The organism is Micromonospora sp. NPDC048835, assembly GCF_040649995.1.
Classification (GTDB): domain Bacteria; phylum Actinomycetota; class Actinomycetes; order Mycobacteriales; family Micromonosporaceae; genus Micromonospora.
On record NZ_JBEZGM010000022.1, the window covers coordinates 57672 to 109006 of the forward strand.

Below are 51335 nucleotides of genomic sequence, written 5' to 3' on the forward strand. Positions count from 1 at the left end.
GGCTGGCGCGACACCGCGCTCCCCGTGACGCCCCGCCCGGAGACCCCCAACTACGCCAAGCGGCGGGCGGCCCTCTCGGCTGCCTTCCCCGGCGAGACGCTGGTGATCCCCACCGGCACCGAGAAGGTCCGGGCCAACGACACCGACTACCCGTTCCGGCCCGGCAGTGACTTCGCCTACCTGACCGGCGACCACGACGCCGACAGCGTGCTGGTGCTGCGGCCGAACGGCTCGGGGCACGACGCGATGCTGTACATGCGGCCCCGGTCCTCCCGGGAGACCGACGAGTTCTTCCGCAGCCGCAACGGCGAGCTGTGGGTGGGCCGCCGGCACACCCTCGGCGAGAAGTCGACCGAACTGGGCCTGCCCACCGCCGACCTGACCGGCCTGGAAGCGACGCTCGCCGACCTCGCTCCGGGGCGTACCCGCGTGTTGCGTGGTTTCGACGCCCAGGTGGACGCGGCCGTCCGCCCCTACGACGGGCCCCGCGCCGAGGGCCAGCCGGCCCGGGACCGCGAGCTCGCCATCGCCATCTCGGAGATGAAGCTGGTCAAGGACGAGTGGGAGATCGGCCAACTCCAGGACGCGATCGACGCCACCGTACGCGGCTTCGAGGACGTGGCCCGGATCCTGCCGGCCGACCGTGCGGTCTCCGAGCGGCTCCTGGAGGGCGTGTTCGCGCTGCGGGCCCGCCACGACGGCAACGACGTCGGGTACAGCTCGATCGTCGGCGCCGGCGAGCACGCCACGATCCTGCACTGGGTGCACAACCACGGCGCCACCCGACCGGGTGACCTGCTGCTGATGGACATGGGCGTCGAGGGCCGCAACCTCTACACCGCCGACGTGACCCGGGTCCTGCCGGTGAGCGGCCGATTCACCGCGCTGCAACGCCAGGTCTACGACATCGTGTACGCCTCGCAGCAGGCCGGCATCGACGCCATCCGCCCCGGCGTGACGTTCAAGGACGTCCACCTGACCTGCATGCGCGTCCTCGCCGAGGGCCTGTCCGACCTCGGCCTGCTGCCGGTGAGCGTGGACGAGGCGATGGACGAGAAGTCGACCGTCTACCGGCGGTGGACGCTGCACGGCTTCGGCCACATGCTCGGCATCGACGTGCACGACTGCTCCAACGCGCGCAAGGAGACGTACCGCGACGGTGCGCTGGGCGAGGGCTACGTGCTCACCGTCGAGCCCGGCCTGTACTTCCAGCCCGAGGACGAGCTGGTCCCCGCCGAGCTGCGCGGCGTCGGCATCCGGATCGAGGACGACGTGCTCGTCACCGCGACCGGCGCGACGAACCTCTCGGCCGGACTGCCCCGCACCGCCGACGAGGTCGAGACCTGGCTTGCCGAACAGCGCGAAGCCGGCCCCCGCCTGCCCAGCTGACCCGCCCTCCACCCTCGCCTGTCGGACCTGCCCCGCCTGCCGGCAGCCTCGTCCCGCCTGACCCTTGATCCACTCGCTTTCCTGGAAGTCGCGCTGTCCCCGCTGCTCTGAGGGCGCGGTTTTCAGGAAACCGAGTGGATCAAGGGAGTGGATCACGGCGGTGGACCCCTGCCGCCATCTGCACGTCGGCGTTCCGGGCCGGCCGTGATGCTCGCCCGCCCCGCGACGTCTCTCGTAGGCGTTTGTGCTGCTCAGGACCCTTCCTCCCACTCCGGGCCGGCTGCCCGCCGTCAGCGTGACTGCGCCCAATGCGTGGTTATCTCGGATACGTCCGCATCGCGAAGATGGTTCTCATACGGTGGGGATCAGTGGCTGCAACCCATTTGTAGCCGGTCGTGGCGCCTCGGGTGGTGCGACCCCGTCTGGTAGCAGGAAAGGGCGGAAGGCTCTGATGTCCAACGACGTAACGAGTACCGACGGCGGGGCCTCGACAGCCCCGCCGACACGGCGAAGGCGGGCGCTCTGGGTCGCCGGCGTGGCCGGGCTGACCGGTGTGGTCGGCCTGGCGGCCCTCGGCGGCGTCGCCGCTCGGGACGACAAACCAAAGTCCGAGCAGGTGTCCGACGCGCAGCCGTCGACCAACCGGCAGAACGTCAGCGACAGCGGTGGCGCGGACAGGAACGGCGCCAAGGACGACGGCGGTCAGGACGACGACTGGAGCGGTGACGACTGGAGCGGCTTCGACGACCAGTCCGACAGGGACGGCAAGAACGGCAAGGACGGCAAGGACGGCAAGGACGGCAAGGACGGCAGGCGCGACGAGAAGGACCGCACCAAACAGGTCCCGTGCGACACCGACAAGCTGATCCAGGCGATCACGTTCGCCAACAGCGAGGACGGCGGTGTGCTGGAGCTGGCCAAGGGCTGCACCTACACGCTGACTCGCAACCAGGACGGCAACGGCCTCCCGGTGATCACCGAGCACATCACCCTCAAGGGTGAGCACACCACCATCGGCCGCGAAGCCACGGCTGACTACTTCCGCATCCTCAACGTCGGTGCCGGCGGGCACCTCACGCTCAAGGGCCTGAGCATCAGGGGTGGCCAGACCCTTCAATCCGCGATAACCGCGGACCCGGCGACGGTCTGGGCGCCGTACTCCGCAGTGGTCCGCACCACCGTGGCCAAGCCGGCAGCCGCAGCGGCACCCGGCAGCAAGCCAGCGGTCGCGACGGCACCCGGCAGCAAGCCGGCAGCCGCGACGCCCGGAGCGGCAGCCGCGAAACCCGCAGCAACCGCTGCCACGCCCGCCGGCAAGGCAGCACCGGCCAAGGCAGCACCCACCAAGGCCGCCGCCAAGGCGGCACCCACCAAGGCCACCGCGAAGGCAGCACCGGCCAAGGCCGCTGCCAGGACGGCACCCGCCACGGCAGCAGCAGCGACCAAGGCCGCCACCGCCAAGCCGATAGCCGCGCCAGCGAAGCCGGTGGGTGCCGGGACGACTGTGGTGCCGCTTGTCGAGCAGCCCGGGTTCACCGACGGCGCCGGGGTGCTGGTGCAGCCCGGAGGACGCGCGGAGATCCTGGAGAGCGAGTTGCTCTACAACCAGTCCGGCGGCAACGGTGGCGGGCTGGCCAACTTCGGCAGCACCAGGCTCAGCAAGGCGACGGTCGCGCACAACACCGCGTTCTTCTTCGGCGGTGGGGTCTTCAACGCTGGCGTACTCCAGGTCGACGAGTCGAAGATCAAGGACAACACCGGGATCGTCGGCGGCGGCGGCATCTCTAATGGCGCTGCGGAGATCTTCACCGAGGACGTCGACGGCGGCTCGGTCTGGGTCTACAAGAGCGAGATCAGCGACAACGAGACGCTCGGCTTCGGCGGCGGCGTCCTGGACGTCGAGGGCACCACCACGTTGCACCAGACGACGGTCAGCGACAACACCGCGGTTCTCGCCGGTGGTGGCGTCGCGGTGGCCGACAGCCAGCTCACCCTCAAGGACGCCACGGTGGCCAAGAACAGCACCGCCGGCGTGGGTGGTGGCCTGGCGGTTGCCTTCGACAGCGTCGCGACGATCGAGAACAGCAGGATCAAGGACAATACCGCTGGGTTCTTCGGTGCCGGCCTCTACAACGAGGACAGCGTCACCACGCTGCGCGAGAGCGAGGTGTCGGGCAACCGTGCCGTCGGCCCGCTCGGCAGCGGCGGTGGCATCTACAACACCGACGGCGGCGAGGTCAGCCTTCACCGGACGAAGGTGACGCACAACTTCGCCACCCTGCCGCCGGGCGGGATCTCCAACGGCCTCGGCAGCTTCGTACGGCTTGACGACGAGTCCGTCGTGTCCGCCAACCGCCCTACCAACTGCCTGAACGTTCCCGACTGTTTCTGAGCGGAACGGGTGGCTGATCCACATAGAGGGTGCGCCCCTCCGAGCCCTGACCGGCTCGGAGGGGCGTACCCATTTGGGCAGGTCAGGGGCGCGCAGGCCGGCTTGGGTGGTGCCGTGCCGGTCCGCACCTGATTGGGAGCAACATGAACCGAATGTGGGCTTCTCTCGGATAAGCCCGCGAGGCGAGGAACCTTCTCATACGGTGGTTTTGGGAGCTACAACCGATTTGTAGCAGGGGACGCCCGTCTGACGGCGGCGACCCTGTCTGGTACGAGGAGAGGGCAGAGAGCTCCGATGTCCAACTACCTAACGAACAACGAAGCCTCCGGGCGGGCGACGGCCAAGCGCCGCCGCAAGCTCTGGCTCGCCAGTGGCGTGGCCGGTTTGACGGGCGTGATCAGTCTCGCGGCGGTGGGCGTCGCGGGCAGCGCCGGAGCGGTCGGCCTGAACTGGAACACCGCGCAGGTCAGCAAGGACGGCGACCAGCGGGGCGACGAGGCGCGCGACTGGGACAAGGACGAGAACCGGGACAAGGACAAGAACAAGGACAAGGACCGGGACAAGGACCACGAGCGCGGGAAGGAGGTGCCCTGCGACACCGACAAGCTGATTCAGGCGATCGTGTTCGCCAACAACAAGCACGGCGGTGTGCTGGAACTGGCCAAGGGCTGCACCTACAACCTGACCCGGAACGACTACCAGGGCAACGGCCTGCCGGTGATCACCGAGCGGATCACGCTGAAGGGCGAGCACACCACGATCGCCCGTGAGGCCACGGCCGACTACTTCCGGATCCTCAACGTCGGCAGCGGTGGACACCTCACCATCAAGGGCCTGACCATCAAGGGTGGGCAGACCCTCGAGCTGTTGAACGGTGTCGAGCCGGCGGCCGTCTGGGCGTCCTACTCGGACTCCGAGGCGATCGCCGCGCAGGTGAAGGCGGGCGTTCCGCTGAACCAGGCGCTCACCGCCCGGCAGGCCAACCCGAAGGCGGGCCTGACGGCCGCGCCGAAGGTCACGGCCAAGGCCGCGCCGGCCGCCAAGGCGGGCGTCGTCACGCCGCTGGTCGAGTTCCCGCAGGACACCGACGGTGCCGGCATCCTGGTCCAGCCGGGTGGCACCGCCGAGATCCTGGAGTCCGAGGTCGTCCTCAACCAGTCGGGCAGCAACGGTGGTGGTGTGGCCAACTTCGGCACCACGAAGATCTGGCACAGCACCGTGACCCGTAACACCGCCTTCTTCTTCGGTGGTGGTGTCTTCAACGCCGGCCTGCTCAAGGTCGAGGAGTCGAAGATCAAGGACAACACCGCCATCATCGGTGGCGGCGGCATCTCCAACGGCGCCGCGGAGATCTTCGCCGACGACGTCGACGGCGGAACGGTCGAACTCAAGAAGTCCGAGATCACCGACAACGAGACGCTGGGCTTCGGTGGTGGCTACCTCGACATCGAGGGCAACACCACGGCGTACGAGACCAAGTTCGTCTCGAACACCGCGGTCCTCGCCGGCGGTGGTATCGCCGCTGCGGACAGCCAGCTCAACCTGCACCAGGTCACGGTGGAGAAGAACAGCACCGCCGGTGTCGGTGGCGGTGTGGCCCTCGCCTTCGACAGCGTGGCCACGTTCGAGAAGAGCAGCATCAAGGACAACACCGCCGGCTTCTTCGGCGGCGGGCTCTTCAACGCCGGCAGCGTCACCACGCTGCGTGACAGCGAGGTCGTCGGCAACCGGGCCATCGGCCCGATCGGGGTCGGCGGCGGCATCTTCAACATCTTCGGCGAGGTCAACCTGTCGAAGACGAAGGTCGCCCACAACTTCTCCACCTTCGCTCCGGGCGGTGTCTTCAGCTTCTTCGGCGAGGTGAACGTGGACGACAAGTCCGCGATCACCGCGAACCGTCCGACGAACTGCCTGGCCATCCCGGGCGGCACCATCGAGAACTGCTTCGCCTGATCACCCTTCGGGTGACGAGATAGCAGAGCACCAACGGGCCGGCCCCCTTCCGCGAGACGCGGAAGGGGGCCGGTTCACGCTACTTCTGGACGAAGACCGCCACGCTGCGCGCCGGTACGGTGAGCCCGCCGGTCGCCCGGTCGAACGAGGCGGTACGCAGCGCCGGGTCGGCCGATTCGACAAGCACCGGGTGCAGTGCCACGTCCGCGTCGCGCAACCCGGTCACCGTCTGGGTGGCCGTTGACGGGGTGCTGTTGAAGACGACGGTCAGCGACGTCCACGGCCCGCCCAGCCCCCGAGCGTCCAGGGTCATGGTCAGCACGCCGGGCGTCTCCTGCGCACCGGACAGCGGGAACGCGACCCGCCGCTGCACCTGCTCCGCGGTGGCCAGCCCGAACACCGGCGACGACGCCCGGATGCGCAGCAGCTCGGCGTACCGGGCGTCGGTGGTGTTGATCGCCGCGCAGTCCGGCACCAGCGCCGGGTCGGCCAGCAGCGGCTTCGCGTACGACCACTTGTCCTCGTTGTCGGGCGCGGGCGGCAGACCGACGCCGAACCCGTTGCCCTGTTCGCAACCCCAGCGGATCTGGTTGAACCAGTCACCGGAGTTGTACGAGTTGCGGTCCAGCGACTTCGACCGCAGCCGTTCGGTGCCGGCGGTGACGAACCCGGTGCCCTGCCCCAGCACCACGGTGCTCAGCGCCAGCACCTGCATCCGGGAGCGGTCCGCCGCCGAGGTGGCCTGCGGCAGTTTGTACGCCAACGCGTCGTACAGGATCTCGTTGTCGTGTGCGTCGGCGTAGGTGACGGCCTCCCCCGGCGCGGCGGTGTAGCCGGCCGGGGAGCCGTTGTAGTCCACCTGCGCCCCGGTGACCTGGCGGCCGGCGGTGTCGGTGAACCGGTAGCCGCGCAGGTTGCCGGTGAGCCCCACCTTGATCAGGTCGTGGGCGTGCAGCAGGCGGGTCTTCTGTTCGGTGGGTGACCCGTTCACCGGGTCGCCGTTCGGGTCGGTGTAGAGCCCGGAGGCGAAACCCTGCACGCGCGGGTTGGCGTCGAACGGGCCGCCGCCGCGCACCGCGTCGCGCAGCCGGTCGTTGAAGGTGCCGATGCCGGTGCCGGCCATGTTGGCCTGGGTGGCCTGCACGAACCGGGCGTCGTCGGCGACCTCACCGAAGTTCCAGCCCTCGCCGTAGAGCAGGATCGACCGGCCGTCCACGCCGTCGCGGGCGACGGTCAGCCGGTCCAGTGCCGCACGGACGGCCAGGATGTTCGCCTTCGGGTGGTGACCCATCAGGTCGAAGCGGAAGCCGTCCACCTTGTACTGCCGGGCCCAGGTGACGAGCGAGTCGACCACCAGCTTGCCCATCATGGCGTGCTCGGGAGCGGTGTTGGCGCAGCAGGTGGAGTTGGCCACCGCGCCGTCCTCGAGCAGCCGGTGGTAGTAGCCGGGCACGATCTGGTCGAGCACCGACGTCGCGTCGGTGCCGGCCGCCGACGTGTGGTTGTAGACCACGTCCATCACCACGCGCAGCCCGGCGTCGTTCGCCCCGGCGACCATCCGCCGGAACTCGGCGGTCCGTGCCGCACCGACCGGGTCGACGGCGTAACCACCCTCGGGCACGGTGTAGTGCAGCGGGTCGTACCCCCAGTTGTAGCCGTCGGTCTCGGCGACCGCCGCCACGCACTTCTGCTGCTCGGCCGAGTCCGGTGGCAGCGCCGCCAGGTCGCAGGCCGGCTGGCGCTGGTCGGCCCGCCGCTCGGGGATCGTCGCGAAGTCGAACGCCGGCAACAGGTGCAGGTGGGTGACCCCGGCCGCGCCGAGCGCCCGCAGGTGGGTCATGCCGGCGGTTCCCGGGTCGGTGAAGGCGAGGAACGTCCCCCGCCGGTCGGCCGGCACACTCTCGTCGGCGATGGAGAAGTCCCGCACGGACAACTCGGTGATCTGCGCCTTCGCGGGCGGCACCGGCGCCGGTTTGCGCAGGGTGCGCCACCCGGCCGGGGCCAGCGCCGGGTCGTTCAGGTCGACGATCTGGCTGTGCGTGGAGTCGGCGGCGAGGGCCACCGAGTACGGGTCGGTGACCGCCGCGGTGACGATCCGCTGCGCCGCGGGCTGCCACGCCCGCACCTCGTACCGGTAGAACTTGCCGGTCCAGGAGCGCTCACCGCGCACCGACCAGACGCCGGTGCGGTCGTCGCGGCGCATCGGCACCGTCTTCGGCGCGGCGGTGGGCGAGTCGAACAGTTGCAGGCGCACGCTCTGAGCGGTCGGCGCCCACAGCGCGAGGCTCGGCGTCCGCTCCGCGAACGTGGGCCCGAGGGTGGCGTCGGTCGCCCGGGAGTACACGTCGTCGAGCACGCCGGGGGTCTGCACGCCGGTCGCGGCGAGCAGCGCACCGTCGGCGTCGCGTTCGGTGACGAGCACCTGCCCCCGCAGCGCCGCCGGGACCGAGGCCAGGTCCGCCCGGTCCAGGGCGAAGCTACGGTACGACCACAGGTGCGGGAACCTGTCGCGTTGGGCCTCGGTGAGCCCGTTGCGCTGCGCCCGCAGCGGCATCGTGGTGTACGTGCCGGTCAGCTCGCCGTCGACCACGCTCACACCGCCGGTGCGCGCGACGACGAGCGCGTACGTCCTGCCGTCGGTCGACGGTCTCTGCCACGCCACTGTGGCCCTGTCGATCCAGTGCGCCTTCTGCCTGCTGATGTCGGTGTCCCCGGTGGCGGTGGTGACCGTCGACGGCAGCAGGCGGCCCGGCGTGGCGGCGAGCAACCACACCTCCCGGCCGGCGCTGGCGAAGTCGAGCCGCTGGTCGTCGGGCAGGTCCTTGGTGTCACCGTTGTGGATGATGTAGTTCAGCCCGGTGGCACCGGCCGCCAACGGCACCCGGAACACCGCCCCGAACGCGTCGACGGTGCTCGGCCGCAGCGGGGCGGACCACTCGGTCGGGTTGGCCGCCCCGTCCCACAGGTGCAGGCCCCAACCGTCGTAGTTGCCGTCGGCCCGCCGGTAGTGCAACACCGCGGTGCCCTCCTCGACCGGCGGGTCCGGCTCACCGGTGGCCGCCTGCCGGCTCGGGTAGATCGCCGGGTCGCCCTGTCTGAGCCAGATCTCGCCGGTCCGGGTGAGGTCGATGCTGCGGTCCTCGGCGACGTCCTTCGTGCCAGCCTTGTCGACGACCAGGAAATTCACCGACGTCGCGCCCGGCTTGAGCTTCACCCAGGCGAACCGGCCGTAGGAGTCCTCCCCGGCGAACGGCTGCCCCTTCGGCCACTCGGTGACGTACGCCGGGTCGACGTCGCCCCAGGCGTAGAGCCCCCAGTCGTCGTACCCACCGGCGGGACGCTGGTAGTGCACCACCGCCCACTCCCGGGAGCTGCCCGGCGCAGGGGTCCCGACGACCGCGGTGGACCGGGCGGTGGCGGTACGGCCCCGACCGTCGCGGACCACCGCCTTGTACTCGACCCGGGTGCCACCGGCGAGGCCGGTCAGGTCGTGATTCACGGTGTACGGGGCGTGGTCGGCGCTGCCCAGCAGCGTCCACCGGCCGCCGGCCACCCGCGCCCCGACGGTGACGGTGGCCAGCGGGTCGCCGGTCACCCGGGCGGTGACCGCCGCCCGGGTGGCGACCGGCGCACCAGGAACCGGACTGGTGATGATGATCGTCGGCTTGTCGGCCGCCGCCGCGACGGGGCTGCCGGCCCGGTACACCACCGCCGACAGCGGCGGCACGGTGACCGTCAGTTCGCCGTCCCCGCCGGCGGTGGCGCGGTCGGTGCCGCCGTAGATGCCGGTGAAGGTGGTGCCGGCCGACCAGGTGTCCACGGTGACAGTCTGCGCGGTGTCGGCGTTGTTGAGCGCCACCACGTACTCGGTGCGGTCGGCCGGGGCGATCCGGGAGGCGGCGAAGACGCCCGGCCCGTCGGCCGCGTACCGGGTGACCTGCACGCCGTCGCGCAGCGCCGGGTGTGCCTGGCGCAGCCGGCCCAGGTCGGCGATGGTCCGGTACAGCGGGTGGGCCGGGTCGAACTGGTCGCTGGCGTGGGTACGGTCGGTGCCGAGCAGGTCGTCGTCGAGGTAGTCGGGGACCGACGAGGCGAACATGTCCTGGCGGGCGTCCTTGTCCCCACCCGGGCCGGTGAAGCCCTGTTCGTCGCCGGAGTAGACCACCGGCTGCCCACGGGTCAGGAACATCAACTGATGGGCGAGCTGGTCACGACGCAGGTGACTGGCCGGGTCACTGCCACCTCCGGCGATGAACGACCCGATCCGGCCCATGTCGTGGTTGCCGAGGAAGGTGGGCAGCCGGCCCGCGTCGGTGTCCCGGGCCGCGTAGAGGTCGTCACGGGCGTACACGTCGGCGAGCGCCTTCGCGGAGCCGGCAGCGGCGGTGAAGCCGCGCGCGGCCTCCTGGAAGGCGAAGTCGAGGGTGGCCGGCAGGCCACCCTGGCGGACGTAGCTGGAGCTGATCTCCGGGTCGGCGCTGTACACCTCGCCGAACATGAAGAAGTCCTTCTTGCCGGCCTTTTCGGCGGCCCGCTCGATGCCCTGGCTGAACTGCGGCCAGAAGTCCATGTTGACGTGCTTCACGGTGTCCAACCGGAACCCGTCGACGCCGGTCGCGCCGATCCAGTCCCCGTACGCCTTGGTCAGCCCCCGGACCACCTCGGGACGCTCGGTCCACAGGTCGTCGAGGCCGAAGAAGTCGCCGTACTCGCTGTTCTCGCCGGCGAAGGTGGAGTCACCCCGGTTGTGGTACATGGTGACGTCGTTCAACCAGGCCGGCACCTTGACCGTGGCGTCGTCCGGCTCGGCGAACGTCGGCGTGTACGGGAACGATTCGCTGTCGACAGGCGGGAACGCGCGGCTGCCGTCGGCGTAGTTGCGGTCCTCGAACGCCCGGCCCTGCGCGTCGGTGTACGGCGAGGTCGCCTTGTCGACGTAGGCGTACCGGTCTTCGGCGTACTTGATGACGTCGGCGGTGTGGTTGACGATCACGTCGAGGTAGATCTTCATGCCGCGCTGGTGGGCGAGCCTGACCAGCCGCTTCATCTCCTCCATGGTGCCGAAGTGCGGGTCGACCTGGGTGAAGTCGGTGATCCAGTAGCCGTGGTAGCCGGCCGAGATGTCGTTGCCGGAACCCTGCACCGGCCGGTTCTTGAAGATCGGGGCGAGCCAGATGGCAGTGGTGCCCATGCCCTGGATGTAGTCCAACTTGTCGATGACGCCCTTGAGGTCGCCGCCGTGGTAGAAGCCCTTGTCGGTGGGGTCGAGGCCGGTCCGCAGCCGGTCGCCGGTAAGGCCGCCCCGGTCGTTGCGGGGGTCTCCGTTGGCGAACCGGTCCGGCAGGACGAAGTAGAACTGCTCGGCCCGGGCGGAGGTGCCGCCCGCCTTCAGCAGCGCCTCGGCGGTGGGTTCGGCACCCCACTGCGGCGCGCCGGCGACCACGAGTGGGGCGCCGTCGGACGGGCGGGGGCCCGCCGCAGCGGGGTGCACGGCGACCGGAGTGCCGACGAGCGTGACGGTGAGCAGTGCGGCGAGGGCCAGCAGGGCGGTACCTGAAATCGGCGAGGGTCTCATCGACGCCTTCCTCTGGTCGCTGATTGGCGCACGCTAACCCTTGCCGAAACAATCTGCAATGCCTTGCAAACATGGTCGCAACAAAGCAGCATTCTTGCGGAAGCGCCGGTCAGAAACCGTCGCAGCGCCCTCCGTCCACGGTGCAGTCGCGCGGCGTGTGCGACGCCCGCTCCATGTGGAAACGCAACGACACCGAACCACCTGGCGACACCTCGACCCCACTGAGGTACGTGAAGCCGTCGTCGCCCTGCCGGAGCGTCCCCTGCGGAACGCCCTCCACCCAGGCGGTCACCAGCCGTCCACCCGGAAACTCCAACCGCACCGTCCAACCACGGCTACGGGCGGACGTGTTGACCATCGACACCTCGCCGATGAAACCCCCGTCGAAGCTCTGCACCACCCGGTACCGCCCGGTCATCGCCGGCTGCCCCGAGGCTGCCCGGCTCGGCGACCGCGTCGCCGTCGGCCTCCCGGTCGGACCGGCAGTCGGACCGACCGTCGGTGACCCGGACGCAGTGCTCGGCGGCAACCCACTGGCCCGCCCGGACAGCCCCGGCATCACCGGCACCGGAGACGGCGCCGACGTGGGCGCACTCGGCGCCGACACCGCGGACGGCACCGGCAGCGCCGGCGGCTGCGCGCCGTCCGGCGCCGGGCTCCGCCCCCGGTACGCGCCCAGGGCCACGATGAGCAGGACCACCATCACGACGACACCGGCACCCACCACGATCCAGGGTGACGTGGCGATCGCCACTGGACCGTGCGGCGGGCGCGGAACACGGCGCATGCCGGACATGTACCTCCTTCAGTGGACCGTCCGGGCAGCGTAGCGATCGGTGGCCCACGCCGGGAAGCCTCGACGGCGCACCAGGGTTCCGGCTCCGGCTCAGCCGATCCGGCAGTCGACCCCGTTGATCGTGCACGCGATCGGTCGCTGCGCCGACTCACCCCAGCCGACGCGCAGCCGCAGCGTCCGCGAGTCACCAGGCTTCATCGAACGGGTGCCGCGCACCACGAACCGCCCGTTCCCACGCCCCCGCACCGAGACGCCCGAGTCGTCACCGACCCGCAGAGCCCACGTGTCGTCGTCGAACGCCAACTCGACCTGCCAGTCCAGCGACCGGGTCGACAGGTTGTCGATCGACAGCGACGCGGACTCCCCGTCCCAGCCGTCCGTACCGACCTGGTACCGGGCGCTGACCGTGTCGTCCGCCGATGCCGACGGCGCCACCAGGACACTCGTCCGCCCGGGAGTCGGCGAGCCGGTCACGGTGGCCCGCGGCGACGGCGTCCGACTGCTCCGCGACGGACGCGGCGACACCGAGCGCCGCTCCACAGCCGCCGGGGTCGGCCCACTTGTGGCCGACGCGGCACCCGGCACGGTCGGCAGGAACGCCGGAGGCGCGGCCTGCGGCGCGGCGTTCCGCTCCCTCGTCCGGAACGACAACAGCGCGATCACCAGGAGCACCACGAGCGCGCACACACCGAGCAGCACCACGACCCACGGCACCGACGCCAACACCCGCGCCGCACGCGAACCTGCCGCACCATCCGGCCGCACCGCCATCAGGTCTCCCCTCGTCCCCACCGACGCGACAGCGTAGCCAGCGCCGCGCAAACCGGAAACCGGGCGGGTACGGATCGGGCCGAGCGGCCCCGGTCGGTCAGCCCGTCCGGACGACCGTGCAGATGAGCGGGCCGTCATCCGAGATGCGCAGCAGGTAGCGGTACCGCTCTCCCGGCACCGCCTGCCCCCGACTGTCCAGGAACTCCCACTCCACCGCCACCATCGTCAACAACGCGGACACCTGCTGCACGTCGTCGATCCGGGCGTGGGCAGCGACCAACTGCCGGTCCTGGTAGTCAGGCGCCGCACCCACGAAGGACAGTGCCACCGCCGCCGTCGACGTGAACGAGAAGCTGTAGGTGTCGGCCACCACCAACCCCGGCAGGGAGTAACAGCCGGCGATGCCCGGCAGGTCGCCGGAGGTCAACGCCACGCCGTACCGGTCGAAGAAGTCGGCCAACGTGTCAAGATCCGTGGAGGCGTTCACGGTCACACCAATTGCCGGTGACCACCCAGGTCAAACCTCAGCGCGACGGCACCCGCACCTCGATCTCCGAACCCAACCGGGCTTCGGCGGCCAGACCGAGGTCGTCCCCACTCCAGAACCGTCCCGGGTCATACCAGTTCGGACGCCGACCCGCCGGCAACAGCCCCATGGCCTCATAGGTCACTGCCACCACCTCGGCGCAGTACGCCGTCTCCAGCGCCCGGTCCCGCTCCCCCGCCGACCCGACGGGGCTGGCGGCGGCCGGGGTGGGCCGAAGCGCCGGACGGCCGGGGCGCGGCAGCGCCGGCACCCGGCCCCGCACCCAACGCCACGCCAACTGCGCCGTCGACGGGAACGGCGTGCCGTCCAACCGCGCGATCGTCCGCAGCACCGCCCGCTCCATCTCCCCGTCCGCCGGCGGGTCGAGCTGCCGCAGCCAGGCCCGTTGGCCGTACCGGTTGGCCCAGACGCCTACCGCGTCCCGCAGGTCATGCAGTTGGACGCCACGCTGGTGGGTGCCCGACCACAGGTCCGGTAACGACCTGCCCAACTCCGCGTGCCACATCAGCGGCGGCAGGTCGTCCAGCACCACCGCCATCCCGACGTGGTTCACCGGGCTGTTGGTGGTGAACTGGATCGCCCGGTCCGGCACGCTGCGACCCCGGAACACCCACACGTCACCGGTGCGGGTCAACTCGACGGCCTCATCCAGGCTGATGCTCATGGGGGTCTAGCCTAGGCCGATGCGGCAACGAATGCGGTGGTGGAAGGTTCTCGGTCTGGCCGGCCTCGCCGGCGTCGCGGCCTCCGGCGTGGTCATCGCGCGGGCCGAACGGCGGCGGCGCGCGTACACCCCGGAGGAGATCCGGCAGCGGCTGCTGGAGCGACACGCCCAGGCCGGCGACGCCACGAAGCCCGCCGACCCGGCCTGACCAGCCGTCCCCTGTCGACAATGGACGGGGCGGCCGGGCCGGTCGAAGATCGATACGATGAGGGTATGACGACGCCCGTCGCACAACGGCCCTTCGTCCTGTCCACCCCTGCCGCGGCGATCGAACGGCACGGCGACGTAGACCTGCACCTGCCCACCGTCGGCGATCCCGCGCCGGCCGTCGTGGTGGTGCACGGCGCCCCCCTGCCACCCGACGCACCCGACCCCCGCGACTGGCTGCTCTACCGCGGCTACGGCGCTCTGCTCGCCGCGAGCGGCGTGGTCACCGCGCTGGTCAGCTACCAGGTGTCCGACCTGTCGGCGCTGCCCGCCGCAGCCGACGACATCGCCGCGATGGTCGAGCAGGTCCGCGCCGACCCGCGGGTCGACCCCGAGCGGGTGGTGCTGTGGTTCTTCTCCGGCGGCGGTCTCTTCGCAGCCGACTGGCTCCGCGTCCCGCCGCCCTGGCTACGCGGGATCGCACTGACGTACCCGCTGCTCGTCCCGTTCCCCGGCTGGGAGGTCGACGCTCGGTTCCTGCCCGTCGAAGCCCTCGACGCCGGCACCGGCGTGCCGTTGGTGCTCACCCGCGCCGGCCAGGACATCCCCCCGGTGCTGGCCGGCATCGACGCGTTCCTCCCCGCAGCAGGCGCGCAGGGATGGCCGATGCGGGTGATCGAGGTACCGGACGGCCAGCACTCCTTCGACATCCTCAACCACGGCCCGCAGTCCGAGGCGGCCGTCCTTGCCGCCCGCGACGCGGTCGTGGAGCTACTCAAGGCAACCTGAGCCCTTCCCGCCCCACCCCACCCATCCACCCCGTCGCCGCCTCGCCCGGTCGACCGGCGAGGCGGTCAAGGCATCGCGACCGCCGCGTGATCGTGCTCAACCCTTGTTGTGGTGGCCTCGCGGTGGCGGGAGGGGCCTGTTTCCTGGATTGAGCACGATCATGCGGGCCGCGAGGTTCCGGACAGCGCGTCTCACCTGTCCAGCCAGCCCTGCACCATTTGGGTCCGGCCCGTTCGGCGCGGCTCGGTCAGACGCGCGGCGTAGAGCCGCTTGATCCACTCGCGTTCCCTGATGTCGGGGGGTCCCTGAACCCAGGACACGGCGATTTCCGTGAACGCGAGTGGATCAGGCTGCCGTGGTCGCCGTGTCGGATTCGATGACCCTGCGGGATGGGGGTTTTCGCCGGTTTCGCGAGGTCTGGCGAGTGGCCGGGGTCACCCGGACGACGGAATCGCGGGCCGGGCGGGGCGGTTATACCTCCGAGGCCGCCACAGCCGGTCGGGATGGCCGGGCCGGGCCGCACGGCACGACCACCGCCGGGCCGCACGGACCGTCGAGCCGCAGGGCTTTGGCCGGGAACACCCGGCCGGTCGCCTCGGTTACATCCCCCGCACCGCCAAGCAGCACGGGCCCAGAAGCCCGACGCAATGATCCGCCACCCCGGACCGTTGTGCACCGTCCCGACGCCGGCCCCAACAGGCCGCCAGGACAACACACCCCTACCTCCCGCGTGGACGCTGCCCCCCGTCACGCCACGCGGCACCCCCGATGAAGCAGAGGAGCACGCCACCATGCGTACCGATCTGATTCGTAAGACCGCCCTGACCGCCGCCGGCCTCGCCTTCACCGGCGGCGCCATCGCCGGCCCCGTCACCACCGCCTTCGCCGCCCCGAACACCAGCAAGCCGGCGTCGCAGACGCAGACCGACCGCAAGGGCCACGGCGAGCGTCAACTCGGCGTGCGCTACGAAGCCCAGCCGAACTTCTACTACTGCGGCCCCGCCGCCACCCGCAACGCCCTGTCCCGTACAGGGCAAGGACATCAGCGTGGACGCCATGGCCAAGGAGATGGGCACCACCGAGGCCGGCACCAACTCCATCAACGACATCACCCCGGTGCTGAACAAGGAGACCGGCAAGAACGACGCCTACCACTCCGTCGAGATCAGCACCCCCAAGGCCGACGACAAGCAGACCGACAAGCTGCGCGCCGACATCGTCAAGACCGTCGACGACGGCCGGGCAGTGGTCGCCAACATCGCCGGCACCACCACCGACACCGCCGGTGGTATCCACTCCTTCGAAGGCGGGCACTACATCAGCGTCGTCGGCTACCGCGACAACGGCACCACCGTCACCATCGCCGACTCCGCCGACCCCAACACCGCCTCCTACGACGTCACCGTCGAGCACCTCGCCGACTGGATCGCCACCCGCGGCTACTCCACCAGCTGACACCAACACCAGCACGCCCACAACGAAGGGCCGGACCCCACCCGGGGCCCGGCCCTTCGCCATGCCCACGCCCGAAACCTGAGCAACCTCGCGGATGTTGCTGCCTCCCACTCCCGGGAGACAGCAACATCACTGTTGTTGCGCAGATCTTGGCGGCCGCCGTCCGGCTCCGCCGCCGTTCGGTGGCTTGTGGCGTCAGTTGGTGGCGGCGGCTTGCGACGGCAGGTGGTGGCGAGGACGGCTAGGTCAGCGACCGTTGCCCGGTCGGACCGGATCGACGCCGGACGCCGCCTCGGTCGCATGACCGCCGGACGCCGCCTCGGTCGCATGACCGCCGGACGCCGCCTCGGTCGCATGACCGCCGGACGCCGCCTCGGTCGCATGACCGCCGGACGCCGTCTCCATGCTGACGGAATTGTCGGCCGACGTGGCCCGGTGCGCGCGTCGGCGCAGCCACCAGGTGCTGCCCAGCCCGGCGAGCACCGCGAGGACCAGCCCGGCCCAGGAGATGTCCTTCAGCCAGTGTTCGGCCGCGCGGCCGACCGAGTAGAGCAGGTACGTCGTGCCGAAGGCCCAGACCAGGCCGCCGGCCGCGTTCGCCACCAGGAAGCGGCGGTACGGCACGTGCAGAGCCCCGGCGAGCGGCCCGGCCAGGATTCTCAGCAGTGCCACGAACCGACCGAAGAAGACCGCCCAGACGCCGTGCCGCGCGAAGCTCTGCTCCGCTCGGGCGAGCTGCGCCGGGCCCAGGTGCTTGGGGAACCGTCTGCCCAGCCGGGCGAGCAGCGGACGACCGCCGCGCCGGCCGATGGCGTACCCGATGGAGTCGCCGACGATGGCGCCGAACGCCGCGGCGCTGGCCACCCACTCCGGCTCCACCACGCCGGTGGCGGCGAGCAGGGCGGAGCTGACCAGGACGATCTCGCCGGGCAGCGGGACGCCCATGCTCTCCACGCCGATCACCCCGGCGACGATCAGGTAGATCAGGCCCGGAGGCAGCGCCGAGAGCCAGTGCTGAACGTCGATCACCCGGCACCCCTTCCGAATCGGCCCCGACCCTACCCCGCCGACTGGCGACGCGGCGCGGTCGTGGGGCGTCCACACCGTGACGCCGGGTTGCGCAGATAGCAAGACGGACGTACGGTTTTGTTGAAAGCGGATTCGGGCGGTAAGTGTCACCTAACCTCGGCGGCACCCCGGCCGGTGCGACAGACTGCTCAGGACTACTCACGGTCGCTGGTGTGAAGGAGTACGACGTGGCGAGCCTCGACACCTTCGGTGCGAAGACCCAGCTACGCGTCGGAGACGCGAGCTACGAGATTTTCAAGATCGACAAGGTGGACGGCCACGCCAGGTTGCCGTACAGCCTGAAGATCCTGCTGGAAAACCTGCTGCGGACCGAGGACGGCGCGAACATCACCGCCGACCACATCCGGCAGCTCGGCGGGTGGGACTCCACCGCCGCCCCGAGCGTGGAGATCCAGTTCACCCCGGCGCGGGTGCTCATGCAGGACTTCACCGGCGTGCCCTGCGTGGTCGACCTGGCGACCATGCGCGAGGCCGTACGCGACCTGGGCGGCGACGCCACCAAGGTCAACCCCCTCGCTCCGGCCGAGCTGGTCATCGACCACTCGGTCATCGCCGACCTTTTCGGCCGCGAGGACGCGTTCGCCCGCAACGTCGAGCTGGAGTACGAGCGCAACAAGGAGCGCTACCAGTTCCTGCGCTGGGGTCAGACCGCGTTCAACGAGTTCAAGGTCGTGCCGCCGGGCACCGGCATCGTGCACCAGGTCAACATCGAGTACCTGGCCCGTACGATCATGGAACGCGGTGGGCAGGCGTACCCGGACACCGTGGTCGGCACCGACTCGCACACCACCATGGTCAACGGCCTGGGCGTGCTGGGCTGGGGCGTCGGCGGCATCGAGGCCGAGGCCGCGATGCTCGGCCAGCCGGTCAGCATGCTGATCCCCCGGGTGGTGGGCTTCAAGCTCTCCGGTGAGATGCCGGCCGGCACCACCGCCACCGACCTGGTGCTGACCATCACCGAGATGCTGCGCAAGCACGGTGTGGTCGGCAAGTTCGTCGAGTTCTACGGCCCCGGCGTGAGCGCCGTGCCGCTGGCCAACCGGGCCACCATCGGCAACATGTCCCCGGAGTACGGCTCCACCGTGGCGATCTTCCCGATCGACGCGGAGACGATTCGCTACCTGGAGCTGACCGGCCGCGACGCCGCGCAGGTCGCGCTCGTCGAGGCGTACGCCAAGGAGCAGGGCCTCTGGCACGACCCGGACCACGAGCCGGACTACTCCGAGCGCCTGGAGCTGGACCTCGGCACGATCGAGCCGTCGCTCGCCGGCCCGAAGCGCCCGCAGGACCGGGTGCCGCTGGGCAGCGCCAAGACGCTGTTCCGCTCCGCGCTCACCGACTACGTGGCCGACGACTCCACCGGCGAGCGCGACCTCAAGCCGAGCGTGGCCCGCGAGGAGCTGCCGCGCGGCGCGAACGGCCCGGCCGACGAGGCCAGCGCCGAGTCCTTCCCGGCCAGCGACCCGCCGGCAAACGAGTTCAGCGACCCGGCGGACGAGCCGCGCGATCTGGAGACGGCCGCCGCCGGGGCCGGTGGCCGGGCCACCAACCCGATCCGGGTCACCGGCAGTGACGGCGTCGAGTACGAGCTGGACCACGGTGCCGTGGTGATCGCTGCCATCACCTCCTGCACCAACACGTCGAACCCGCAGGTGATGATCGGTGCCGCGCTGCTGGCCCGCAACGCCGTCGACAAGGGCCTGTCCCGCAAGCCGTGGGTGAAGACCACCCTGGCGCCCGGGTCGAAGGTCGTCATGGACTACTACGAGCGGGCCGGCCTCACGCCGTACCTGGACAAGCTCGGCTTCAACCTGGTCGGCTACGGCTGCACCACCTGCATCGGCAACTCGGGTCCGCTGCCGGAGGAGGTGTCCGCCGCGGTCAACGAGCACGACCTGTCGGTCGTCTCGGTGCTCTCCGGTAACCGGAACTTCGAGGGCCGGATCAACCCGGACGTCAAGATGAACTACCTGGCGTCGCCGCCGCTGGTGGTCGCCTACGCCCTGGCCGGCACGATGGACATCGACCTGGCCAACGAGCCGATCGGTGAGGACTCCGAGGGCAATCCGGTCTACCTGCGCGAGATCTGGCCGAACAGCGCCGAGATCCAGGACGTCATCGCCCAGGCGATCGGCGCCACCGGTTTCAGCGCCGCGTACGCCGATGTCTTCGCCGGCGACGAGCGGTGGCAGTCGCTGCCGACCCCGACCGGCGACACCTTCGCCTGGGAGAACGACTCCACCTACGTGCGCAAGCCCCCGTACTTCGAGGGCATGCAGCAGGAGCCGAGCCCGGTCGTCGACATCTCGGCCGCCCGGGTGCTGGCCAAGCTGGGTGACTCGGTGACCACCGACCACATCTCGCCGGCCGGCGCGATCAAGGCGGACTCCCCGGCCGGCACGTACCTGGCCGAGCACGGCGTGCCTCGCCACGAGTTCAACTCGTACGGTTCGCGCCGCGGTAACCACGAGGTGATGATCCGGGGCACCTTCGCCAACATCCGGCTGCGCAACCAGTTGGTGCCCGGGGTGGAGGGTGGCTTCACCGTCAACCACCTCACCGGCGAGCAGACCTCGATCTACGACGCCTCGATGGCCTACCAGGAGGCCGGCATCCCGCTGGTGATCCTGGCCGGCAAGGAGTACGGCTCGGGCTCGTCGCGGGACTGGGCGGCCAAGGGCACCATGCTGCTGGGTGTCCGGGCCGTCATCGCCGAGTCGTACGAGCGGATCCACCGCTCCAACCTCATCGGCATGGGCGTGCTGCCGCTGCAGTTCCCGGTGGACGTCACCGCCGAGTCGCTCGGCCTGACCGGCAGCGAGACGTTCACCATCACCGGGGTGACCGCCCTGAACGACGGTGAGACCCCGCGCACCGTGCAGGTCAGCACCGACACCGGCGTGGAGTTCGACGCCGTGGTGCGGATCGACACTCCCGGTGAGGCGGACTACTACCGGCACGGCGGCATCCTGCAGTTCGTGCTGCGCCGCATGATCGCCAACTGATCGCGTACGACTGGTGGAAGGCCGCTCCCGCTCCGGCGAGGGCGGCCTTCGCCGTTCCAGGCGAGGGATGCTCGCTGTCAGAGCGCCCGTAGTCGCTCGGCTACCGCGTCATCCACGGCGCGGCACGCGTAACCCCGTAACCGCCGTCGCAGGGTGGCTGTCCGAAGCGTGTCTCGCGCGGCAGCCCGCAACACGGCACTGTCGGCGGCCACAGCCTCATCGACCTCGGCGAAGAGACTCTCGACCTGACGCATGTCGTAACCGCCCAGAGCAACCACGAACGGCAACGGCGTGATGGCGGGTGGTCGCGTCGGTCCGCTCGGGGTGCCCGGTTGCGCGAGTGCAGCCAGCCGTTGGGCTATCGCCGCGTCCACGTCCCGGGGGGCGTAGCCCCGTAGCCGCCGTCGCAGGGTGGTCGCCCGAAGCGTGTCTCGCGCGGCAGCCCGCAACACGGCACTGTCGGCGGCCACAGCCTCATCGACCTCGGCGAAGAGACTCTCGACCTGACGCATGTCGTAACCGCGCAGAGCAACCACGAACGGCAGTGCCATGTGGCCACCATATCGATCGCCGCTCGCGCCCTTGGTCAGGCGGACCACTACTGGCACGGCAGCCATCCCGCGATCCGTGCCGCGCCCCATGATCGCCAAGTGACATACCGACGCCAACAGGGTCCTTCCCGCCCCTCGGTGGGAGGTACCCTGCGTCGTTCCTGGGTCGCTCCTCGTACCAGGCCTCGATACGGGCTAACCTCTTCGTCGGACGACTCGCACCGGTCGCGGCTCTCTGCGTGGTGCGCTTGCTGAGATCTTGGACAGTTTCCGTCCACTGAAGACGGAAAGTGTCCAAGATTCACCGTGCCTGCCCCTTTGATCCCCGACTTGCGTCTCTGGGGCGGTCGGACCAGCACAGGCGCGCAGAGCCACTAGCGGGCTAGTTCGTCGGCCCGGTCGAGCAGCGCGCGACGCTCGACGGGGGAGCCGACCGCTGCCGCCGCCGCACGGAACAGTCCGGCCGAGCGCAGCCGGTCTCCCTGCCAGGCCACCAGATCGGCCTCCACCGCCACGGCGTGCGGGTAGCCGTCCAGCCCTCCCCCGGCGCCCGCGGCGTCGAGCAGGACCAGCCCGGCGGCCGGCCCGTACGCGTAGCCGTGCGCGACAGCACGGTTGAGCGCGATCACCGGTGCGGGGCGCAGGTCGGCGAGCGCGTCGTAGGCCCGCGCGATCGTCGGCCAGTCGGGTGTCGTCGGCCGAGGCGGCGGTGGCGTGGCAGGCGGCGATCCGGGCCTGCCACGCGTACGGACCGTCGTGGCGTACCCGATCGAGGGCCAGGCCCTCGGCGATGGCAGCGCGGTCCCACCTGCCGCGGTCCTGCCGTTGCAGGGTGAGCAGGTTGCCGGCGGCGTCGCGGCGGGCGTCCCGGCGGGAGTGTTGGAACAGGAACAGCGCCAGCAGCGCGGCGACCTCGGACTGCTCGGGCATCAGCCGGTCGAGCAGCCGGGCCAGCCGGACCGCCTCGTCGGCGAAGGCCGGCTCGCCGCCGGCGACGTAGCCGCGGGTGAACAGCAGGTACAGCACGGCGAGGACGCCGGGCAGCCGCTCGGTCAGCGCCGGCCCACTCGGCACCCGGTACGGGATGCCGGCCTCGGCGATGCGGGTGCGGGCCCGGGTCAGCCGCCGGGTCATCGTCGACTCGCTGACCAGCAGGAGGTGGGCGATGTCGGCGGTCGGCACGCCGCAGACCGTACGCAGGGTCAACGCCACCCGGGCGTCGAGCGCGAGCGCCGGATGGCAGCAGGTGAAGATGAGCCGCAGCCGGTCGTCCACCACGTCCTCGCCCACCTCCGGCTCCGGCGGTGCGTCGTCAGGCGTGAGCAACGCCAGGTCGTGCAGCTTGCGCCGCTCCAGAGTGGCCCGACGCAGCACGTCGATCGCCCGGTTACGCGCCACCGTCATGAGCCAGCCGCCCGGATTGGCCGGTACACCGTCGGCGGGCCAGCGTTCCAGCGCGACGGTCAACGACTCCTGGGCGCAGTCCTCGGCCAACGCCCAGTCACCGGTCATCCGGATCAGGGTCGCGACGATCCGGGGGTACGCCTCGACGCCGGCCGCCGCGACGGCTTCCGCCGCCGCGCCGGCCGCTACCCGCGTGCGCATCGGCCGGCTCGGCGAGGTGGACAACTCCGTCAGTCGGGCAGGTCCGCGAACGGACGCAGCTCCACTCGCCCCGCACGGGCCATCGGGTGGGTGCGGGCCACCTCGATCGCCTCGTCCAGGTCGGCGCAGTCGAGCAGGTCGAAGCCCACGATCACCTCAGCGGTCTCCGCGAACGGGCCCTCGGAGACGAGCAGCTCACCGTCGCGAACGCGGACGGTGGTGGCCGCGTCGGTCGGCCCCAGCACATTGCCGCTCAGGCGGCGGCCACGGGAGTCGTTCTCCGCCACCCACTTGTCGATGTCGGGTAGTTCTGTCAGTCTCCGCTGGCGGCGCGGCGGCGGGCCTCGCGGGTCTTCATGGCGTGCTCCATCAACGTGACGAGCACCTCCTTGCTGGACTCACGCTGCCGGGCGTCGCAGAGCAGCACCGGCACGCCCGGGTCCAGGTTCAGCGCGGCCTGCACCTCGTCGAGCTGGTACGTCCGAGAGCCCTGGAAGCAGTTCACCGCCACCACGAAGGGCGTGCCCCGACCCTCGAAGTAGTCGATCGAGGGGAAGCAGTCGGCGAGCCGGCGGGTGTCGGCAAGCACCACCGCGCCGATCGCGCCCAACGCCAGCTCGTCCCAGACGAACCAGAACCGGTCCTGCCCCGGCGTACCGAACAGATACAGCACCAGGTCGTCGCTGATGGTGATCCGGCCGAAGTCCATGGCGACGGTGGTGGTGGTCTTGTCCTCCACCCCGGACAGGTCGTCGATGCCGACCCCCGACTCCGTCAGCACCTCCTCGGTGCGCAGCGGTCGGGTTTCGCTGACCGCGCCAACCATGGTCGTCTTGCCCACGCCGAAGCCGCCCGCGACCAGGATCTTGATCGCGGTGGGCAGTGGCGCCGCTCCCGCCGGCCGGTCAGAGTGCCCGTAGTCCATTGATTACCGCCTCGAAGATGCTGTTGTCGGGAAGACCGGCCGTGGTCTGCGGCTCGCGGACCTGCACCAGGCTGCGGGCTGCCAGATCACCGAGAAGCACCCGGATGGTGCCCACCGGCAGGTCGAGATGGGCGGCGATCTCGGCGACGGACTGTATGCGCTGGCACAGTCCGACGATCGCCAGATGCTCGGGGCCGAGACCGACCTCGGGCGTGACCTCGGCTCGGGTCGCCGTGACCAGGGAGATCAGGTCAAACGTGCCGGTGACCGGGCGGGCACGGCCACGCGTCACCGCGTACGGACGCACCACCGGGCCCGCATGGTCGTCCACCCACTGATGGTCTGCGGAATCTCCCTGGACGGTCATCGCCGCTACCTCTCGCCGACCTGCTGATCGGTGCCACGCGACGGCGATGCGACGTACTTGCCGACCCGGGTGACGAGCATCGCCATCTCGTAGGCGATCAGGCCGACGTCGGCGTCCTCGCTGGCCAGCACCGCCAGGCAGGCGTTACGGCCGGCCGCGGTGACGAACAGGAACGACGACTGCATCTCGATGATGGTCTGCTGCACCTGCCCGCCACCGAAGCGCTTGCCGGCGCCTCGGGCGAGGCTCTGGATGCCGGCAGCCATCGCCGCGAGGTGCTCGCCGTCGTCCCGGCTCAACCCCTGGGAGGAGGCCATCAAGAGACCGTCGGTGGAGAGCGCGACCGCGTGTTCGGCCTGCTTCACCCGGCCCACCAGGTCATCCAGCAACCACGTCAGGTCGGCGCTCGAAGCCGTCTTCTGGGTCACTTCGTCGTCCTCTTCTCGCCCGGCTGTGTGCCGTGTTCGTCTGGGGCTCGACCGTCACACCGCGCGGAAACCCGCGGTTCGGTGCCCGGTCAGGTCGCTTGTGGATCCTCGTCGGTCGGCTCGGAAGGCGTTGCCGCCGGGGTGCCGGAGGCACCGCCGAGCAGTCGAGCCGCGTCGGTGCGACCACGCCGGGTACCGGTCTGGTAGGAGCTCATCATCCGGCGAACCTGCTCCGGTGGACGCACCACATCCTCGTCGTCGGTCTCCGACACCGCCGGGTCGTCTCGCAACTCGGGAACGATGCTCGCCTGCCGGACCCGGACGGGGAGGCCCGAGTCGGTCCGCTCCGCCTCGGCCTGGGTGGGCACCGGATCACCGTCGCCGGCCTCGACCGGCTCCGGGTCACCCTCCGGGCTGGTGCGGTCGATGGCCGGGAGGCCGGTGGGCACGGTCGGGGCTTCCAGGGCTGGCTGAGCCAGACCGCGCCGGGCGCGGGTGGGCAGGTCGGGTGTGCCGGGTGCCGGGGTGGTCCGCTGCCGGGTGGGGAGAACGCCGTCCGCCTCGGCCTCCTTCTCGCTCCTCGGCGTGGTGGAGTCGGCCGGTGTCGGCACCCCTGCCTCCGTCGCGGTGGTCGTCGCGGTGGCGAGGGCGGCGGGTGCGAGGGACGTCGGACGGCCGGTGTCCGGGGAGGGCGTGGAGATGGCCGACCCGGCCCGGAACGAGCCGGAGTCCTCCGGGGAGGCATCGGCCTCGGTGACCAACTCCAGCGGGATCAGCACGACAGCCGTGGTGCCGCCGTACGCGGACTCCTTGAGCCGTACCCGCACGCCGTGCCGATCGGTCAGCCGGCTCACCACGTAGAGGCCCAGGCGGGAGGCGTTGGCGAGGTTCAGCTCGGACTGGTCGACGATCCGGTGGTTCGCCGCGGCCAGGTCCTCCTCGCTCATGCCGAGGCCCCGGTCCTCGATCTCGATGGCGAACCCGTTCGCGACCGCCTGGCCGCGGACCTCGACAGTCGTGTGTGGCGGGGAGAACGACAGGCCGTTCTCGATCAGCTCGGCGAGCAGGTGGATGACGTCGCCGACCGCGCGGCCGGCGAGCGAGACCGGCCCGAGCGGCAGCACGTTGACCCGGGTGTAGTCCTCCACCTCGGCCACGGCACCGCGCACCACGTCGACCATCGGGACGTTACGTCGCCAGGCCCGGCCGGGGGTGGACCCGGAGAGCACGATCAGGTTCTCTGCGTTGCGCCGCATCCGGGTGGCCAGGTGGTCGACCCGGAACAGGTCCTCCAGCTCTTCCGCGTCGTGCTCCCGCCGCTCCATCGCGTCGAGCAGGGTGAGCTGGCGGTGGACGAGCGCCTGCGTACGTCGGGCCAGGCTCAGGAAGACCTCGCGGACGTTACGGCGCAGGTCGGCCTGCTCGACCGCGGTCCGCAGGGCGGTCTCCTGGACGGCGTTGAACGCCTTGCCGACCTGGCCGATCTCGTCGGTGCCGAACTCCAGCGGGGGTGCCTCGGTGGCCACGTCGACCTCCTCGCCGCGCCCGAGCCGATCCACCACCCGGGGCAGCCGCTCGTCGGCGAGCTGCCAGGCGGCCTGCCGCAGCCGCTCGAGCTGGCGCAACAGGTTCCGCGCGGTGGTGATGGAGACGACGACGGAGGCGATGACGGCGAGCAGGCCCAGACCGGTGGCGAGCACCAGCCGGACGACGACCATCACGGCGACGCCGGTGGCCCGGTCCACGATGCCCTCACCACCGGAGAGCACGACGTCGTTGACCTCGGCCAGCGCCGGCTCCACGGTGCCGCGCCACTGCTCGGCGTCGATCGGCAACTGGGTCGACGGCCGACCCTCACGGATGATGCTGTCCTGTACGGCGCGCAGCCGGGTGAACGCCTCGCCCTCGACGAGCTGCTGGTACCGGCGTTTGTCGGCGTCGGCGAGCCGGACCCGGGCCTCCTCGCCGACGAACCGCTCGGAGCCGACAAGCGCGAGGTAGCGGGCGTATTCGGCGCCGCTCATCCGACCGTTGCCGAAGAGGCCGCTGAGCAGCGCGTCCTCCTGGGAGATCAGCTCCTTCATCCGGTTGAGCTGGATCAGGGCCGCCGCCTCGCCGGCGATCTGCTTGTCGTCCAGGCTGCCGGTCACGTCGTACACCTGGAAGATCGACTCGATCGCGTCGGTGTACGCCCCGGCGGCGGCGACCCGGTCGATCTTACGTTCCAGCACCTCGGCGCGGGTCTGCTTCAACGTGTCGACCTGGGCGATCGTCATTCGGAGCTGGTTGTCCAACGCGGAGCTGCCGGCGACGTCGACCTGCCACTCGCGCGACGAGGCGGCGAAGGCGGCGGCCAACTCCGTGGTCTTGCGCTGCTCCGCCTCGAGCGCCGTCCGCTGGGCGGCCTCGGGGTTGCTCAGGTACGCCTGGGTCAACCGCCGCTCCACCTGGAGCTCCTGCAACAGCGGCTCACTCGGCTCGTAGACCTTGGTGTTGATCACCTGGACGCCGAGCAGGTTGAAGCCGTCCCGCAGGGTCACCCACGCCGCGAACATCCAGAGCGCAACCAGGGACAGGAGCAGGGCGACAACCTTGGTGCGGATACTCGTACCGCGAGAGCGCATTGAACCGTCCCAGGCCGGGCGTTGACTCAGCTCATCAACGAATGATCAGAGGGGGCGACGTCCCACCACAGCGGGGCATCCGGGGCTGAGGCTCTGCGTACGCTAGCAGTGTCCACACAACCCCTCAAGTTGCTGTTTTTGTTACCGGTAACCGCAATCCACCACCGAACGGTCGAGGCCGGAGGCACGGATACCGGCCAGCCGGCAGGCGGCGAGCACCGTGGCGCGAACGATGACCGTCGGACAGTACAACTCCTTGCCATACCACAGTGGAGGGTGCTCCCGCGCTTCGCGATCGTGCAGGTAGGCGTGCCCACGCGCCACCGCCTCGTCGACCCGCGGCACCGTCGTCGGCACCGTCAACAACACCTGCAGGGCGTACGCGGTCTCCTCGGTGGTGCCGTCCCACCGCCCCCACGAGCCGTCGGCGCGCTGGCTGTTCAGCACCCAACCGGCCGCCCGATCCACCGCCTCGGCGGCAGCCGCGCCCCGCCCGAACTCGGCGAGCGCCAGCACGCAGCAGGCGGTGGCGTAGTACGGCGACGCGTGCCACCGGTCCTGCCAGGCGCCGTCCGCGCGCTGACGCTCGGTCAGCACCACGCTGAGCCGGTCGACAGCCCGGTGGTAACGCGCGTCCGCCTGCGGGTGTCGGCTCACATGGTGTCCGAAGGCGTCCAGCACGTGGGCGTTCGTGGTGACGGAGAAACCGTCCTCCCCCGGCCAGGTGCAGAACCCCTCAGCCGTCTCGTACGCCCACAGGCTGGCCGGATCCGCCGGACGGCCGAGCCGGGCCAACGCGCCAAGGGACACCGCTGTGGTGTCGGCGTCGGTGGGGAGGCCGTCGCCGGTGGCGATGCCCTGGCCGGCGGTGGCAGCGGTCAGGCTCTCCAGAACCGGAGCCGGCGGGTCGATCGTGAAACCGGCGCGGGACAGGCCGCTGAGCACCCAGGCCCGCTCGAAGACGGTGATCGGTGCCGGACAGGGCACCGGGCCGCCTCCGTCGCGGATCAACGCCCGCAGGAAGGCGTACGCGGCGGGGCCCCCGGCCGGGCCGGCCACGGTCAGCCAGGCCGCGGTCGCGGCGGGTGAGGCGCCGACCGCGGTGAGCGTGCGGCCCGCATCGCTGGGTGCCGAGTCCAGGATCTCGTAGAAGTGGGCCAGCTTCGGTGGCAGCGGTGCCCCGGCGGCCACCGCGCGGCGCACCGCGCGCAGCCGGTCCCGGTGGAGCCCGCGGGGCAGCGGCAACGACGGGCGGGTCAGTCGGGCGGCGGTGGCCCCACCCAGCCCGGCGAGCCGGTCGTTGATGGTGTCGACAAGCGCCGGGACGATGAGGTCCAGCGCGGGGGTGTCCGGCAGGGTCCGGGCGTCGGTGGGGAGCAGCGTGTCGGCGAGGGCGTCGAGCCCGCGAGCCGCCGCGGCGAGCACCGTCGCTCCGGCCCTGCCGTTGGCAAGTGCCGCGAGCAGCGCGTCGGTGGCGCTGAGCGTCGGCACCAGGGCGTACCCCTCGGGTGGGCCCCAGGCCCCGTCCGGGCGCTGACCGCGCAACAGGAACGCGATCCGCTGGTGGTGCCCGTCGAGCCAGGGGGCGACGGCGACCAGCCGCCCGGTCTCGTACACCGACGGGGCGACCTGCCCCCACGGCCGCAGGCCAAGGCCAGCGATCAGGTCGCGGGCGGCGTTGGCGACCGGGGCGACGGTCGGCGCGTCGGCGAAGGCCCGGGTGGCGCAGTCACTCACCGCGCAGTCCCCAGAAGTCCGACACCTGGTAGAAGCCGCCGGTGAAGGAGATCTGCCGGTTGAGGTAGTCCGCCTGGCGGGGGCACCGCTCGGCGAGGGCGGCCAGGTCCCCCCGGGACCTGGCGGTCAGCTCGACCAGCCGCTCGTGCACCTCCGCCGGGTCGTCGACGAGCGAGAGGGCGTTGAGGTCACCCCACTCGGCGTCGCGTGCCTGCGTGGCGAGGTCGTTGACCAACCGCAGCACCCGCTGCACGCCACGCCCGGCGTCCAGCAGGTCGGTCAACTGGGCGAGGGTCCGCTCGTCGCCGGTGGCGATCCAGTGCGTTACGTTGACGAAGCAGTTGCCCGAGTTGTCGGCATTCTCCAGGTAGCGGTCCAGGTCCGGCAGGCGTCGCCCGGTGATCGGGTCGGTCGGCAGGTTCTTCCAGTCCCACTCCCGAGCCATGGCGGCGAGCATCCGCGCCAACTCGTCGCGCCAGATCGGCCGCAGCCGCGCGAACGCCGGCACGGTGGCCAGCTCGTCGCGCAGGTCGGCCAGCAGCCGGGCCAGATGCCGCCCCGGTGGCGGCGCGGCGCCGTCGGCCACCGCCAGACAGTCGGTCACCACCTCCCGGACGTCGTCCACGGACCGGGCGAGGTAGTCGACCCGCCAGTCGACCGCGAAGACCCACAGCACGGTACGCGTGGTGATCCGCAGTTCGGTGGCGGTGTGCCAGGGCGCGACGGCTGCGACGGCGGTGGCCACCGAAGTGAGCATCGCCGGGTCGAAGGGCGCGGCGTCGAACAGCTCGGGGTGGGCGGCGATGACCTCCTGAAGGTCGCGTACGCCCCGGACGGCGAGCGCGCACACCCGGCCCTGCTCGGCGACCGCGTCCTCACCGGCCCGCGCCGGTCGCGGGGTCTCCGTCACGATGCGACCGGGCGCTCGACCGGGGTGAGGATGACCTCCGAGCGTTGCCTGGGTTGCAGCGATGCGCCTATCCGTGGGGTGAGGTCGACCGGCTCGCGCAGCAGGAAGCGGTAGCGGCTCAACACGGTACTGACGATGAGCTGGGCCTCCAGCAGGAACAGGTACTGCCCGAGGCACTGGTGCGGGCCCCCGCCGAACGGGAAGTAGGAGTAGCGGTAGCGCCGCCGGGGCAGCTCCGGCGCGAACCGCTCCGGGTCGAAGAGCGCCGGGTCGGTCCAGAACGTCGACATCCGCTGGGTGACGTACGGGCTGACCAGCACGGTGCCGCCGGCCTTGATCCGCGCCCCGCCCAGCACGTCGTCGCCGACCGCGGTGCGCGGGATCATCCAGCCGGCCGGGTAGAGCCGCAGCATCTCGTCGAGCACCATCCGGCCGTAGCGCAACTGCGGCAGGTGCTCGCGGCCGACCCGCTCGGCGCCGACCACCCGTTCGATCTCGTCGGTCATCCGCTCAGCCACGTCCGGCCGGGACGCCAGCACCGGCCAGAGCCAGGAGAGCAGGGAGATGGTGGTCTCGGTGGCGGTGGAGAACATCGCGACCACGTCGCCGCGGATCGCGTACTCGTCGGGTTCGCTGCCGTCGGCGCGCGGCCGGCAGAGCGTGGAGATGATGTCGTCGCCCTCGCCGGGGCGGGCCCGGGCCTCCCGGATGATCGGCAGTACCACCTCGTCGATGGTGCGGACCGCGTCGCGGAAGGTCCGGTCGCGGGGCATCGGCACCGCGTACGGGACGGCGGGCATCAGCAGTCGCGGCAGCATCGCGGTGGTGAGGGTGTCCAGTGCGGCGCTGATCCGCAGCGCGTCGGGGACCGAGATCCGGTCGGCGAAGAGCACCCGCATGGTGGTGCGCAGGACGATCCGGGTCAGCTCGCCGCCACCGTCGATCGGGCGGCCGGCGCGGGCCGGTTCGAGCCACTCGTCGACCGCCTCGTTGATCGCCTCGGCCATCCTGTCGACGAGCGTCTCGGCCCGTTTGGCGGTGAACAGCGGTTGCAGCGCGCCTCGGCTGGACTCCCAGATCTCACCCTCGGCGACCAGGATGGCGTCACCGACGATTCGGCGTACGGGTCGCCAGAGCAACCCGTCGCCGTCCCGGGTGTAGTTGGCAACGTTGTCGCGCAGAACGCGTTGCAGGTGCTCAGGATGGCTGACCAGATAGGGGCGGAACGAGCCGAGGTTGAGCCGGACGACGTCGCCGCCGGCGTCCTGGGCGAAGTCGACGAGCGCACCCAGCGGATCACGGGCCAGCGCCGGCAGCACGCGTCGTAACGGGATCGTCCGAGGCTCGGTGCTGACGGTGACGGGGCGCGCCTCGGACACCTGCGACATCGAACCACGTCTCCTCGTCGCCTCGACGACCGCAGCGGTCCACTTCGGTCGGGCAGGGCTGATGAAACCTTCACCTTCTGGGCCGACGGAAGCATCTCACCAAACGAGGGGCACCTCCAGACTTGCGATCAGCGCAATTTCCATCTAGGGGTACGCACGTGCATCAATGTCCGAGTACCAGCAGGTCCTGAATGGACTCTCAGGTCCGGCACCGCGACAAGCGGACGACCACCCACCGGGGCGGCCGGAGCCGCCGCGACCTCGACAGCAGTCGGCAGACGTCGGCTGGCCGCTGCGTGCCAGTGACCCGGGACGCACCGGTACCCCCGAATCCGGGCGACGCCCCGCACCCTGTGCCAGGCTCTGTGACATGGACGACAAGACCATCCTGAACCGGATCTCCGAGCTGGTCGACGAGGAACACAAACTGCGCGCCGACGCGCAGGCCCACGAGTCGGGCACCGAGGGCGAGGCCAGCGAGCGCCTGCGCGCCCTGGAGGAGTCGCTCGACCAGTGTTGGGACCTGCTACGCCGCCGACGGGCCGCCCGGGAGACCCACGGCGACCCGGACGCCCAGGGCGAACGGCCCAAGCCCGAGGTGGAGCGCTACCTGCAGTAACCGGCGTGGCGGGTCGGGCGGTTGGCCGCCCGACCCGCTCCGATCAGCGCAGACCCGCCTCACGCAGCAACTCCCCGGTCAACAGGCCGGGGTCGACCTGCTCGGCGGGGAGACCCCGGGCCGCGAACCAGGCGCCGACCACCCGCACATCGCGGGCCAGGAACTCGGGCCCCTGCGGGTTCGCCACCACGTCGACCACCTGCGGCAGGTCGATCACGACCAGCCGCCCCCGGTGCACGAGCAGGTTGTACGGCGACAGGTCGCCGTGCGCGTAGCCGGCCCGCGCCAGCACCCGCAGGGCCTCCACCAGCTGGTCCCACAGGTCACGCAGCTCGGTCGGGCCCGGCCGCAGCTGGGCCAGACGGGGCGCCGCCTCCCCCGACTCGGCGTCACCGACGAACTCGAGCATCAGCTCGGTGCCCCGCAACTGCACCGGGTACGGCACGGCGATCCGATCGTGCCCCGCGCCGAGTTCCCAGAGCCGGCTCAGGGCGGCGAACTCGGCCGCGGCCCACTGCCCGGCGATCATCTGCCGACCGAACGCCGTCCGGCCGGCCATCGCCCGGTTCTCCCGGGACCGGCGCACCCGACGGCCCTCCAGGTAGCCGGCGTCGCGGTGGAACAGCCGGTGCTCGGGCTCGCGGTAGCGTTTCACCGCGAGCAGGCAGGACCTGTCGGTGTCGGGCACCGCCCGGCGGACCAGGTGGACGTCCGCCTCCTTGCCGGTCTTCAGCACACCCAACTCGGTGTCCTTGGCGGCCAACTCGGTGACCAGCCAGGCCGGGTGCGGCTGCGGCCCGTGCACGGCGTCGTCCCAGGACGACCAGCGCTCACCGGTGTCCGGGTCGGGCTCGCTGTCCGGGTCGGCGAGCGGCTCGGTCGGCCGCCCGCGCTTCAGAAACTGCGGTTCGTCGTCGTCGAAGCGGCTCTTGCCGCGGGTACGGCGCTCAAGCGCCGGAAAGTCATGATCACGCACTGTGGTGAGGTTCCCTTGGTCGAGGCTGAGATAGGCGGCTGGAAGCGACCTGCAAAGACGGCCATGACCGACCCCCTCTCCTCGACCGGGCGCACGCCCGGGATGCACGATGCGCGGACAATGCTCGTCGTCGCACCTCGCGCGGTCAACCGAATTACCGCCAAACGCGTACGCCGCACCACCCCGCCCGCCCGGCCCCGCATCACCCCGCGCCGCGCGGCCCCGCACCGCACCACCCGCTCCACCCCACGCCGCCAAGATCCGCGCGATATCCCTGATGCTGCGGTCTCCGGCCGCTCCGAAGCAGCAACATCAGGGAAACTGCGGGGCGACCCGGTCAGCGCGGCCCGGGGGGACCCGGCCAACCCGAGGCCCGGGGAAACGCACGGCGCGAGGCGCGGGGAGACGCACGTGCAGCGCGGTGCGCGGGGAGAAGCACTCCGGCGGGCGGCCTCAGCGGGCGAGGACGGTGGCGACCGCGGCGATCAACCCGTCCACCGTGCGGCTCGGCGCGAACCGGACGTCCGACCAGGTACGCCCCCGGTGCAGCCATACGCTGGGCAGGCCGACGGCGGCGGCGCCGCCGATGTCCGCCTCCGGGCTGTCGCCGATCACCCACGCTCCCCGCAGCGGCATCCGGACCCGTTGGGCGGCCAGCGCGAAGATCCTCGGATTGGGCTTGCTGACCCCGGCCTCCTCGGAGATCACCCAGTCGGCGACGTACCGGTCCAGGCCGGTCTGACGAATCTTGGCGTCCTCGACGCGTACGGTGCCGTTGCAGACCACCACCGGCACCCAGCCGGCGTCGTCGGCGATGCGCAGCGCGCAGGCGGTCAGCGGGTCCAGCCGGGTCTGCGCCACCACCCCGTCGTGCAGTTCCTCCACCAGGTCGATCGAGGGAATGCGCAGCTCGTAACGGTCCCGGATGGCGTCGGCGAGGTCCCAGCGGTCGGTCAGACCGTCGGCGTCGATCGAGACCAGCCAGTCGATGTCGGTGTGGGGCGCGCCGATGCTGTCCAGGAAGCGCTCACCCCAGCGGCGGAACGGCCCGGCCCGATCCAGCAGGGTGTTGTCCAGGTCCAGCAGGAGCAGTGGCACTCGGGCACCCTACGGGACCGACGTGTCCGCCAACAGATGCGGCGGGTATCGACCTGACGAAGGGCTCAGCCAGGCATCGACACCCGGGGGCCGCCCTGGTCCGAGCGCCGATCGACGAGCATCGAGTGGGCTGCCCGGGTGGCCGCGAGCACGGCGGGATCCAGCGTGGCCACGAGCACCGCCGGACCGTCGTCGCCCCCGCGGGCCAGCACCCGCCCTTCGGGGTCGTAGATGGCCGCGCCGCCGTTGAACCGCCACGGGTCGACGCCGCCGACCGCGTTGGCGAAGACCACGAACATCGTGTTGTCCAGGGCCCGTGCGGCGTAGTAGAGGTCGCGGCGGTGCTCGGAGCCGGTGAGGTATCCGCTCGGGCACAGGTAGGCGTGCGCGCCGTCGAGGGCGGCGGCCCGGCCGTGCTCGGGGAAACATCCGTCGTAGCAGATGCCCAGCCCGAGCCGCCAGTCGTCGACGAGCAGCGTGGCACCCCGCTCGCCGGGGCTGAACAGCTCCGCCTCGTCACCCCACAACTGTTGCTTGTCGTACCCGACCCGCACCTGCCCGGCCCGGTCCACCACGAGTGCCGCGATGGTTCGCCTGTCGTCCGGGTGCCGGACGGCCGCGCCGACAAGCGCGGTGACGCCGGCCTCGCGGGCCGCGACGCGCAGCGGGTCGAGCCGGGGATCCGCGACCATTCCCGCCAAGTCGGCCGCGACGTCCGTGCCGGCCGGGTCGGCGGCGAGGGCTGGCGGGTGGTACGCGCAGAGGAACAGCTCCGGCAGGACGGCCACCCGGGCGCCCTGGTGACCTGCCTGACGGACCAGGTCGGCGGCGACGACCGCGTTGCCGGCGACGTCGCCCGGTGTGGGGTTGGCCTGGATGGTGGCCACGGTCAGCGGGGAGCTGGGCACGGGATGGGGCTGGGTCACCGGGCGATGGTAGTCGGCGACATCCCAAGCCGTACGTACGGTTTGCGTGCCCCGGGCTGACCTGCAACGATCGACAGGTGCCCAGAGTAAGCCAGGACCAGCTCGATGCGCGTCGGCAGGAGATCCTCGCCGCGGCCCGGGCGTGTTTCGCCCGGCTCGGCTACGAGGGAGCGACCGTCCGCCGCCTCGAGGAGGCCACCGGACTGTCCCGTGGCGCGATCTTCCACCACTTCCGCGACAAGGACTCGCTCTTCCTGGCCGTCGCCGAGGACGACGCCGCGGCCATGGTCGAGACGGTGGCCCGCAACGGTCTCGTACAGGTGATGCGCGACCTGCTCGCCCGCGCCGTCTCCCCGGACACCACCGGCTGGTTGGGCAGTCAACTGGAGGTCTCCCGTCGGCTGCGCACCGACCCGGCGTTCGCCAAGCGCTGGGCGGAGCGGTCCGCCGCGATCGCCGAGGCGACCCGCGACCGGCTGGCCCGCCAACGCGACGCCGGAGTGCTGCGCGAGGACGTCCCGATCGACGTGCTGGCCCAGTTCCTGGAGCTGGCCTACGACGGCCTGGTGCTGCACCTGGCCATGGGTCGACCGGCCGGTGACCTGGGCCCGGTGCTCGACCTGGTCGAGGAGGCGGTACGCCGGCACTGAGCGCGCGGACAGCGGTCTGTCGACCGTGGCGAGGCTGCTCCACAATGGGGCCGCGGATCCCTCCGGTGACAGGAGCAGTCGATGATCGTGCACGCCGCGTCCGGTGACACCTGGGGCATCTCCGGCCCGACCTTCCTCCGGTACTACCTGGTGGCAGCCGCGGTGGTGGTGGCCCTGGCGGTGTACTACCGGGTCCGTCTGGCGGCCGGGTCGAACGCCGCCATGACCGCCGAGCCCCTCGGCCCGCAGCAGGTCGCGTACCTCAACGGTGGCCCTCAGCTCGCGGTGCACGCGGCGCTCGGCGGGCTGCGCGGCAGCGGCGCGGTGGGCGTGCGACCGGACCGTCGGCTCACCACCATCGGTGCCGCACCGAGCGGGCTCACCCCTCTGGACCAGGCCGTCCACTGGGCCGCGCACCAGCACGCCCGGGTCGGGGACCTGCCGCGAGACGAGCGCGTACGCGTCGCGCTGCACCAGATCCGCAACGGCCTGGAGCAGCGGGGTCTGCTGACCGACGACGCGCAGCGCGCGCGGGCCCGCTTCTGGACCACGATTCTGATCGCCCTGCTGGGCCTCGGTGTCCTCCGGTTGGTCTCCGGCCTGTTCAGCGGCCGCCCGGTCGGCTATCTGCTGCTGACCCTGGTCGCGCTCCTGATCGTCACGCTGGTGCTGCGCCGGGTTCCCATGCTCACCCGAGCCGGCCGGGGCACCCTACGTTCCGTGCGCAGCCAGCACACCCACCTCGCTCCCGCCTCCGCGCCGGCCTACGCCACCTACGGAGCGGCCGGCGCGGCGATGGGCGTGGCCCTGTACGGCACCGCCTCGCTCTGGGCGCTCGACCCGGGCTTCGCCGAGCAGGCCGAGATCCAGCGCCAGGCCGCCGCCGGCAGCGGGTGGTCCGGAGGGTCGGACGGATCCTCCGGAGGTGGTGACAGCAGCTCCGGCTCGGACGGCGGCAGTTCCTGCGGCGGTGGAGGCGGGTGCGGCGGCGGGGGGTGCGGCGGATGACCGGCCCGTCCGGCGTGGGCATCGGCTGGCGACCAGAGATCGCCGGTTTCGTGGCCGAGCTGCCCGGCCTGCGTTTCGTCGAGGTGGTGGCCGAGGGGGTGCCCGCCACCGGGCCGCTCCCGCCCGGCCTGGCGCAGCTGCGGGAACGCGCGGTGACCGTCGTACCGCACGGGGTGCGGCTCTCCCTCGGCGGCGCCGAGCCGGTCGACCCGGCCCGGGTCGCCCACCTGGCCGCGGTGGCGCGGCGCCTGGACGCCCCGCTGGTCAGCGAGCACATCGCGTTCGTCCGGGCCGGCGGACTGGAGGCCGGCCACCTGCTGCCGTTGCCGCGCAGCCGGGAGGCCGTCGACGCGGTCTGCGCCAACGTGGCCCGGGCGCAGGCCGAGCTTCCGGTGCCGATCGCGCTGGAACCGATCGCCGCGCTCGTCGACTGGCCCGACGACGAGCTGGACGAGGCGGACTTCCTCACCGAGATCCTCGACCGGACCGGGGCACTGCTGCTGCTGGACGTGGCGAACGTGCACGCCAACGCCCGCAACCGGGGCACCGACCCGCTCGCGTTGCTGGACCGCCTCCCACTGGAGCGGGTCGCGTACGCACACGTGGCCGGCGGCGCGGAGCACGGCGGTTTCTACCACGACACCCACACCGACCCGGTGCCGGCGGCGGTGCTGGAACTGGTCGGCGCGCTCTGCGCCCGGCAACGGCCGCCGGCACTGCTGCTGGAGCGCGACGGCCACTACCCGCCGGCCGCCGAACTCCGTACCGAACTGGACGCCCTGGCCGCCGCCGCGGGCTTCCCGGCCATCACGTGACGGCCACCCCCGGCGGCAACCCCGTGCCCAGCCCCCGCCCGGGGCTCGCCGAGCGGCAGGCCGAACTGGTCGCGGCGCTGGTGGCCGGCGGTGAGCCACCGGCGGGGTTCGCGCCGGGCCCGCTGGCCGCCACCCGTGCGGCCCTGCTGCGCAAGCGGGCCGGCGAGGTGGCCCGGCACTGGCCACTGCTCGCCGCCGGCCTCGGCGCCGAGTGGTCGACCACCTTCGCCGACTGGGCGGCCCGGCGACCCACCGCAGGATCACTGCGCGACGGTTGGGACCTGGCCCGGACCCTGCACGAGCGGCACGCCCTCCCGCCGGCCGCCGCCGAGGAGCTGGCCGTCCGGGAGGCACGCCTGCGCTACGACGGGCTCCGGGCCCCGCGCCCGCGTCGGGCGCCGGCGGTGGGCCGCGCCGGCGGCGCCGTCGCGGTGCAGATCGCCGGTCGGGTACGCCTGCTACGCCCCGCCCCACGGGTGTCCACCCGTGCTGGCGACGGCGTGCGGGATGCGGCAGGATCGGAGTTATGGATCTCGGACTGACCGACCGCGTCTACGTCCTCACCGGCGCCTCCCGCGGCCTGGGTTACGCGACCGCGCAGAGCCTGGTCGCCGACGGTGCGCGAGTGGTGCTCTCCGCCCGGGACCCGGAGGCGGTGGCCGCCGCCGCGAAACGGTTGGGTGGCCCGGAGCACGCCGTCGGCGTGACCGCGGACCTGACCGACCCGGAGACCCCGGGGCAGCTCGTCGCCGCGGCTCAGCAGCACTTCGGCCGGCTCGACGGCGCGCTGATCTCGGTCGGCGGCCCACCGGCGGGAAACGCCGCGGCGATCAGCGACGAGCAGTGGCGGCTCTCCTTCGAAACCGTCTTCCTGGGCAGCATCCGCGCGGTCCGCACGATCGCCGCCGCACTGCCCGAGGGTGGCGCGATCGGGCTGGTGCTCTCCACGTCGGCCCGCGGCCCGGTGCCCGGCCTGGGCATCTCCAACGGTCTCCGGCCCGGCCTGGTCGGCGCCGCCAAGGACATCGCCGACGACTACGGGCCCCGGGGAGTCCGGGTGGTCGGGCTGCTGCCCGGCCGGATCCTGACCGACCGCAACCGGGAGCTCTTCGCCGCGACCGGCGACCCGGAGCGCGCCCAGGCCGAGGCGGTGGCAATCATCCCGCTGCGCCGCCTGGGCGACCCGGGTGAGTTCGGCCGGGTGGCCGCGTTCGTGCTCTCCCCCGCCGCGAGCTACCTCACCGGGATCACCCTGCCGGTCGACGGCGGCGCGCTGCGCGGGCTGTGAAACCCCACCCGGCCCAGGCCCCGGGCACTGTCACACCCGACCACTCCCGGGCGGTGAAACCGGCCACGTTCCGGCCGAGCCGGGCGGACCTGGCGGCGGCAGCGGACCGGACCATTCCCGACGTCCTCGCGCCGGGGCTGGCGGTGCTCTTCGTCGGCATCAACCCGGGCCTGTGGTCGGCCGCGACCGGGTGGCACTTCGCCCGGCCCGGAAACCGGTTCTGGCCCGCCCTGCACCGGGGCGGGTTCACCCCCCGCCTGCTGCACCCCAGCGAACAGGACGAGCTGCCCGCGCTCGGGCTGGGCATCACCAACATGGCAGCCCGGGCCAGCGCCCGCGCGGACGAGCTGAGCGCCGCGGAACTCGTCGACGGCGCGGCGATCCTGACCGCCACCGTGGCCCGCTACCGGCCGCGCTGGGTGGCGGTGGTGGGGGTGACCGCGTACCGAATCGGTTTCCAGCGGCCGAAGGCCGCCTTCGGGCCGCAGCCGGAGACGCTGGCCGACGCCCGACTCTGGGTGCTGCCCAACCCGAGCGGCCTGAACGCGCACTTCACCCCGGTCACGCTGGGGCTGGCGTTCGCCGAGTTGCGGGTGGCGACCGAGCTGCCGGACCGCCGCCCGCCGCCGACGACCGCCTGACCGCGCAGCCGGTCGGTGACGCGCGACCAAGGTCGGTCGGCGGGTGAGACGCAGCCGCTCGGTGACCCGCTGCACGACGCCGGTCGGCGGGTGAGACGCACCCGCTCGCTGCACGACGCCGGTCGGCGGGTGACAGGTCGCCCGGCGGGCGCCAGTGCTCCGCGCCCGGCGGGTCAGGTGGTCAGCGCGGTGTGCAGGCGGCGGGCCTCGGTCACCAACCGGCTCGTGCCGCCCCGCGCCACCACGTCGGCCAGGCCCGGCAGCTCGATCCGTACGCCTGTCGCGCCGGCCGTCTCGGCGGCCAGGGTGAGCAGGTCGGGCGTGCCGCGGGGCGGAGTCGACCCGGCCAGCAGCGGCGGCAGCGCAGCGGCGAGGAGGCGCCACACACTCAGCCGGGCACCGGCCGCGACCGCGTCCCGCAGTGGTGTCACCGCCCGGGTCAGCGTCACCTGGTTGTCCGCCGCCAGCGCACCCAACCGTCCGCCGACGCCCGGCGCGTCCAACTCGCCGGCCGCCGCCACCAGCAGCAGGGCGTCGAGAGCGGCGACCCGGTCCACCTCGTGTCGCGCGCACAGCCCGTACGCCAGCGCCAGGTCGAACGCCGGGCCGCCGACACCGCCGCACTCGGCGAGCTGCGGCAGGATCGCGGCGAGCCCGTCGGCGTCCTCCTGGGCGGCGCTTGCGACACCTGGCAACAGGCGGGCGGCGACCAGACCCCGGTGCCCCGGCAGCAGCGCCGGCCACAGGTCGCTCCAGTCCGTGGGCCCCTGCCCGACGGCGCGGGTCGGCACGGTGAGCAGGCCGAGCGGGTCCGCCACGCCCGCGGGGGCGGTGGTGGTGACGAGGGTGCGCCGCTCGGGTAGGCGGTCGTAGCCGAAGTCGTACCTGCCGTTGCGCTCCCGCCGGCCGACCGCGACCACCTCCTGCACCGGCGCGGGAAGGGCGCCACCGCGCAACCAGCCGGCCAGTTCGTCGCCGGCGGCAGTGCCGAGCGCCGCGGCGCGGGTCGCCACCGCGTCGTCCGCACCGAGAGGCAGCCGCAGCAGGGCCTGGGTGAGATCCCACCGCCACGCCGGCCGCTCGCCGAGCGCGACAAGCCGCTCGTAGAGCGCCGCCGGGTCGACGACCCCGGTGCTCGACGTCGGGGCGGCCAGCAGCCCGGGGTCGTCCGAGCCGTCCAGCCGCTGCCCGATCTCGGCGAGCCGGGAACAGTAGATGCGCGTGAGTGGCGAGTGCGTGGACGGTTCGATGCTCGATCGGCGGCGCAGGAAGCGCTCGGACCAGGTCGTCCGCTGGCCGAGGATCCGGGACCACTGGTCGCGTCGAAAGTGAGCTCCCGCCGGGTCGGCGGCGGCCAACAGCACGCCGTTCAGCTGGGCTCTCAGGTTGAACGCCGACCAACTGCCGTGGTGCCCCCGGACCTCCGCGCGTCGCAGCACCGGCGACAGGGCCGCCGCCAGCCGGACCCGGTCGGTGCTGGCCAGCCGGACCAGCCCGTCGAGGACCCGCTCCAGCACCATCGGGGGCCAGTGCTGACCGAGCAACCCGGAGACCTCCTCCGCCAACTCGTCCACGTCGGTGATCGGCGGCGGCACGAGCGCCGGTGACACGGGCGGCGGCAGCTCGTCGCCGGCGACCACCACCACGACCTCGGCGACCGGCCGGTGCCCGTGCCGCTGCGCCAGTGCCGCCGCGCGGTCCCGCAGATCGGCGGAGGTCTGGGCGACACCCGACGCCAGGACCTCGGCGATGTCGGCCGCCTGCTCGGGGTGCTGCCGGGCCAGCCGGTCCAACCAGGACAACTGTGCCCGCACCAGGGTCTTCTCCGGTCGACCCAGCACGACCCGCGCGGTGTCCAACACCGACTCGAGGGCCAGGTCGCTGCCCGCGTCACGCAGCGCCCGCTGCGCCAGGGCGGCCACCGGGCCCGGCGCGTCGGCGAGCAGCCGCAGGTACGCGCCAGACCGCGCCGTCACCTCGGCCGGTGTGGGTGCCAGCAGGTCGTGCAGGGTGACAAACGGTCGCAGCGCGCCCGGACGGTCGCCGCGCAGCAGCCGGCCGAGAACCCCGTCGAGCAGCGTCGACCGTTCGAGCCGCCCCTCGGTCGCGAGTGCCACCAACGCCGGGGCAACCCCCTGCCCGGCGCCGTTGAAGGTCAGGTCGAGGCCGATGCCGTCGACCTCGAACAGTCGGGGCAGCAGAGTGTCCAGGAACGGGTCGGCGCGGAGCCGGTCGACGAGAGTCTGCGGCTGCCTCTCGAACCGCGCCGTCCACAGCGACTGCGCCCACCCGGCGACGAACGCGTCCCCGGTGGGCGGCGTCGCCTGCTCGACAATCAGCAGCGCGGCGATGAAGTGCCATCCGCTCCAGGAGCGACTGCGCGGCAACCGCTCGGCCAGCCGGTACGCCACATCGGCCAGCCAGGGCACGCCCCGCAGGCGGGCCGCCGCGATCACCGGCTGCGGGTCGACGTTGCCCAGCTCGACCGACCGCCGGCCGAGCATTGCCGCGGTCTTGGTGGCGGTGCTCAACGTGCCCACCGCGGCCACCGCCAGGGCGGTCGCCTCCTTCTCCGCCCACCAGGTGTCCCGTCGACTGCGCACATGGGCCGTCAGCTCGTCGCCGAGCGCCCGTCGGGCCGGTTCGTCGAGGGTGCTCAGCAGCTCACCGACGGCGGACGCGTTGCCGAGGCCCAGGCACCTGAGGAAGTGCGTCACGCCCGCACCCGCACGACGGCGAGCGGAGAGCACGGCTGGAGATGTTGGTACGTCTGCACGGCGCACACCGTAGAGCAACCGTCCGACATGCACCCGAGAGCGAGCGGTCGACCGGCCTCAGTTGGCGGCGGCCGGCGGCAGCACCTCGTCGGCGCGGTAGGTGCCCAGCGGCATGACCACCGGCTCGGGGCCGGTCGCGTCGACGAACGGGGTCGGCGAGTCGGCGACCGCGAACTGGGTGCGGTACAGCTCGGCGTAGAGCCCGCCCACCGCCACCAACTCCTCGTGCCGCCCGCGCTCGACGATCCGCCCATCGTCGAGGACCAGAATCTGGTCGGCGTCGCGCACGGTGGAGAGCCGGTGTGCGATCACCAACGCGGTACGCCCGGCCAGCGCCACCGACAGCGCACGCTGGACCGCCGCCTCGCTCTCCGAGTCCAGGTGGGCGGTCGCCTCGTCGAGGATCACGATCGACGGGGCTTTGAGCAGCAGGCGCGCGATCGCGATGCGCTGCTTCTCGCCACCGGAGAACCGGTAGCCGCGCTCCCCCACCGTGGTGTCCAGACCGTCGGGCAGCGCCCGAACCAGATCGGCCACCTGCGCCCCGGCCAACGCCGCCCAGATCTCGTCGTCGGTGGCGTCCGGCTTGGCGTAGCGCAGGTTCTCCGCGATCGTCTCGTGGAACAGGTGCGAATCCTGGGTGACCACACCGATCTCGTCCCGCAGCGACGCGAGCGTCGCGTCGCGTACGTCCACCCCGCCGACGAGCACCTGCCCGTCGCTGACGTCGTAGATCCGGGAGATGAGCATCGAAAGCGTCGACTTGCCGGCACCGGACGGGCCGACAAGCGCGACCATCTGCCCCGGCTCGACGCTGAACGAGACCCCCTTGAGGACCGGTTCGTTGATCGTCCGGTCGAGTGCGGCGACCTCCTCCAGCGAGGCGAGGGAGATCTCGGCGGCGCTCGGGTAGCGGAACCGCACGTCGCGGAAGTCGACCCGACCGGCGCCGCGGGGCACCGGCACCGCGTCGGCCTTCTCCACGATGCCCGGCTCGAGGTCGAGCACCTCGAAGACCCGGTCGAACGAGACCAGGGCGCTCATCACGTCCACCCGCACGTTGGAGAGCGCGGTCAGCGGCCCGTACAGCCGGGTGAGCAGCAGCGCGAGCGTCACCACGGTGCCGGCGCTGACGCCACCGGTCACCGCCAGCCAGCCGCCCAGGCCGTAGGTCAGCGCCTGCGCCAGCGAGGCGACAAGCAGCATCGCCACGAAGAACGTGCGCGAGTACATCGCGGACTGGATGCCGATGTCGCGGACCCGTTCGGCCCGGTCGGCGAAGCGGCGGGCCTCGATCTCGGGCTGCCCGAAGAGCTTCACCAGCAGCGCACCGGCCACCCCGAACCGCTCGGTCATCGTCGCGTTCATCTTGGCGTCGAGGTTGTACGCCTCGCGGGTGATGTCCGCCAGCCGTCGACCGACCCGGCGGGCCGGAATGATGAAGATCGGCAGTAGCACCAGCGAGAGCGCGGTGATCTGCCAGGAGAGGGTGAACATCACCGCCGCGGTCAGCACCAACTGGATCACGTTGCTGACCACACCGGACAGGGTGGAGGTGAAGGCCCGCTGGGCCCCGAGCACGTCGTTGTTGAGTCGGCTGACCAGCGCGCCGGTCTGCGTACGCGTGAAGAACTGCAGGGGCATCCGCTGCACGTGGTCGTAGACCCGGGTGCGCAGGTTGAAGATGATGCCCTCGCCGATGCGGGCGGAATACCATCGTTGGGCCAGCGACAGCAGCGCGTCGGCGACCGCCAGCGCGGCGATGAACAGCGCCAGCCGCACCACGAGCCGGCCGGCCTCGGTGCCGCCCCGGTTGATCGCATTGATCACGTCGCCGGCGAGCACCGGGGTGGCCACGCCGATGATGGCGGCCAACACCACGGTGGCCAGGAACACGACGATGTCGCGCCGGTAGGGGTGGGCGAAGGCGACGATGCGGCGGGCCACCCCGCGCTTCAGTCGGTGGGTGGAGACCTCGTCGCGGTTGCGCATCGACCGGAGCATGCTCCACCCGGCCATGCCACCGCCGGACATCGGGTTGGACATCGCTCACCTCCGGGTTGCCGGGCGGACCGCACGTCAGGTCAATTCTCCCGACGAGTGTGACAACCTCGGTCGTAACCCGGATCTTCCCGTGCGGTCCTTACCTATTCTCCCCTGCCGGCAAGGTCGCGCAGCCGACGGGTCTGTGCCTCCCGCTCGGCGCGCTGCTGGTCGGCGTGCGACCGCCCGCCCGCGCCGGCGAGCAACGCCTTGATCTCCACCACGGCGTCGCGGGCCCCGGAGAGCAGGCCGGCCGTCAGGTCCCGTACCGCATCGTCAAGCTCGGCCGGGGCGACGACCAGGGTGGCCAGCCCGATCCGATCCGCCTCGGCGGCGTCCAACCGGCGGCCGGTGGCGCAGATCTCCAACGCCCGGGAATAGCCGACCAACTCGACGAGGCGTTTCGTGCCGGCCAGGTCGGGCACCAGGCCGAGGGTCACCTCGGCCATCGACAGCTTCGCGTCCGACGACAGCACGCGCAGGTCACAGGCGAGCGCGAGCTGGAAGCCGGCGCCGATCGCGTGGCCCTGCACGGCCGCGACCGAGATGACATCCGGCCGGTGCAGCCAGGTGAAGCCGGCCTGGAACTCCGCGATGCGCTCGGCACACTCCTGCTCGGGCAGCGTGGCCAACTCAGCGAACGACCCCGGGCCGGAGGCACCCGCCACCGCGAGATCGAGGCCGGCCGAGAACGCGCGGCCCTCGCCGCGGACCACCACCACCCGCACGTCGCCGGGCAGGTCGCGGGAGAAGTCGCTCATCGCTCGCCACATCGCGGGCGTCTGGGCATTGAGCACGTCGGGCCGGCACAACGTCACCGTGGCGACCGGCCCGTCGCAACTCAGCCGAACCCCGGTAGCCTCGGCGGTCACCGGACGTCCCGGGGAGCGGCGCTGGTGGACGACGCTGAGGGGCGGGTCACGCCTTCTTGCGGCGCCGGGCACCACCGCGCTGACGCAGCTGCACCCCGGACTCGGTGAGCACTCGGTGGATGAACCCGTAGGAACGGCCGGTCGAGGCCGCCAACGCGCGGATGCTCTCCCCCGAGGTGTACCGCTTTACCAGGTCCTTGGCGAGCGTCTGACGCTCGGCTCCGACGATCCGGCGACCCTTCTCAGTGCTGGTGGCTGTGCCAGTGGCTGCCATGCTGTGTCCTCACGTCCCAGACTGTGCGGTTCGGATACGGTCCCACCTATTAGACCGCCTCGGACGATCATGCGCCAGATATCAACTCTTCGCCAACCGACACGCTATGCAATGTCAGCTTCCCGATAGAGTGATCCTGGCGATCGGCCCCGCTGCGGCGTCCGCGCGTACCCCCGCAGTCGCTGGCGGCCGCCGACGAGCCGTAACCTGCCGTCGTGATCGACCTGTTCAGCACGGCGGCCGGAGCGGCGGTGGTCTTCGCCGCGACCGACATCGACGACATCGTCATCCTGACCCTGTTCTTCGTCGCGGCCCGCACCACAGGTCGACCGCACACCTGGCAGATCGTCGCTGGTCAATACCTCGGAATCGGTGCGCTCGCGCTGGCGAGCGTGGTGGTCGCGGCCGGGCTCCTCGTGGTGCCGGATCCGTGGACGGGGCTTCTCGGCCTGCTACCGATCGCGCTTGGCGTACGCGCGCTGCGTCGCTCCGACGAGGACGAGCCCTCCACGGTCGTCACCGGCGCGCTCGGCGTGGCCGGGGTGACGATCGCGAACGGCGCCGACAACGTGGCCGTCTACGTCCCCGTCTTCCGAGCCCTCGGTGCCGCCGACAGCGCGGTGTTCCTCCTGGTCTTCGTGCTGCTCATCGCCCTGTGGTGTGCCGCCGCCGCCTGGCTGGGCAGGCACCCCCGGGTGGTCGCGTTGGTGGAACGCGCCGGCCACTGGCTGGTCCCGACCATCTTCATCGGCATCGGCGTGGTGATCCTGGTCAGCTCCGGCGTCCTCGGCCGACTTGTCGAGCTGCTCGGCTGACGACGCCGGGAACGCGCACGCCGTCGGCCGTCGGGCCCGCGGTCAGGCCAGCTCGACCAGTTCGAGCAGGTCGTCGCTCCAGGCGTCCTCGTCGCCGTCGGGCAGCAGGATCGCCCGGTCCGGCTTGAGCGCGAGGACGGCGCCCGGGTCGTGGGTGACCAGGACGATCGCACCGGGGTAGTTGGCGATCGCGTCGAGCACCTGCTCCCGACTGACCGGGTCGAGGTTGTTCGTCGGCTCGTCTAGCAACAGCACGTTGGCGCCGGAGCAGACCAGGGTGGAGAGAGCGAGCCTGGTCTTCTCACCGCCGGAGAGTACGCCGGCCGGCTTGTTCACGTCGTCGCCGGAGAAGAGGAACGCGCCCAGGATCTTGCGCAGGTCGGTGTCGGACTGCTCGACGGCGGCGGCCCGCATGTTCTCCAGGACGGTGCGCTCCACGTCAAGCGTCTCGTGCTCCTGGGCGTAGTAGCCCAGCCGCAGGCCGTGGCCGGCGTGCACCTCACCGGTGTCCGGGTTCAGCAGCCCGCCGAGCATCCGCAGCAGGGTCGTCTTGCCGGCGCCGTTGAGCCCGAGGATGGCCACCCGGGAGCCCCGGTCGACAGCCACGTTGACGTCCGTGAAGATCTCCAGAGACCCGTACGACTTGGAGAGGCCGGTCGCCGTGAGCGGCGTCTTGCCGCAGGGCGCGGGACTGGGGAAGCGCACCTTGGCCACCCGGTCGGCGACCCGCACCTCCTCCAGGCCGGAGATCAGCTTCTCGGCCCGGCGAGCCATGTTCTGCGCGGCGACGGTCTTGGTGGCCTTGGCCCGCATCTTGTCGGCCTGCGCCATCAGCGCGCCGGCCTTCTTCTCCGCGTTGGCCCGCTCCCGGCGACGACGCCGTTCGTCGGTCTCGCGCGCCTCCAGGTACGCCTTCCAGCCCAGGTTGTAGACGTCGACGACCGAGCGGGTGGCGTCGAGGAACCAGACCTTGTTGACCACCGACTCCAGCAGCGCGCCGTCGTGGGAGATCACGATCAGGCCGCCCTTGTGGTTGGCGAGGAAGCCGCGCAGCCAGGTGATCGAGTCGGCGTCGAGGTGGTTGGTCGGCTCGTCGAGCAGCAGGACGCCGCCGCCATTCTCACCCGCGTCGCGGAACAGGATCCGGGCCAACTCGATGCGCCGACGCTGACCACCGGAGAGGGTGCCGATGGTCTGCGCGAGCGCCCGGTCCGGTAGGCCGAGGTTGGCGCAGATCCGCGCGGCCTCGGCCTCGGCCGCGTACCCGCCCAGGGCGGCGAACTGGTCCTCGAGCGCGCCGTAGCGGCGGACCAGCTTGTCGGTGGCGTCCTCGGCGAGCTGGGCCTCGATCTCCTTCATCTGGGACATCAGCACGTCCAGCCCACGCGCCGACAGCACCCGGTCGCGGCCGGTGACCTCCAGGTCACCCGTGCGCGGGTCCTGCGGCAGGTAGCCGATGGCGCTGCGCTGGTCGATCTGACCGCCGTACGGCTGCCCCTCGCCGGCGAGCACCTTCAGCGTGGTGGTCTTGCCGGCGCCGTTGCGACCGACCAGGCCGATCCGGTCACCGGGCTGCACCCGCAGGGTGGTGTCGGACAGCAGGATCCGGGAACCGGCACGCAGTTCCAGGCCGGTGGCAGTGATCATGGTTGGGGGCTCGCTCTCGGGGTCGGAAGGCTGACTCGGGGCACGCGAAACGGCCGGCGGGCTCCAGGAGCCCGACGGCGCGGGGCGGTTCAGCCTTCGCAGCGCAGCACCCGACAAGTGTACCGGGCCCCGCCGAGCGGTCCGCCCGGATTACCAATCAAGATCATCGGGTACCGGAACGCCTGTCCGGACCCCGTCCGGCACACCACCAACGAAACGACACACAACAGACACTCACCGGCATACGGCGATCGGGGTCACCATGGAACTCAACGAGCGGGCCGAGCTCGACACCTCCCAGGCCAACGACCTGGGTCGGGGCGGCGGGTCGGGCGGCGGAATCGGCATCCCCATCCCCGGCGGCGGCGGCCGGGGCGGCATCATCGGCATCGTGGTGGCCGTGCTCATCGCCCTGCTCGGCGGCGGGTTCGGCCTCAACGCCATGACCAACGGCGACGAGGGCGGCCAGGCCGGGGGCGGCGACCTGGATCAGGCGTGCTCCACCGCCAACCCCGACCGTCTCGACGACGCGCGCTGCCGCAACCTGCTCTACGTCAACAGCATCCAGGCCTACTGGCAGACGGCGTACCCGGAGCTGGGCAACGGCAAGTACGAGCAGACCGACACCAACTTCTTCCAGTCCGCCGTCAACACCGGCTGCGGGCAGGCCGACTCGGGCGTCGGCCCGTTCTACTGCCCCGCCGACAAGCAGGTGTACATCGACCTGAGCTTCTACGACGAGCTGGCCTCCCGGTTCGGGGCGAAGGGCGAGTTCGCCCAGCCCTACGTGCTCGCCCACGAGTACGGACACCACATCCAGAACCTGCTCGGCACCAACGCGAAGGCCGGCCAGGGCGACCAGAGCGGCCCCCAGTCCGCCTCGGTCCGGCTGGAGTTGCAGGCCGACTGCTACGCCGGCGCCTGGGCCAAGCACGCCACCGAGAGCAAGGACAAGACCGGCCGGGAGCCGCTGTTCAAGTCCATCACCCAGACCGACATCAGCGAGGCCGTCCAGGCGGCCGAGGCGATCGGTGACGACAGCATCCAGGAGCGCTCCGGCGGCCGGGTCAACCCCGACCAGTTCACCCACGGCACGTCCGAGCAGCGCAAGCACTGGTTCTCCCAGGGCTACGACCGCGGTGACCCGAAGACCTGCGACACCTTCGGCACCGACCAGCTCTGACCCCGCCCCGACATCGTGGCAGGCCCTTCGCGGGGCCTGCCACGATCACTTTTCCCTGCTGCCGAAACTCCGCGGTCAGGTGAGCCGCGAGACCTGGTAGTGCCCGATGAGCCAGTCGTCGTCGACTCGCCGCACGAGCACGCCGAGGTTGACGCTCAGGGCCGGCCGGTCGGTGAAGCCGAACTCCACCTCCAGATACCCGAACACCACGTCGTCGGCGAAACGACGGATTTCCCGGATGTCGTACGCGGCGGTCAGCCCGAGCGGCTGGGAGGCGTAGTACGCGGCGACACCGGCGCGACCGACCGTGTACGGCTGCAACCCCTGAAAAACCGCGTCGTCGGTGAAACACGCCGCGACCCGATCGGGCTCATGGGCGTCGACAGCCGACTTCCAGCGGTCGAGGACGGTACGCAGGATCTGCGCCTCGGACATCATGGCCTCCCTACTGACGAACGTGCCTGACTGCGTGCCGGCGAACCGGCCCTGCGGCTCAGCGGGGCGGCTGACCCGGATCGTTCGGGTGCGGCGTCAACGGCGTCACGGTCTCGCGCCGCCAGGCACGCAGCGGCATCGACGCGAGCACGGCCTCCAGCTCATCGGCGTCGTGGGCCTGGAACAGCCCCCAGGTACGCCACTCCCCCGGTGCCAGCGGCGGCCGCCAGAGCCGCAGCAGGCTGCCCTGCGCCGTCAGCTCGGCCGAACGCGCCGCCTCTCGCGCGCGCATCTCGGCGACGCCGTCCTCCGAGGTGCCCTGCGGCACCGTCGTCACCATGTCAACCAGAAACTCCACAGGCCCATCCTCCGGCCACCGCGCCGGCAGCACGCCGGGAACCCCGTATTGCGTGGTGGTCGTCTCCCGCTTCGACCCCCACCAGCTGACGCCGAGGTCAGTCGGGGTCGCGCACCAGGATCCGTACCGACCGGGCCGCACCCACCGCCGCGACCAGCACCGCGTGCCGGGGTTCCGGCACGTCGAGCAACCGCTCCGCCCGTAACGGCACCAGCGGGGCCAACCGCCGGTCGGCAAGCACCCCGTCCACCGCCCGCCGATCACCACCGCACACCACTGCGGCGAGCGTCGCCGCCTCCGGCAACAGCAGGCGTACGGCCAGCTCCGCCGCATCACCGAGCGCCGCCTTCGCCTGGTTGTCGCGTCGGCGCGCGAACCGCTGCTGCGACCACCCCCCGGCGGCGGTGCGCCCCTGCACGTAACGGGTGTCCACCTTGGAGACCACCAGGTCGGCGCCGTCGGCCACCCCGACCGCCACCGCGCCCTTGCGGGCGAGCAGCAGGCCGAGCCGGCGAGGCAGGACAGCGGAGGCCACGAACCCGGCCACATCCCCGCCCGGCGGGGCCCCCGGCGGGGCGTACAGCTCAGCGGTCGCCCCGTCCGGGGCGGCGAGCAGCAGGCCGTACTCCCTCGCGGTGGTGGTCGGCGTGCCGTGCCGGCCGGCGAAGCCCTCCACCCAGCGGCCGACGCGGGCCGGGTCGACCTCGACCCACCGGCCTCCGCCGGCTGCGGGTCGACTGGTCACCGCCCGACCGTACGCCACGGCCCGGTGTGCCTGGTGCTCAGCCCGGCAGCAGCGCGAGCACCGCAAGCGCGGCGATCAGCCCGCTGGAGACCAGGCCGGTGACCAGCCGCCCGCGCGCACTGCTCAACGCCCGACCGACCACGGTGCCGCCACCGGCGATCAGCAACTGCCAGCTCGCCGACGCGAAAAACACACCCGCCACGAACAGTGCCGCCGGGAGCAGGCCCGCATCGGTGGTGTCCGGGCGCCCGAGCACCAACGCGACGAAGTAGAGGACCGTCGCCGGATTCAGCAGGGTCAACCCGAGCAGCGCCGCGTAGGCCCGCCCCGGAGTGCCAATGCCCCGGCCGGCCCGCGCCGCCGGCGTCGCCCGCGAACGGTGGGCAGCCCAGGTCCGCCAGAGGCCGTGCGCGGCGAGCCCCAGCAGCACCACGGCCGCCACCACCCGCAGCGGCCCGGCAACCGGCGCGACGATCCCGGCCAGGCTCGCGCCGCCAAGAGCGGCGACCGCCGCGTACAGGCCGTCGGCAGTCGCCACCGCGAGGGCCGCCGACGCGCCGACCCGGAACGAGGTACGGGCACTGAGGCCCAGAATGAGGATCGCGATCGCGCCGACCGGGATGGCGACACCGTAACCGGCCACCAGGCCGGCGAGGAACGCCCCACTCATGGTCGTGGGTGGCGGATCGAGGCTCGCCCAGGAACCGGCCGCTGTCGACGCACGGCAGTCGCCGCACGGACAAGGACCTGCATCGGGTACGCCTCATTCACACAGGCATCCTGCGGGCCAAGCCCCACCCCCCGCCACCAATTTTCGCCCCACGCCCACGCCCCACGGGCAGGCCGCAGGGACGGGCGGCGCCAAGATCGTGCTCGAACCAGGATGTAGTGGCCTCGGGCGCTCTTGGGTTCAAGTGGTTGTTGCAACGGGGTGGATTCTCGTCAGGATGAGGAGTCATGCCGGGGCAGAGGTTGTCGTCCGCGGAGCGGGCGCAGAT

General features: G+C 71.8%; 44 protein-coding genes and 1 pseudogene (1 of these 45 only partly in view). 17 read left to right on the forward strand and 28 right to left on the reverse strand.

The window, feature by feature from the left end; translation table 11 throughout:
• From AB0C15_RS24135 to AB0C15_RS24145, 3 genes are all read left to right on the forward strand, one after another.
• On the forward strand, nt 1-1389 hold the 3' portion of the coding sequence (locus AB0C15_RS24135; protein WP_357355407.1) for an aminopeptidase P family protein. 93 nt of this gene lie to the left of the window's left edge; only the last 1389 of its 1482 coding nucleotides appear in the window; the start codon falls outside the window, past its left edge; the stop codon is at nt 1387-1389.
• 451 nt (nt 1390-1840) lie between these two features.
• The gene (locus AB0C15_RS24140; protein WP_357355409.1) at nt 1841-3781 is read left to right on the forward strand and encodes a hypothetical protein; all 1941 of its coding nucleotides are present in this window, start codon (nt 1841-1843) and stop codon (nt 3779-3781) included.
• A gap of 294 nt (nt 3782-4075) precedes the next feature.
• Nucleotides 4076-5734 carry a hypothetical protein gene (locus AB0C15_RS24145; RefSeq protein ID WP_357355411.1) on the forward strand — a complete coding sequence of 553 codons (1659 nt, stop codon included), beginning with the start codon at nt 4076-4078 and terminating at the stop codon, nt 5732-5734.
• A gap of 79 nt (nt 5735-5813) precedes the next feature.
• On the opposite strand, the gene pulA is transcribed toward AB0C15_RS24145, so the two are convergent.
• On the reverse strand, nt 5814-11309 hold the full coding sequence (gene pulA / locus AB0C15_RS24150; protein WP_357355413.1) for a pullulanase-type alpha-1,6-glucosidase: 5496 nt from the start codon (nt 11307-11309) through the stop codon (nt 5814-5816).
• Nucleotides 11310-11418: 109 nt separating this feature from the next.
• Entirely contained in the window at nt 11419-11667 is a 249-nt protein-coding gene (locus AB0C15_RS24155) for a hypothetical protein (RefSeq protein WP_357355415.1), read from the reverse strand.
• A gap of 13 nt (nt 11668-11680) precedes the next feature.
• Here AB0C15_RS24155 and AB0C15_RS24160 point away from each other — a divergent pair, with 13 nt between their 5' ends.
• On the forward strand, nt 11681-12139 hold the full coding sequence (locus AB0C15_RS24160; RefSeq protein WP_357355417.1) for a hypothetical protein: 459 nt from the start codon (nt 11681-11683) through the stop codon (nt 12137-12139).
• 56 nt (nt 12140-12195) lie between these two features.
• Here AB0C15_RS24160 and AB0C15_RS24165 read toward each other — a convergent pair whose 3' ends face one another.
• The 3 genes from AB0C15_RS24165 to AB0C15_RS24175 all read right to left on the reverse strand — a co-directional run bounded on the left by AB0C15_RS24165 (nt 12196) and on the right by AB0C15_RS24175 (nt 14087).
• Nucleotides 12196-12876 (reverse strand): hypothetical protein, encoded by a 681-nt coding sequence (locus AB0C15_RS24165; RefSeq protein WP_357355419.1) that lies wholly within the window; start codon nt 12874-12876, stop codon nt 12196-12198.
• Nucleotides 12877-12973: 97 nt separating this feature from the next.
• Nucleotides 12974-13363, reverse strand: a complete 390-nt coding sequence (locus AB0C15_RS24170) for a hypothetical protein (RefSeq protein WP_357355421.1) — start codon at nt 13361-13363, stop codon at nt 12974-12976.
• A gap of 37 nt (nt 13364-13400) precedes the next feature.
• Complete coding sequence (locus AB0C15_RS24175) at nt 13401-14087, reverse strand: hypothetical protein (RefSeq protein ID WP_357355423.1); 687 nt, start codon at nt 14085-14087, stop codon at nt 13401-13403.
• A gap of 19 nt (nt 14088-14106) precedes the next feature.
• Here AB0C15_RS24175 and AB0C15_RS24180 point away from each other — a divergent pair, with 19 nt between their 5' ends.
• The 3 genes and pseudogenes from AB0C15_RS24180 to AB0C15_RS24190 all read left to right on the forward strand — a co-directional run bounded on the left by AB0C15_RS24180 (nt 14107) and on the right by AB0C15_RS24190 (nt 16538).
• Nucleotides 14107-14295: a hypothetical protein gene (locus AB0C15_RS24180; RefSeq protein WP_357355498.1), complete on the forward strand. Its 189-nt coding sequence runs from the start codon at nt 14107-14109 to the stop codon at nt 14293-14295.
• 65 nt (nt 14296-14360) lie between these two features.
• Nucleotides 14361-15083, forward strand: coding sequence for a hypothetical protein (locus AB0C15_RS24185; protein WP_357355425.1), 723 nt, complete (start codon nt 14361-14363; stop codon nt 15081-15083).
• A gap of 791 nt (nt 15084-15874) precedes the next feature.
• Nucleotides 15875-16538 (forward strand): annotated as a pseudogene (locus AB0C15_RS24190) (C39 family peptidase).
• A 246-nt stretch (nt 16539-16784) separates the two neighbouring features.
• Here AB0C15_RS24190 and AB0C15_RS24195 read toward each other — a convergent pair.
• A complete protein-coding gene (locus AB0C15_RS24195; protein WP_357355427.1) occupies nt 16785-17567 on the reverse strand; it encodes a DedA family protein in 783 nt (260 codons plus the stop codon).
• Between the two features lie 212 nt (nt 17568-17779).
• Between AB0C15_RS24195 and AB0C15_RS24200 the strand changes: the two genes are divergently transcribed.
• Nucleotides 17780-20632, forward strand: a complete 2853-nt coding sequence (locus tag AB0C15_RS24200; RefSeq protein ID WP_357355429.1) for an aconitate hydratase — start codon at nt 17780-17782, stop codon at nt 20630-20632.
• 77 nt (nt 20633-20709) lie between these two features.
• On the opposite strand, the gene AB0C15_RS24205 is transcribed toward AB0C15_RS24200, so the two are convergent.
• The 10 genes from AB0C15_RS24205 to AB0C15_RS24250 form a co-directional block, all read right to left on the reverse strand.
• On the reverse strand, nt 20710-21183 hold the full coding sequence (locus AB0C15_RS24205; RefSeq protein ID WP_357355431.1) for a hypothetical protein: 474 nt from the start codon (nt 21181-21183) through the stop codon (nt 20710-20712).
• Nucleotides 21184-21378: 195 nt separating this feature from the next.
• Nucleotides 21379-22788 carry a sigma-70 family RNA polymerase sigma factor gene (locus AB0C15_RS24210; RefSeq protein ID WP_357355433.1) on the reverse strand — a complete coding sequence of 470 codons (1410 nt, stop codon included), beginning with the start codon at nt 22786-22788 and terminating at the stop codon, nt 21379-21381.
• Nucleotides 22789-22817: 29 nt separating this feature from the next.
• Nucleotides 22818-23105 carry a YciI family protein gene (locus tag AB0C15_RS24215; RefSeq protein WP_357355491.1) on the reverse strand — a complete coding sequence of 96 codons (288 nt, stop codon included), beginning with the start codon at nt 23103-23105 and terminating at the stop codon, nt 22818-22820.
• Nucleotides 23102-23713 carry an ATP/GTP-binding protein gene (locus AB0C15_RS24220; protein WP_357355435.1) on the reverse strand — a complete coding sequence of 204 codons (612 nt, stop codon included), beginning with the start codon at nt 23711-23713 and terminating at the stop codon, nt 23102-23104. Before AB0C15_RS24220 ends, AB0C15_RS24215 begins: the two co-directional genes overlap by 4 nt.
• Entirely contained in the window at nt 23694-24080 is a 387-nt protein-coding gene (locus AB0C15_RS24225) for a DUF742 domain-containing protein (RefSeq protein ID WP_357355436.1), read from the reverse strand. The genes AB0C15_RS24220 and AB0C15_RS24225 overlap by 20 nt, the downstream gene beginning before the upstream one ends.
• 5 nt (nt 24081-24085) lie before the next feature.
• The gene (locus tag AB0C15_RS24230; RefSeq protein WP_091403761.1) at nt 24086-24508 is read right to left on the reverse strand and encodes a roadblock/LC7 domain-containing protein; all 423 of its coding nucleotides are present in this window, start codon (nt 24506-24508) and stop codon (nt 24086-24088) included.
• Nucleotides 24509-24597: 89 nt separating this feature from the next.
• On the reverse strand, nt 24598-27132 hold the full coding sequence (locus AB0C15_RS24235; RefSeq protein WP_357355439.1) for a nitrate- and nitrite sensing domain-containing protein: 2535 nt from the start codon (nt 27130-27132) through the stop codon (nt 24598-24600).
• A gap of 141 nt (nt 27133-27273) precedes the next feature.
• Complete coding sequence (locus tag AB0C15_RS24240) at nt 27274-28869, reverse strand: prenyltransferase/squalene oxidase repeat-containing protein (protein ID WP_357355441.1); 1596 nt, start codon at nt 28867-28869, stop codon at nt 27274-27276.
• Nucleotides 28862-29779 (reverse strand): terpene synthase family protein, encoded by a 918-nt coding sequence (locus tag AB0C15_RS24245; RefSeq protein ID WP_357355443.1) that lies wholly within the window; start codon nt 29777-29779, stop codon nt 28862-28864. The genes AB0C15_RS24240 and AB0C15_RS24245 overlap by 8 nt, the downstream gene beginning before the upstream one ends.
• On the reverse strand, nt 29776-31113 hold the full coding sequence (locus AB0C15_RS24250; RefSeq protein WP_357355494.1) for a cytochrome P450: 1338 nt from the start codon (nt 31111-31113) through the stop codon (nt 29776-29778). The genes AB0C15_RS24245 and AB0C15_RS24250 overlap by 4 nt, the downstream gene beginning before the upstream one ends.
• Nucleotides 31114-31537: 424 nt before the next feature.
• Between AB0C15_RS24250 and AB0C15_RS24255 the strand changes: the two genes are divergently transcribed.
• A complete protein-coding gene (locus AB0C15_RS24255; RefSeq protein WP_091403743.1) occupies nt 31538-31786 on the forward strand; it encodes a DUF2630 family protein in 249 nt (82 codons plus the stop codon).
• Nucleotides 31787-31829: 43 nt separating this feature from the next.
• Here AB0C15_RS24255 and AB0C15_RS24260 read toward each other — a convergent pair whose 3' ends face one another.
• The 3 genes from AB0C15_RS24260 to AB0C15_RS24270 all read right to left on the reverse strand — a co-directional run bounded on the left by AB0C15_RS24260 (nt 31830) and on the right by AB0C15_RS24270 (nt 34786).
• Nucleotides 31830-32762, reverse strand: a complete 933-nt coding sequence (locus tag AB0C15_RS24260; protein ID WP_357355445.1) for an RIO1 family regulatory kinase/ATPase — start codon at nt 32760-32762, stop codon at nt 31830-31832.
• A 453-nt stretch (nt 32763-33215) separates the two neighbouring features.
• On the reverse strand, nt 33216-33860 hold the full coding sequence (locus AB0C15_RS24265; protein ID WP_357355447.1) for an HAD family hydrolase: 645 nt from the start codon (nt 33858-33860) through the stop codon (nt 33216-33218).
• A gap of 65 nt (nt 33861-33925) precedes the next feature.
• Nucleotides 33926-34786 (reverse strand): carbon-nitrogen hydrolase family protein, encoded by an 861-nt coding sequence (locus AB0C15_RS24270; protein ID WP_357355449.1) that lies wholly within the window; start codon nt 34784-34786, stop codon nt 33926-33928.
• A 77-nt stretch (nt 34787-34863) separates the two neighbouring features.
• Here AB0C15_RS24270 and AB0C15_RS24275 point away from each other — a divergent pair, with 77 nt between their 5' ends.
• The 6 genes from AB0C15_RS24275 (at nt 34864) to mug (ending at nt 39188) form a co-directional block, all read left to right on the forward strand.
• Entirely contained in the window at nt 34864-35436 is a 573-nt protein-coding gene (locus AB0C15_RS24275; protein WP_030337284.1) for a TetR/AcrR family transcriptional regulator, read from the forward strand.
• Nucleotides 35437-35517: 81 nt separating this feature from the next.
• Nucleotides 35518-36444, forward strand: a complete 927-nt coding sequence (locus AB0C15_RS24280; RefSeq protein ID WP_357355451.1) for a TIGR04222 domain-containing membrane protein — start codon at nt 35518-35520, stop codon at nt 36442-36444.
• On the forward strand, nt 36441-37259 hold the full coding sequence (locus AB0C15_RS24285; protein WP_357355453.1) for a DUF692 domain-containing protein: 819 nt from the start codon (nt 36441-36443) through the stop codon (nt 37257-37259). Before AB0C15_RS24280 ends, AB0C15_RS24285 begins: the two co-directional genes overlap by 4 nt.
• Nucleotides 37256-37801 carry a hypothetical protein gene (locus AB0C15_RS24290; protein ID WP_357355455.1) on the forward strand — a complete coding sequence of 182 codons (546 nt, stop codon included), beginning with the start codon at nt 37256-37258 and terminating at the stop codon, nt 37799-37801. Before AB0C15_RS24285 ends, AB0C15_RS24290 begins: the two co-directional genes overlap by 4 nt.
• Nucleotides 37786-38547: an SDR family oxidoreductase gene (locus AB0C15_RS24295; RefSeq protein WP_357355457.1), complete on the forward strand. Its 762-nt coding sequence runs from the start codon at nt 37786-37788 to the stop codon at nt 38545-38547. Before AB0C15_RS24290 ends, AB0C15_RS24295 begins: the two co-directional genes overlap by 16 nt.
• Before the next feature lie 53 nt (nt 38548-38600).
• Nucleotides 38601-39188 carry a G/U mismatch-specific DNA glycosylase gene (mug, locus tag AB0C15_RS24300; protein ID WP_357355459.1) on the forward strand — a complete coding sequence of 196 codons (588 nt, stop codon included), beginning with the start codon at nt 38601-38603 and terminating at the stop codon, nt 39186-39188.
• A 173-nt stretch (nt 39189-39361) separates the two neighbouring features.
• Here mug and AB0C15_RS24305 read toward each other — a convergent pair whose 3' ends face one another.
• The 4 genes from AB0C15_RS24305 to AB0C15_RS24320 form a co-directional block, all read right to left on the reverse strand.
• Nucleotides 39362-41905: a DUF6493 family protein gene (locus tag AB0C15_RS24305; protein ID WP_357355461.1), complete on the reverse strand. Its 2544-nt coding sequence runs from the start codon at nt 41903-41905 to the stop codon at nt 39362-39364.
• 117 nt (nt 41906-42022) lie between these two features.
• Nucleotides 42023-43999 (reverse strand): ABC transporter ATP-binding protein, encoded by a 1977-nt coding sequence (locus tag AB0C15_RS24310; RefSeq protein WP_357355496.1) that lies wholly within the window; start codon nt 43997-43999, stop codon nt 42023-42025.
• A 113-nt stretch (nt 44000-44112) separates the two neighbouring features.
• Nucleotides 44113-44880 (reverse strand): enoyl-CoA hydratase/isomerase family protein, encoded by a 768-nt coding sequence (locus AB0C15_RS24315; RefSeq protein WP_357355463.1) that lies wholly within the window; start codon nt 44878-44880, stop codon nt 44113-44115.
• 46 nt (nt 44881-44926) lie between these two features.
• Nucleotides 44927-45154: a helix-turn-helix domain-containing protein gene (locus AB0C15_RS24320; protein WP_007462679.1), complete on the reverse strand. Its 228-nt coding sequence runs from the start codon at nt 45152-45154 to the stop codon at nt 44927-44929.
• Nucleotides 45155-45369: 215 nt separating this feature from the next.
• Here AB0C15_RS24320 and AB0C15_RS24325 point away from each other — a divergent pair, with 215 nt between their 5' ends.
• Nucleotides 45370-45969, forward strand: a complete 600-nt coding sequence (locus AB0C15_RS24325; protein WP_357355465.1) for a cadmium resistance transporter — start codon at nt 45370-45372, stop codon at nt 45967-45969.
• A 42-nt stretch (nt 45970-46011) separates the two neighbouring features.
• Here the strand turns inward: AB0C15_RS24325 and AB0C15_RS24330 are convergent, their stop codons facing one another.
• A complete protein-coding gene (locus tag AB0C15_RS24330) occupies nt 46012-47616 on the reverse strand; it encodes an ABC-F family ATP-binding cassette domain-containing protein (protein WP_357355467.1) in 1605 nt (534 codons plus the stop codon).
• A gap of 262 nt (nt 47617-47878) precedes the next feature.
• On the opposite strand from AB0C15_RS24330, the gene AB0C15_RS24335 reads away from it, so the two are divergent.
• Nucleotides 47879-48799, forward strand: a complete 921-nt coding sequence (locus AB0C15_RS24335) for a neutral zinc metallopeptidase (RefSeq protein WP_357355469.1) — start codon at nt 47879-47881, stop codon at nt 48797-48799.
• A gap of 75 nt (nt 48800-48874) precedes the next feature.
• Here the strand turns inward: AB0C15_RS24335 and AB0C15_RS24340 are convergent, their stop codons facing one another.
• The 4 genes from AB0C15_RS24340 to AB0C15_RS24355 form a co-directional block, all read right to left on the reverse strand.
• Nucleotides 48875-49234, reverse strand: a complete 360-nt coding sequence (locus AB0C15_RS24340) for an SgcJ/EcaC family oxidoreductase (RefSeq protein WP_357355471.1) — start codon at nt 49232-49234, stop codon at nt 48875-48877.
• A gap of 58 nt (nt 49235-49292) precedes the next feature.
• The gene (locus tag AB0C15_RS24345) at nt 49293-49592 is read right to left on the reverse strand and encodes a muconolactone Delta-isomerase family protein (RefSeq protein WP_357355473.1); all 300 of its coding nucleotides are present in this window, start codon (nt 49590-49592) and stop codon (nt 49293-49295) included.
• Between the two features lie 97 nt (nt 49593-49689).
• Nucleotides 49690-50337: an acVLRF1 family peptidyl-tRNA hydrolase gene (locus AB0C15_RS24350; protein ID WP_357355475.1), complete on the reverse strand. Its 648-nt coding sequence runs from the start codon at nt 50335-50337 to the stop codon at nt 49690-49692.
• Between the two features lie 37 nt (nt 50338-50374).
• Complete coding sequence (locus tag AB0C15_RS24355) at nt 50375-51007, reverse strand: LysE family transporter (protein WP_357355477.1); 633 nt, start codon at nt 51005-51007, stop codon at nt 50375-50377.
• Nucleotides 51008-51335: the final 328 nt, after the last annotated feature.

Excerpts from the sequence above, each read along its gene's own strand:
- AB0C15_RS24140 (WP_357355409.1), top strand. The coding sequence starts at position 1,841 with ATGTCCAACGACGTAACGAGTACCGACGGCGGGGCCTCGACAGCCCCG.
- AB0C15_RS24145 (WP_357355411.1), top strand. The coding sequence starts at position 4,076 with ATGTCCAACTACCTAACGAACAACGAAGCCTCCGGGCGGGCGACGGCC.
- pulA (WP_357355413.1), bottom strand. The coding sequence starts at position 11,309 with ATGAGACCCTCGCCGATTTCAGGTACCGCCCTGCTGGCCCTCGCCGCA.
- AB0C15_RS24155 (WP_357355415.1), bottom strand. The coding sequence starts at position 11,667 with ATGGTCAACACGTCCGCCCGTAGCCGTGGTTGGACGGTGCGGTTGGAG.
- AB0C15_RS24160 (WP_357355417.1), top strand. The coding sequence starts at position 11,681 with ATGAAACCCCCGTCGAAGCTCTGCACCACCCGGTACCGCCCGGTCATC.
- AB0C15_RS24165 (WP_357355419.1), bottom strand. The coding sequence starts at position 12,876 with ATGGCGGTGCGGCCGGATGGTGCGGCAGGTTCGCGTGCGGCGCGGGTG.
- AB0C15_RS24175 (WP_357355423.1), bottom strand. The coding sequence starts at position 14,087 with ATGAGCATCAGCCTGGATGAGGCCGTCGAGTTGACCCGCACCGGTGAC.
- AB0C15_RS24180 (WP_357355498.1), top strand. The coding sequence starts at position 14,107 with ATGCGGCAACGAATGCGGTGGTGGAAGGTTCTCGGTCTGGCCGGCCTC.
- AB0C15_RS24185 (WP_357355425.1), top strand. The coding sequence starts at position 14,361 with ATGACGACGCCCGTCGCACAACGGCCCTTCGTCCTGTCCACCCCTGCC.
- AB0C15_RS24205 (WP_357355431.1), bottom strand. The coding sequence starts at position 21,183 with ATGGCACTGCCGTTCGTGGTTGCTCTGCGCGGTTACGACATGCGTCAG.
- AB0C15_RS24210 (WP_357355433.1), bottom strand. The coding sequence starts at position 22,788 with ATGCGCACGCGGGTAGCGGCCGGCGCGGCGGCGGAAGCCGTCGCGGCG.
- AB0C15_RS24220 (WP_357355435.1), bottom strand. The coding sequence starts at position 23,713 with ATGGACTACGGGCACTCTGACCGGCCGGCGGGAGCGGCGCCACTGCCC.
- AB0C15_RS24225 (WP_357355436.1), bottom strand. The coding sequence starts at position 24,080 with ATGACCGTCCAGGGAGATTCCGCAGACCATCAGTGGGTGGACGACCAT.
- AB0C15_RS24235 (WP_357355439.1), bottom strand. The coding sequence starts at position 27,132 with ATGCGCTCTCGCGGTACGAGTATCCGCACCAAGGTTGTCGCCCTGCTC.
- AB0C15_RS24255 (WP_091403743.1), top strand. The coding sequence starts at position 31,538 with ATGGACGACAAGACCATCCTGAACCGGATCTCCGAGCTGGTCGACGAG.
- AB0C15_RS24280 (WP_357355451.1), top strand. The coding sequence starts at position 35,518 with ATGATCGTGCACGCCGCGTCCGGTGACACCTGGGGCATCTCCGGCCCG.
- AB0C15_RS24285 (WP_357355453.1), top strand. The coding sequence starts at position 36,441 with ATGACCGGCCCGTCCGGCGTGGGCATCGGCTGGCGACCAGAGATCGCC.
- AB0C15_RS24295 (WP_357355457.1), top strand. The coding sequence starts at position 37,786 with ATGGATCTCGGACTGACCGACCGCGTCTACGTCCTCACCGGCGCCTCC.
- AB0C15_RS24310 (WP_357355496.1), bottom strand. The coding sequence starts at position 43,999 with ATGTCCGGCGGTGGCATGGCCGGGTGGAGCATGCTCCGGTCGATGCGC.
- AB0C15_RS24320 (WP_007462679.1), bottom strand. The coding sequence starts at position 45,154 with ATGGCAGCCACTGGCACAGCCACCAGCACTGAGAAGGGTCGCCGGATC.
- AB0C15_RS24330 (WP_357355467.1), bottom strand. The coding sequence starts at position 47,616 with ATGATCACTGCCACCGGCCTGGAACTGCGTGCCGGTTCCCGGATCCTG.
- AB0C15_RS24335 (WP_357355469.1), top strand. The coding sequence starts at position 47,879 with ATGGAACTCAACGAGCGGGCCGAGCTCGACACCTCCCAGGCCAACGAC.
- AB0C15_RS24340 (WP_357355471.1), bottom strand. The coding sequence starts at position 49,234 with ATGTCCGAGGCGCAGATCCTGCGTACCGTCCTCGACCGCTGGAAGTCG.
- AB0C15_RS24355 (WP_357355477.1), bottom strand. The coding sequence starts at position 51,007 with ATGAGTGGGGCGTTCCTCGCCGGCCTGGTGGCCGGTTACGGTGTCGCC.